Consider the following 57,671-nt stretch of genomic DNA (forward strand, 5'->3'; position numbering starts at 1 on the left):
CGCGATGACATCCGCAAGCGGGCCAAAGATGAGCATGCCAATGGGCATCATCGAGGTCGATATCATGCCAAACACGCCAAAGATCCGGCCCATATAATTCGGATCCACCTTTTCCTGAAGCATAACGGTTGTAGGCGTATTCGCCATAGGCATAGCAACGCCAAATACCGCCATAACAAAGAGGTAAATCCAGAATACCGGTATTACTCCCAGGAGTAACGTACAGACGCCCATAATCAGGTTAGCAAACGTCATCGTATAGATTTTGTTGCGGAAGCCGCCCCATGATGCGATGACGGCTCCACCAGCCATCATACCGACCGAAAAGGCAATCTCAATCGCAGTCAGCCGCCAATAATCATCTCCGAAGCTTCTCGTAACCTGCAGCGGCGTCAAGAACGCGGCCGGCGCCATCAACACAAAGAATATGGCGAAGAAACTAAAGAAGGTTTTCAGAAAGCTGTGGTTCTTAATGTAGGCTAAACCCTGCTTGAAGTCGTCCATATAACTTGTCGTTTGCTGATCAGACGCTTTCTGATGCAAAGGTATTCGCAAAAAGAAAAACAACGTTGAAATCGCAACAACCGCAGTAATGACGTCTATGAAGAAAATAACTTCGATTGTTGCCATGGTAAGCAGCGTCGCGCTGAGAATAGGGGCAACAAACATCATTAACGCCTGGAGCGTTCCGTTTATGCCGTTAACCTTCGTCAGCTTATCCTCCGGCACAATCTGCGGCAATATCGCTCCCACGGCCGGCGTTTGAATACCTGCACCCAGCGCCCGGACCGCGCATATGACAAACATCAGCCACGGCTCGTCATAACCCGACAGAAATAGAATAGCGAGAAGCAGTGTAACGAGCGCAATCATAGAGTCTGCTATCATAATCAAATATTTTCGGTTAAATCGATCCGCCCACACACCGGCAAACGGCGATAAAAGAAAGGTAGGAATGAAGCCGCACACGATAAACAGCGTCATCATAAGACCTGATTTTGTACTAAGCGTTACATACCACATAATGGCGTACTGTACTAAGGCAGAACCAAACAACGAGATCGTCTGACTACTCAAGAAGAGGATAATATCTCTCTTCCAATTCTTCTTTTCTTCGGTAATTGTCATCTCTTACCCCTTCCCTGAGATACTAGTACCCGCAATGAAATCCATTCCTCCTCTAGTAAGTCATTTCCATCTTAATGAGAACTAATTCTCTCTGCAATTAACTATTTAGCTATAAATAGTAATAGACGATAGCCGACTGTTGAATCAGCAATCATTGACTCCGTAGTGTAAAGTTTATTTGACATAAAGAATACTTTTGTTTACATTATTCATAAACTTGGTAAAAACACCCCGGGGAGGAATTTTTATTAAAGCAATCTTATGCGCAAAGTACGGAACGCCGGAGATTCTTCAGCTTAAAGAAGTCGATCAACCTGTCCCTCACAGCCATGAAGTACGGATAAAAATACATGCAGCCGTTGCCACTCCCTCCGATTGCGCCTTCCGAAGAGCAGATCCTTTCTTTATCCGTTTTCTCTATGGACTGCGAAGTCCCAAATTCCCGATATTAGGCGTAGAATTTGCCGGTGAAATCGATCTGGTCGGCCAAGACGTAAAGCTATTCAAGACAGGGGATCAGGTATTTGGAATAAGTCCACATCGCTTCGGCGCTTATGCCGAATACGTATGCTTGCCCGAAGATCAACCGGTGTTTTTTAAACCTCGCAATGCTGCTTATGAAGAAGCCGCAGGCCTTTGCGACGGGGCATTAACGGCATTAATTTTCCTGAGAGACAAGGCCAACCTGCAGCCGGGGCAAAAAATCTTGATTAACGGCGCTTCCGGAGCAGTTGGTGCATATGCTGTGCAGCTTGCCAGATACTACGGTGCAGAAGTAACCGGTGTGTGCAGTACCAGTAATTTTGAAGGGGTGAAAGCCTTGGGGGCCGATAAGGTTATCGATTATCACCAAGAGGACTTTGCCCGGGGTGATCAGATGTACGATGTTATTTTTGATGCGGTGGGCAAGCGTTCCTTCTCGCAGTGCAAAGGATCGCTAACACCAAGAGGGATTTACCTCTCCACTGTCCCTAGTCCGGGAACGATGATGTCCATGCTGCGTACCTCAAAGTCCGGCAGCAAAAAAGCGATATTCACCGCGGCGGGCCTAAGGCAGAATAAAGAAAATCTAGCCTTTCTCAAAGATCTGTTTGAAGCGGAAAAAATAAAACCGGTCATTGATCGACGCTATTCCTTGGAACAGGCAGCCGAAGCTCACCGATATGTGGAGACGGGACGCAAAAAAGGAAATGTCATCATTCTAGTGCAAAACGAAACGAAAGACCGCCCGGATCCAAGCCAAATAGCTCAGATAGACATGCGATCTTCGATTTCGATGAAAGAAACTATGAAATAGATGCTGCAGGTTCCTGATACCAATACAACGCATAATCATTCATGGTGGAGGCATAACCCAGTTGACGCATCATGGTGGAAATATTGCCTCTGTGATAGGTTCCGTGATTCACTACCTGAAGCACGATTTCCGATAGGCGTGTCTCGCGGATTCCGGCATACGGATTGTTAAGGATAATTGTGCGCTCCAAATCAGGCGCATTTCGGAACCACTCTCTGAACTGTTCGGATAACTCGGCAAAGAGATTAACGTAATCCTCTGCCGTTTCCAGTACACGCCCGGCTAAAGGCATACATTCCTGCAGCGCCTCTCCCATATCGGTGCCCGATAACACCAAGTACCACGTTTTATCAACCATATAAATATGACTAAGAGCATCGGCGATCGCCCGGAACGAGCTGTTCACTTCCTGATGCAGCACGGCAGGCGGCAGCTCCTTCAATCTCCCGAGGATCGTTTGGCTCGCCCAAGCGTGATAGTTATACATTTCTACTGGATAATTCGTCATGAATATCGACTCCTTTTAATTGGTATGTTCCCAGTATAAAAAAAGTAGTATGACAACAGTGTGTCATACTACTCATAAAGTTTAAGAGCTTCTTGAAGCTGCTCCTTCATAATGCTCCGCAACCCGCGGGGCTCCAGCACTTCCGCGCCACTGCCGAAACCAAGCAGAATCGCCCACAGCCAGCTGGCTTCAAGCGGCTTATACACCGGGATCCGCATCGTCATGCTTCCATCGGCGTGAAAGGTTTTCTCGACTCGTCCGAACTGATCCATCGCCTCCGCCAAAGCCTCCGGTGCCACTCGGAGCACAACATTCTCCACCTGATCCTGCCCTGACCCATATGAAACAGCAGCCTCTATCGGTACCTCCTGATGCAGCTCAAAGATATGCTCCGTTTGGCTTAACTCGACCATTCGGGATAGACGAAACTCCCGGTAATCGCAGCGCGTCCGGCAATAGCCGTACATATACCAGTTGCCGTATTTAAAAAGCAGCCTGATCGGTTCCATTTCGCGGGTTGTTCGCTCATTCTTCCCATTGATGTAATCAAACCGGATAACCTTCCGCTCCGAAATAGCCGTTCGTATTAACGGAAGCACTTCGGGGTCCATACGTCGGGTTTCAAAATCAACCGCCAGGCTGGAAGTCTGCTGCTCCGCCCCAATCGTTTGCAGTCTCTCGATTGTCCCCTGCGCACGTTCATCTTCGAAGACGCTGGAAAGTCCCTTTAGTACGGTGATCAAGGAATGAACATCATACGATCCGAGCAGGCTTTTATCCATTTTAAAGCCGTCCATCATGCCAAAGCCGCCTTTGTTCCCCTGATACGACACGACCGGAAAGCCCGCCGCACAGATGACGTCGATATCCCGATAGATCGTTCTTTGAGACACCTGGAACTCTTCGGCCAGCGCGGAGGCCGGCAGAACGTCGTTATTCAGCAGCTTGTAGATAATGGAGATTAATCGCTCTAATTTCATAAGTATCCCCGCCTGTTAATTCTTATCGTATTTCCCGCTCAATATCATACCATTAATCACCGTTAGCGGCTCCACCCTCTTGCCCGGTACCCGTCAGCGTGCTAGACATAAACAAAGATGCAGGGACTCCTGCACCTTTGTTTGTTTAGCCCTATTCTGCTAAATAACTAGTTACTAAAATCAAGTGCGTAACCGGCTATCGAGGCGGCATCCGCGAACTTGGAAAGAGCGTCCGGATCAAATGTATTGTCGTAGACAGCATCCAGGTTAAACGTGATTTCCAGCTTGCCATATTGCTCCGGTTCTACGGTATCCAGCAACACATCGGCGAATGGAGAGTTAGATGCGGAGGATATTTCGGAAGCGCTTTCAATAGTTGGTGCCTGAGCAGATACCGGCATCGCGGTCAGCAGGATGATCGCCAGGCAAAGACAAACGGCAGACACCATCTTATTAGCAGTTGATTGCATTTTTTGTTGGCTCCTTTCGGATATTTGTTCTCGCGCCGGTTCATTATAGCACGGCCATCTTCAGGCCAGACACCGTAGAAAACACACCTTTCAACCGTAGTTTAGAGTGAAATTCCGCCCGCACCGGCATCGGGAAAATAAAAAATACACCGCCCGGGGCATTCACCCGACAAGCGATGTATTCTTGCATGTATTTGGCGGCTTTAGCGGCTCCAGCCGTTTGCCAGCACCCGTCTTGCAAACAGCTCCTCGTCAAAATCGAGACCAAAGCCAGCCTTATCAGGGACGTGAAACAAACCATTCTCTACCCGATAGGCGGATGTATCCATGCCTTCGATGGCGATATCGTCGTATTCGACGAACTCGAAGTTCTTAATCGCACTCGCAATATGGCCAAGTGCAAAGATGCCGTAAGCGTTGCCATAACAGTGCGGTGCCGAACGCAGTCCCGCCTGGTCGAGCTGCGCGCCAAGCTCCAGCCAATGGGTAAAGCCCGGATAAATTATGTCGTATTGCAGCACGTCGACAAAGCCTTTTTTAGCCCAATTGACGAGATGAGGAGACGCAAGCCCCTCTCCGTCGGCAATCAGTACGTTTTGCCCACGCTCACGGAGCCATGCTTTCAAGTCGGCATACAAGGCATCATCTTCGTGGAAGGCCTCCTCAATCCAGTACAGATTCACATCCGAGGCAGCTGCCAACACCTCTTTGGTCAGATTCAAGTTATAGGCGTTGTTGGCATCAATCATGATCCGCCCCTCCGGTCCGGCAACCTCAGCGACACCATGAATGATTGCGATATCCCGCTTCATCCCCTCCCATAACGGCATGTGCCTGCCGCCGCGGCCGACCTTAATCTTGAAATGCCGATGACCTTTGGAGTAGCCCTGCTCAGCCTCCTCTTTCAGCAGCGCCACCGCATCCCGCTCATTCTGCAAATGCAGGTCATCGAAATAAAGCGAGGTATCATAGCAAGGAACAATAAGCGGTGAACCCGGCTTGCGATCGACAGCGGATACTAATTCATATACAGGTGTATTCTGTCTGCGGCCAAGCCAGTCCAGAATCGGATATTCAAGCGGAATTCGGTACGGTTCAAGCACTCTGCCGCTCTCGTCGAATAGATCCACGAGCCTCATGCCAATAACGGACTCCGCCAATTCTTCGGTCAATGATCCCGTGTGGCCAAAGCCCGCCATGCCATCAATCGTTATTCGCGCGATACGAACCGAGCAGCTTTTACCGTGATCTCCAAGCCTGCCGTTTGAGCCCGCGCTTCTAGCGCGCTCGCCCGTAAGAGTTGCAATCTCGATCTTCTCTACTTTCCAATCGGGCTGAATATGGGATATATCCATCATGCGTTCACTCCCTATGATTTAGTCAGCTGGATGCCATTCATACCAACTAGATCCAATATATTACTCTTAAATCTAATATGTCAAAATAAAATATATTCATTATATTAAATTTAGGCATCTATCTCCTGAAGCAGACGCTCCTTCACGAGAGGCCACTCCCTGTCCAGAATGCTATAGAAAACATTATCATGAACCGTACCGCCGTCAGTTGCATCGACTCGATGCCGGCGAAGCACACCTTCCCTCACTGCCCCGATTTTTTCCAATGCTCTTTGCGATCGCACATTGCTGCCGCTGGCGGAGAATTGGACCCGGAGCACACCCAGTTCTTCGAAGCCGTACTGGAGGAGAAGAAGCTTGCAGGCCGGATTGATTCCCCTTCCCCAGAAATCCGGAGAAAGCCATGTCCAGCCGATTTCAACATTTCGATTGGGCACGTCCAAATCGCCAAGCCGCGTCGTCCCCGCCGCACGACCGCTGGCTTTATCGATAATTACGAAGGGAAGCTGAGTTCCCGCTTCTCTGCTTGCCAATGCGGATTCAAGCGCTAATTCAATCGCTTGCTCCGTGATGTTTTTCCGCCAAGTCAGCTCCCAAACCCTCGGATCGCTGAGCAATTGGGCCAGCTCCTTTACATGTCCGGACTGCAGAGGCAGCAAAATAACCTTGTGGTTCTCCAAAGTGAGATCGGTACGAAATTTCATGGCTAACCCTCCTTTTCCTCATCCTATCAATTGGCCAGGACAGCATGAATGAAGGAAGTTGCCGATTTTTTGCATTTGTTGCAAAAAATCCATTATAGCTAGATGGAAGGCTGGTCTTTTGTACCATCGTAAAAACACAAAAGGCAAGCTACGTTGGAAGTCATCCAGTATAATCACCAGAATCACTCTCCCGGGGCCGAAATCGGTTCATTTAAATGGAGCAAATCCAACGTGAGTGTAACTCCTGCGCTTTACCCCGCTATTATAGTGGAGCAGATCCAACGCAGGCGGCTTCAGCCAGACAAAAGAGACCGTCCCATCATCAACCTGATAGGGCGGCCTCCTTGCGTTAGCGCCTGCTTTGCTCCTCCCCTATACGAAGGGCCTGCGGATCAGCCCCGGCAGTGCTCCCTTTGCATGATAAGGACCACCCGCTTGGCGGAGATTATTTCTTCTTCAGCTTCCTTTCCGTACTTCCTCCACGATGACCTTGACCCCTTGGTCAATTTGCTCAGGCCGCGTCTGAGAGATGCTGATCCGTAGGAACTTCTCCCGTTCCAGATAATGGCTTAAGTAGAACCCTTTGCCGGGCACGACACTAATATTCCTATCGGCAAGCCGCTTGAGGAGACGATCGACATTAACGGTCGGCTTAAGCTTAAAATGCGTATAGATGCCTGATGGGATATCGGGCACTTCCATTAGCCCTGGCTCATTGTAACGGGCCACCGACTCATTCAAAGCCTGCATCCGGGATGCGTACATGCTGCCTATCTTATGCTTATGCCGCTCATACATGCCATTCTTGATGTACACTTCAAGGGCCGCCTGGGAGAGCAGCGACGTGTCAGGATATATTTTGTACGCGTAAAAAGTTTTCAGCAGCCGCTCCGGCAACACGACCGCGCCTACTCTCAGGCCCGGGAAAATGATTTTGGAGAAGCTCTTTACATAAATGACATGCTCTCCCCCATCGCTGGCATAAATCGGATCGTTTTGCCGGTCTGAGCCCAAATCAGCCATATAATCGTCTTCCAGGATAAATACATCGTATTTGGCGGCCAGCTTCGCAATAGACCTTCGCTCTTCCGCGCTATAGGAGGTGCCCAGCGGATTATGATATCTCGACATTGTGTAAAAGAATTTGATCTTGCCGCTCTTGAACCACCGCTCCAATTCCCGCAAATCTATACCCGCCGCCGTACGGGCGATGCCATACACGGGTGTGCGTTCCGTCTCCAGAAACCGCAAATACCGGTCATAGCTCGGCTGCTCCACCAACACCGCATCTCTGCCATTCGGAAACGGCATCTTCGCTACTATTTCCAGAGCCTGCTGTGCTCCCGAGGTAACAATGATCCGCTCGGCTTTGGTGAACACCTGGTCATTGGCCAAATGAGACACTAGCGTGTGGCGAAAGGACTCGAGTCCCAGCGGATCGCCATAGGTAAACAGATCGTACTTGTAAATATCTATTGCTTTATTGAGGCAATGCTGAAAATCCAGATAAGGAAATGCGTCCAAGTCCGGCAATACCGTAGCGAAATAGATCATTTCGCTGTCCCGGTTATCGCGCCAATCCCCCGGCTTCACAACCACATAAAAGCCGCTTTGCGGGACCGAATAGATCGCGTGACGCTTCTCCAGCTCTGCATAGGCTCTCGTAATCGTGCTGATGCTGCAGCCGTACATTTCCGCGGCACTGCGGACAGAAGGCAGCTTTTGACCAGGATGGTATACACCCTGCCGGATCTTCTCCTCCATATCGGATAATATCGAAAAGTACTTTTTCATTCTGTCCTCCTATTCCCTCCGGCCCAACTGTATCGATACAGTTCAGGTAAAATGACGTTGTTCGCGCTTCTCATATAACCTATTCTCAAAACAACGGACGTTCGCGAACACGCTGCCGTTTAGTTGGAGAGGATGATGCAACATGAGTCAAAAGGAAATGAGGCTTCCCTATTTCTTTGCCGTGCTTAACGCGGTCATTATCGGTTTATCTTTTTTGTTTGCCAAGCTTGTACTCGATTATGCCAGCCCGCTCGACACGCTGACCTTCCGCTTTGCTCTATCGTTTCTGCTCATGTCCGTCCCTGTAGCTTTTGGCTGGGTTAAGCTTTCGTACCGCGGCAAGCCGCTCTACAAAGTGATGCTGCTGGCAACCATGTACCCGCTTGGGTTCTTCACCCTTCAAGGGTATGGTCTGCAGCATGCCACTTCGGCGGAGGGAGGCATCCTGTACGCGTTCACTCCGGTCGTAACGCTGATCATTGCTTCTATTTTTTTGAAAGAGGCAACAACCGTATTACAGAAGCTGTCGATCTTTCTATCGGTGTTTGGCGTCGTGTTTATCTTCGTCATGAAAGGCAGCAGCATCGATCTGTCCAACCTGCTCGGAATCTCGTTGTTATTGCTCACATGCGTCGCTTTTGCCGGATATACCACTTTGGCCCGCTCGCTGTCGAAGCAGTTCAGTCCGGCGGAAATCACCTATTTGATGATGGGCATTGGCTTTGTCTTTTTTACAATCACCACGTTCACCAGCCATGCGTCTGCAGGAACACTTCATCATATATTCGCTCCTCTCGCGAGCGGCACCTTTATTGTATCCATTCTCTTCTTGGGTGTAGTATCCTCGCTGGTCACGGCATTAACGTCAAACTACATCCTGTCCAGAATGGAAGCGTCAAGAATGAGCGTATTCGCGAACCTCTCTACCATCGTCTCTATGACAGCCGGTGCGCTCTTTCTTGGGGAGGAAGTAACAATCTATCACCTGATCGGCTCTGTGCTGATTATAGCCGGGGTTATCGGCACAAATAGACTAGGCCGCAATAAAACGAACCAAGTGAATAATTGAGGGAGCTGAACATACATGTCATTAACAACCATTACGGATTTCTATACCATCGTTCGGGAGCGCCATTCTATTAAGCATTACGACGCTTCGCACAAGCTAAGCGAGCAAGAGATCATTGAGCTGCTGGAGATTGCGAGCCGCGCACCGTCCGCCTGGAATCTTCAACATTGGAAGTATCTCTGCATCCATGACCAGTCTGCCAAAGAGAAGCTTCTCCCCATCGCCTATGGGCAAAAGCAAGTTATAGAGGCTTCCGTCGTCGTAGCCGTATTAGGTGATCTTCAAGCCAATCTGAACGCGGAAGACGTCTTTGGACCGGATGTGGAAGCTGGATTATTGAGGGAAGATGTCAAATCCGGCTTGATCAGCCAAATCAACGAGGCATACTCGGAGACACCAGCCTATGCTCGTGATGAAGCCATCCGCAACGCTTCACTGGCGGCCATGCAGCTCATGCTCGCCGCAAAGGCGAAGGGGCTTGCTACATGCCCCATGGGCGGATTTAACACCGATGCTTTTATTGAAGCGTTCAACGTTCCGTCCCGATATATTCCTGTCATGCTGATTACGATTGGCAAAGAGCCGGCCCCTGGTCGTCCAACCTCACGAATACCGGTCGAGAAAACAATTATCTGGAACAGTTACTGAGCAGAAGGAAATAAGACGCGAATCCCGGCAATAAATTACCGGAATTCGCGTTTAACTATTTATAGATTGTCTTTCGCCAAGGAAGGGTCAAGCCAATTATCCGAGGCAAAATCTCGCCCCCTGACCATTTGGAAGATTTGAAATATCTCTAGCAGAAAATTATGTAATAATTGTTTACATAAAATTCACAAAATCTTAATACGAGATCAGCTCTTCGACCCATCCCCCACATATATCGTCAAACACTATCATTTTTTTCAAGTTATATGTTACTATATCTAACATTTACTACTATAATACTTGACGCTATATTAACGTAATGATAGAATCTCTAACATGTTTACTAGAAGGAGTTGAAGCATTTTGTATAAGCTCAAAAACATTTTAAAGCTCAATAAAGGCCAATCCGCTACAGATATACCCGCCTTACCGGCTGTTAAGCGCACCAAGAGCAAAAAGTCGACATTTGCAGCAATCCTCGCTCTTTCCATTGTCATTGCAGGATTAACCCCGTCTAATAGCGCATATGCGTTAACTAAGCTGACATCTAAAAGCGGTACGGAATGGGAATTCCACGACTCCTTCGCGCCTAACCTCGATTCAGGCAGCATTCGCAGAGCGAGCGCTACTCCCGCACAGGGCTTCGGCAATATTTTCGTACAAGTATCCACCACGCCGGCACCTCGGATGAACAGCCAAATGATGCGAGGCTTTGGACTAGTATTCGACGGCAATGACACATTTGCCACTACTCAATCCGTTAATCTGGGCGATGTACTTATTACCCGGGATATTTACTTTGACAGCACAAACAACAGAACAAGATTTTTCGACACCTTTACCAATACGACCGCTTCGCCCGTTACGGTCAATGTATCTTTCGGCGGATCGCTCGGCTATGGCACTGGTGAAAATTACGGTGCTGTCAAAATGACCTCTAGCGGAGACTCTTCCATTGCTACCGACGATTCATGGGCACTGATAGGCAATGCGAGAGCAACGGACCGCCCGATCGGCGTCGTTCTTGGTTCTCCTGCTCCGTTTGAAGGAGCACTGCAAGGTACCGGCAACCAGCAAAAGGATCCTTTCACTACCCCGCTTGCCACTTCGGGCAATGACGCCAACTTCTACGGCTTTATCCATCGCTTGACGATTGAGCCTGGCCACACCAAATCGCTAGCCAGATATGTGCTGGCTGGTGAAACAGGCGAAGCCGGACTAACCCAAACGGCTGATTCGCTGGATCAACTGGCGGAGAATCCCGATTTTGCGGAGCTGACTCCAGCACAGGTATGTACGCTAAGCAACTGGGACTTATCCAATCTGACTGGTTTTGATTCTGCTGCTTGCGCGGATGTTACCCGCCTTGACATTCCGGCCGCTCCGGCAGTACCGCCTATGGTAACAACCTCCCCTTACGATGTGATTAACAAAAGCATTGAACAAATGCAGGATGATATGGAGAAAGGCATCACTACCTCCGAAGCCATCACAAAGGCATATCTGGATCGTATTAAAGCGTATGATTTCGGACAGTTAGGCTTCCATTCCTTCCTCCACGTCTCTGAAACGGCTATCCAGCAAGCCAAGGCAGCGGATCAGGCTCGCAAAGAGGGGAAGACAGGCCAATTGCTTGGTATCCCAATTGCTGTCAAGGATATCTATGACACCAAGGATATGCCGACCACCGGCGGGTCCAAAGCACTTGAGGGCTGGCAGCCCAAAACGGACGCTTACCAGATTCAGAAGCTGAGAGAAGCAGGAGCCGTCATTATCGGCAAAACAAATACTTCGGAATTTGCCAACAGCGGCAGCTTCAGCGAAAGCGGCTGGATGCAGACCTGGAATGCGCTCTATCCGTCCAAAACCTCGTTTGGATCCAGCGGCGGTCCCGCAGTATCCGTTGCGACAAGCTTTGCGGCAGCAGCCATGGGTACGCAAACCGGCGTATCGCTGTACGCACCGTCAACAGGCGCTAGTCTGACGACTTTCCGCGGCACGGACGGCATGGCAAGCACGCGCGGCGTGATGCCGCTGACATGGGGACAGGACTATGCAGGCCCTATTGCCCGCACCATTACCGACCTATCCTATTTGCTTAATGCAACAACCGGCACCGATCCGCTGGATATGCTGACACAGGAAGCAGATGAGAAAAGGCCTAGCGACTGGACGGCAGCTCTCGATCGCAATGCCCTGAAAGGCAAGCGTATCGGGTATATCCCATCTTCATTCGTTTCCTCTTACGCCGATGACGGCACAGGGGAAGCCGTGAAGAAACATTTTGAAGATCTCGTGGAAGCAGGAGCTACCATGGTTGAAATAAGCGCACCTCCCGGGGGAGGAACAAGACCCGCAGGAAATGCCGGTTCCGAAGGCTGGGCGCGCTACATCGAACTGCATAAAGACTTCCCTTATGCCAGCGGCGACGAGCTGCTCGCCTCGCCTAAGTTACTTTTATACAATCAAGGAAGCTTGCAGGTGCGTCCGCGAATGACAGAAAGCCAAGTACAGGACTACATTAATTACAGAACGAACTACAAGAAAATTATCGCAGATTGGATGGACAAGTACGATGTAGACAGCGTCGTGTATCCAGGATTTATTAGTGATATGTACAACAACGACAGCGCCGCCTCTCAGTTGAGCTCGGACAGAGCTACCGGAGTACTGACATCTAATGTTGGACTGCCAACTGTTGTCGTGCCTGTAGGCACAAATCCAAACGGCTATTCCATTTCCATGCAGCTTGTGGGCAAGGCATGGGATGATGCAAACATTCTGGGAATGGGCTACGCACTGGAGCAGCAGACCTTGGCTCGCAGCGTTACAACCTTTGCTCCGGCGCTGAGCTATCAGCCGGATGACAACGGACCGGCAAATCCAGGCAATGGGCCATCCATGCCAGGTAACGGACCGTCTACACCGGGTAACGGACCGTCCATTCCAGATGACAATGAGCCGTCGCCAGAGGTAATCTCGTTTGCCGATACGAAAGGACACTGGGCGAAGGATAGCATCGACTACCTGATCAAGAAGGGATTGCTGTCCGGGTTCCCGGATAATACCTTCCGTCCAGACCTCGGCACTACCCGCGCCGAAGCCGTGAAGGTGCTGGCAACTCAGCTTGGCCTGAAGCCGCAAACGGGCGGTTTTACCGATGTGCCTGCCGGGCACTGGGCTGCAGGCTACATCGGAGCTGCAGAGAAGTCAGGACTCATGACCGGTTATGCTGACGGCACATTCCGGCCGGATGACCGGCTTAACCGGGAAGAAATGGCCGCACTGGTTGCCAGAGCATTCGAACTAAGCGGCAGTGCTGCCGTTTCATTCTCGGATGTCCAGGCAGACTCCTGGTCATACACGTATATTAACGCTCTGACATCCAACAAGATCGTCACAGGATATGCTGATGGCACATTCCGCCCTTCTCAAGATATTACCAGAGCCGAATTTGCCACCATTATAGCCAGAGTACTGCAACGCTAGACAAGAGAAACGGAACGGGCGCCTGGATGAGCGCCCGTTTTATTTTTATGAAGACCAAAATACTGGCGGCCATTCCCTAGCAACTTTCACTCCTACTCCACGTCTAAGAGGTAACTTTATTCAGACTGCGAGCTGACTTTATGAGAAAGATGTTTTATCGGTTCATTTTGAGGTGCAATAAATGAATGACAACAGGTGACTGCCGACCAGCGGTTATCATGATGTAATATAATTTTTAAAAAAAACGGAGGAAAGTCATGGAGAATGAAAAATGCGACTTGATACACCAGAACGGTGTCAAAGAGAAGAAATTTGAAGTGATAGACGGCTACACCATCAAGTACCACGCAAACGGGAAAACATTATGGTCAAAGGGAAAAATGCTTGACGATCAGCCGGAAGGCTATTGGGAATGGTATCGTGTCGATGGAACCATAAAGCGTTCGGGGTATTTTGAGAAGGGCGAGCCCGTTGGTGAATGGGTCACCTATGACAGCAAGGGGAATAAATACAAAACGACGAATCGATCGCCGAATTAAATAGCGGTTAAAAGGGTCAGGAATCCGAAATTGTCCTGACCCTTTTCCTAATTCTTAAATTTGCACCAGCATAAGTATAATAGAGGACAAGCCCATGCATGTGCCCATTAAGCACAGCACCATTAGAGCCTGCTTATGATTTAACCCCGCCCGCAGCAATCGGTAATGAGCCTGACTCGCGTCGGCTTGGTAAATCGCTTTTCCTTGCAGAAATCGTTTGAGCATTACATACAGGTTGTCGAATATCGGAACGCCTAATGCAAGAATCGGAATAAGAATAGAGAGAACCGTTGCTTGCTTGAAGGCACCATCCAATGAAATGACAGCCAGCATAAATCCAAGGAAAGTGGCTCCCGCATCACCCATAAATATTTTGGCAGGAGGTTTGTTGAATTTTAAATACGCTAAAGTTATACCTACTAAAATAATAGCCATATTAGCGGAGTTCGACTGCCCCATCGCTAATGCCACAATGAACAAGGTCATTGCAGATATTGCAGACAGCCCGCCCGCCAGTCCATCCAATCCATCTGAGAAGTTAATGACCGTCGTCACGCCAAAGATCCAAAGCGTGGTTAGAATAAATTGCAAAATGACAGGAAGCTCAACATATTCACCGGAAAACGGATTAACGAAGCCGGTAAACACGACGCCTGCGGCGTAAACCAATACAGCAGCCGACAGCTGAACGATCAGTTTGGGCAGAGCAGGAAAGTCTTTTCCTTTTGTCTTATACCAGTCATCAACCGTGCCTATCGCCAGCAGCAATATTCCGCCTAGAAAAATCGCCCCTGTTTGCATGGAGAAATCCCGAACCACGACCAAGTAAGCGACAAAGAAACCGATAAATATAGCATAACCAGCCGTAAGCGGAATAGGCTTCCGGTGCAGCTTACGCTCAACATCTTTTCTAGGCTTGTCCACAAAATCGATTCTAAACGCAAGGCTACTGAATGGAGGAATTAATACGAGTACCGTAACAAAAGACAACAAAAAAGCAAGAATATACAGAATTGCTATCACCACCATATGTAGAAATACCTTATACATAAATTATACAAGGAGCTCGAAGAGTGTCGACTGATGATTCACTGACTGTCGACTGACGCTGGGTTTCGGTGAATCGCAAGTCAAATCAAAAAAGAGGCTGCAACAGCCTGCCTCCCGGCTGCTGTCACAACCCCCATCCCCGCGTTCAAGCGCAGTTTCCCTCGAATTTAATGCCAACCTCAGATCAATTAACGGGCACCTTCAGCTCGGACAGCTTCAACAATTCACGCACCACTGCGCCTGGTTGGTAGCTGTGAATGTAATGGGAGCTGCTTGGAACAATGATTTGTTTGCCGGATCGGGACCATGAGGGTAGTGCTGCTTGGCTATTCTCCCAGGCTTTATCCTTGCCAAGCTTGCCGAAATAGTCCGCCGTCAAGACAGTCAAAGGGATGTCCAGCGGCTTCTTATCAGCGAGAATAATCTTGGCATTGGCGCGGCTTTGACGAATTTCGTCCGTCATATTCCGGTTCCCCGCCTTGAGCAGCATAGCTTTGTTGCTCAGCGCCTTCAGGTCGCCGGGGAGCAAGCGTAGTCCGTTGCTTTGATCGTTCGCCCATTCGGAGAAGCCATTTACTTGAAATAACGCCCGTAACGCGCCTATGTTTCGAAGCGCCCGATAACCGTACGAAATGACCGTATAACCATCTTGCCTTGCATAATATTCCGGACTTCCGCCTTCGATCAGCAGAATCCCCTTTACTTCGCCTGGATACTGCTGCGCATATCGAATGGTTTCAAGAGAGCCTAGCGAATGGCCAACAAATATATAAGGCGGCTTCAGATTCGCGGCGCGAAGCAGCTCGTGAATCTCGTTTGTAATCGTATCGATATCCCTTTTCCTGTCCGTTGTATCGCTGAAGCCGTAACCAAACCGATCATATACGGCGACTTTGACATGCGGCTCCAGCCCTTTATACAGCGGAGAAAAATCGGCGTACGGATTCGGCGTTCCCCATCCGGAAGCGAACACGACGGTTGTGTCCCCTTGTCCCCCAACGTACAGATGCATCTTATTCCCGGCGACGTCATACAGCTTGCCGACCGGCTTATAAGACCTCGCGTCTTGCGCTGAACCATACCATTGATAGAGCGATCCAACCCCTATTAGAGTTAACAGCAAAACAAGAAAGTAAAGCGCAATTTTCCAAACCCGTCTCCACACACGCAAGCGGCTCCCCCCCATGAACTTCATCAGCACGGATTACACTGGATCCCTTTATTTTATTGGAAACGAATGGATATTTAACCGGCCTCCGGTGAAGGAATCGTCTCGACCTTGGTCCAGTTATTAAAGATCAATTGAAAAAGGGCTGCAGCAGGTCATTTACTTCTGACCTGTTGCAGCCCTCAATCCCGCGTCTAACGCAGCTTTTTATTCATTGTTACAGTTTCACCAGGTTATCCGCGGTACGGAAAGCCAAGGCCATAATCGTCAGCACCGGGTTAACGCCTCCGTTGGTCACGTGAACGGATCCATCACTCACCCATAGATTGTCGTATCCGTGCACTCGTCCAAATGGATCGGTGACGGATGTCGCAGGATCGTTCCCCATGCGCAGTGTACCCGCCTGATGTTGTCCTGCGCTTAACCCTCCGCCGGGCCTCGTTTGCCAAACTTCGCGTGCTCCGGCAGCCCACAGCCACTTTTCCGCTTGCTCTCCAAGCAAAGCCGCAGCTCGCAGGGACTCGGGATGCACGCTGCCGGAAAGGTAAGCAACCGGCATGCCAAAACGGTCCTTAACCGACTTCGACAGCTGCACCCTGGACTCGGCGTTTGGAATCTCTTGAATCGGGCCTTGTATTTGGCTCGTGCGCAAGAAGGTATCTCTCATCGTTTCTTTGCCTTTAATCCCCCATCTTGCCGCGTTCGGCGAAAGCGCCCGATACCAATGGATAAGAGGCAGCCGGGTAAACTCGTTAGCGAGCAGCCCTCCGCCGATAATTCCCTTATTGCTATGTTCAGCGCTGAAAGTCGCTATGCTGACCCCTGGACCAAGGCCGTCCTGAACCACCTCGTCAAAAAGCCCATAAGCGCCGGAATAAACATGACCCTGCAGGTTTCTTCCGACCTGGCCGTGCCGGTTGCCAATTCCGTCCGGCTCCGAATCGCTTGCGGAATGAAGAAGGAGCCGCGCGCTTTCGATTGCTCCCGCAGCAACGATCGTCTGCCCTGCCCGTATTTGCCGCCGATGGACCGAACCCTTCGATTGCTGCACGAGGCGGACTCCGGTCGCATGCTTTCCTCCTTCGGTGTCGATGTGCTCGACGATCGTATCGCAGATCAGATCGCAATTACCCGTAGCCAACGCTCTTACCAGCATCGTGTTATGCCCGCCGTTTTTGCTATTCGTCGGACAAGCAAATCCGACGCATTGGCCGCACCTGCCGCAAGCCTGCCGGCCATCCCTTTCAACGGAGTTGATAAGAAGCGGTACCGCACCAGAATGCCAGCCCAGCTTTTGGGCAGCGCCGGCTAACCGTTCAGCTTCCAGCGTCATAGGCATAGCGGGCATGGGATAAGCATTTTGCCGCTTGCCTCTCCCAGGATGGGCGCTTCCGTCCCCGGATACGCCAACCTCCCATTCCGCGCGCTCGTAATAAGGTTCAAGATCTTCATAACGAATCGGCCAGTCGCTAAGCGAGCTTCCTTCTGGCACTCCGTAACGGCTTGCCATGCGGAAATCTTCCGGATGAAAACGCCACGCCTGCGCCCCGTAAACGCGGGTTCCTCCCCCAACCGTCATCGCATTATTGTGATAATCGCCATCAATAGGCAGCGTAATCCGCTCGCCGCCATTGGCGAGTGCAATCGTGCGGGGGTTGCCTTCCAGATCCGGTCCCGTGTTATGTCCATATTTGCTAATGCGGTGATTCCGAAGGTGATCCCTGCCAACCTGATCGTAACGCAGCCAGCTGCCGCGCTCGACGACAAGCACCTGCATTCCCGCTTCTGCCAGGACAGCCGCTGCTACCGATCCCCCTGCTCCTGCTCCGATCACGACAGCATCATACCGGTCCCTCAGCTGCTCAAGCGATTTTTGCGGAAAATCGGCTTCAGGGGCCGGCGCAGCCGTTCCCGCCGCGGGGCCGGGACGAAAGCCTATCATATCCCATGACTGTCCTTCTCTATTACCTCCCGCTTCCGGACTACCATAATAACCTTCTGCAGTTAGATTCAATAACGTATCGAAAAATAGCTTTGACGAAACAGGCCAGTCCCGGAAGGCATCGAGCTCCGCTTCCTTTAGCAGTTGATCCTGCTCATCGGCCGACAAATCGGAAAACGGCTTCTCATGTAGCGATAATGCTTCCTCTTGCAACGAGTGGAGTCCCGTTTCAATAACCTTCGTCCAATCTGCTGCACCTGTCGCGGCATATTGCTCCAAATAGGTTAAAACGCCCGCTTCACTCGCTGACTGCCAATCATCCTTAGGAATCATTCTGTCCGTAACCGCTTTCAACAGAGAACCTGCATCATATTGACTCATTCCCTTGACCCCTCCCTGATTCTAGCTACCTCTTCATCATAATCTGTTCTCCTCGTTTTTCAATGCCTATATCTAACTAATTTCGGCTTAGCAGGTAGCGAGGAGCCAACCTTTTATGACGCCAATCTCGAGAAAGTCGTTAGATCGTCTTTGGGTAAAACAAACGACGAACCGCTTACCCAAGCGGATATGCAATCCCTTACCGTTTTAACTGCAAATCACAAGAACATTAAGGACCTGCGAGGACTGGAGTATGCTGTCAATCTAACAGAAATTTATTTGAACTTTAATGACATTACAGATTTAACACCACTAAAGTCAGCAATCCTTCACGTACGACGCTCCCCTATTGCAAAAAAACAACACTTCAACGGTGCGTTTTGTGTCGGAGCAGTTGAACGCCTCTATTGAGTACCTGGCCAGCAAAAAACGGCAATTATTTTTAAGAATGCCTCAAACTGAATAAACCTCTTATGAACAGCAGAAAGCCGTCGAATCCGCGAGGATTCGGCGGCTTTTCAGGTTAAATTAGAATGAATTAGGAATCTCCGCAACGGTCTGGTCACAATTGCGTAGTAGACGAGTAACCATATTCTAAGTATGAAAGAAATGAGGTTCACAGGCATGGAATTGATCCTACAAGGAATGACGAAAAGCTTTGGGGATAAGAAAGTGCTCCAGGGCGCAGGGTTCCATTTTCAGAAAGGTAAAATATACGGACTGCTGGGCCGCAACGGCGCAGGGAAAACGACATTGTTTAATTGCTTAAGCGGCGAAACCAAAATCGATGGCGGACATGCGTGGTTGAATGACGATGGCGGCAAGAGGAAATTGGTCGAGGAGGATATCGGTTACGTGTATTCGCTGCCGATATTGCCCGAATTTCTAACCGGTTATGAATTCATCAAGTTCTACCTCGATATTAACCGTGACAAGCGTCCGGGCTCCAATATTGACGCTTACTTCGATAAGATGAGCATGTCGCAGGAGGATCGTCACCGGCTTATTAAAAACTATTCGCATGGCATGAAAAACAAAATTCAAATGCTGCTTTTTCTCATCTCGAAACCGCCGGTCATTCTGCTTGACGAACCGCTGACCTCCTTTGACGTGATCGTGGCACACGAGATGAAAAATATGCTGCGCGAAATGAAAAGCGATCATATCCTCATTTTCTCTACCCACATTTTGCAGTTGGCCGCCGATTTATGCGATGAGATTGTCGTGCTGAACAACGGTCAATTGTCCGCCGTACCGGCCGATTTGCTGCATAGCGCGGAGTTCGAACAAAGCATTATTTCATTGTTAAAGGATGAAAATCATGCTGAGAACATTTAACACGCTGTTTTCCATTCGGACTTCCTCAGCCGTCAATCGACTAATTTATTACGCTCAGAAGCTGCCTTTGGTCGGCAGAACAATCAAAGACACGCAATATGCCAATCTAGAAGGAAAAAGAGCAATTGCTGTCATCGCGTTCCTTCTTCACGTCATTTGGGGCTTCGTATCCAAGCTGGCTTTTCTAGGGCTGATGGTTTACTTGCCGGCCGTCGCAATGAGCGGGACCCTGTCACAGGAGGATCAGCTTTCGCTGTTTCTGCATATCTTCTTGCTGCTTAGCTTTGTGGCGGCGGGTGTCGCCAGCGTCACGGTGCTCGAGACGAAACGAGAGAAGTACATTGCCGTAAAGCTCATGCGGATGAAGCCTGCAGCCTATATGCAAGCGTTGCTGGGCTATCGTTATTGCTCTTATTTTATCTACTATCTTCCGGCTATGCTGCTCTTCACCTCCTTTCTGAATGTCCCGATTCTTCAGGGGGTGGCGCTGGCCGTGTCGGTCACGCTTTGGCGGGTATTTTGCGAATATGTTCATCTCATACTGTTTCAGAAAACCGGAATCGTACTCATCAAAAATAACGCGGTTGTTTGGCTTGCGATTGGAATTGGTTACGGATCTGCTTATTTGCCTCTTTTGCTAAATTGGACGCCAACGAGCGGTGAGTTGCTGCTCTTGTGGCCCGTTACGTTGGTCATTGCAGTGCTTGGCGCGATAGCTGCGATGCAGTTAAAACGATATCCCGATTATCGAACGGCAGTGGATGCTGCGACAAAAAGGGATGATCCGCTGCTCGATATTGGCCGTATGTTCGTGGAAGCAAATAAAAAGCAAGTGGAGTCAAAGGACATCGACTATACATCTATGGTCGGGCAGACAGCCCCATATAAGAGCCGGGAGGGTTATGCGTATCTGAATGCGTTGTTTTTCGCAAGGCATCGCAGTCTCCTCTTACGACCTCTGTGGAACAGAATGGCGATTATTGGCGCTTTAGGGGTAATCGGCATAGCATTCGCTGTCATCGATCCGGACAAGGCCTCCTCCCTGTCCGCAAAATGGAGCACGGGACTTCCTTGGTTGATTTGGGTCATGAACTTCATGTCCATTGGAGAAAAAGCGTGCAAAGCTATTTTCTATAACTGCGATCTCAGCCTTATGCGTTACAGCTTCTACCGAAATGCCGCCGAACGTCATTTCCGAGAGCGGCTGTACCGCATCTGTGGGTATAACCTAGCACTTGCCGCCTTGCTTGGAGCCGCATTGACCGGCTTTGCCCTGACTGCCGGGGGAGTACCGTCAGAAGAATTGCTTCTGACATTGATCTGCTTGTTAGCGCTGGCCGTGTTTTTCTCCATCCATCATCTATTCCTGTATTACATGCTGCAGCCTTATTCGACCGAGCTAAATATGAAAAATCCTTTTTTCTTTGTCGTAAACTTTGCCGTTTCCATGGCCTTCGTATTGGCCCTCATCTTGGAAGCCGATGCCGCGGCACTCGCGATCGCCACAGTTGCCATAACGATCGTTTACTTCGTGACGGCGCTTATTCTTGTCAAGAAGTGGGGACCTCGCACTTTTAGAGTGAAGTGAGTAATTTGCAACAGCAGCGGCTACTTTTAGTCTATTAGCATCGCTTTAATTAGAGGTTTTGAAGCCGGAGAGCGCGTTGGCGTAAAGCAATGGCTTAGCAACCTGCTTAAGATATAGGTCTCTTTGCTTTGCATACAATGCCAGATGATGATCGGGTAAAATGTTCACTTCCAAAACATAAATATGACCGTTCTTATCCACCATCACATCGACGCCAATATCGGCATAATTTCCGCCCTTGGCATCAAATATTTTGCAGGCCTTGGTGCAAATATCGATCATTCGTTGCTGCGTCAGCAGCGACTGATTTCGGCTATAGCCATACGTGCCTTGCAGCGCATTCAAACCTTTGCTTGCAAAGCCGGCAGAGGTAAAGTTCGTAACAATGCCGTTTTTCTTGCCGAACCTTGCGATGACACCCGTACAGGACCACTGAAGCTGTTCGTTTTTCTGCATAATGACCCTAAAGTCGATGCCTCTGCTGTCTTTTCGTTTCATTTCTATCCCTTGCTGCACGATATACTGTTGTTCTCGAAGGAGAGTCGCTAGAAAACGAGCTACCTCCTTGGTCCCAACATGTACAATTCTATATGCGCGAGCCTTTTTATTATTTTCGGGGTAAATGAACTGATAGCCGTCACCCGAACGAACCGCTTTAATAATCCCCCTGGCCATGGATTCCATAGTGGGTTTCAGATAAACGGCGCTATAGCGGGATAACAGGTCATCCAGATCTTTGCGGCTCTGCAGCTTTCTTGTATGGGGCAAATGCTTGCGGATCGCCGGATGAGGGGAAAGCCACTTCCATAGTTTCCACTTATTAAAGTGGTCGCCCAAGAAATAACCATTAAACAGACGCTTGCCAAGCACCCGTTTGAGAGCTTTGTAGGCAGGCGGGTTTAGCGCTGCTCTTCTATATAAAGCGGATGGAAACGGGAAAGTACCAAGGGTCCAATTCGATTTCGTGCCATTTGGAGAATAATAGTACCCTCGAATCTTCCTCGCTTGCAAAGAAATATCGTCCGCCCGGCAAACATAGATTAAGCCCTGTATAGAAGAATAGGGACGTAAATAATCATTGTAATTCTTTACTTTCTCTACGGTAATATCAGCCCCTGGTTTGAATGCGACTATGCCCAGTACCGGACCGATGTGGACGTTATTTCCCTTGACCAATATTTTATATTTCAAAGGAGGAAGGCTATACCCTTCCAGCGATTGCGATGAAATACCGATCGTATCGCTTGACAGGTTTTGAGATACTCTCACCTTTAGCTGCCTGCTCCAACCTCCGAAATGCACCTTGACGGTTGATGGCCGAACGCCGAACTTCCGCAAAAAAGCTTGGTTTACGAGTAAACTGTCTTTCTCTGCATGATCCAGTTTTTTAACATACATAGCCATTATGACTGCCTTCCTTTCGATGGATGGCTTATGCCGAAGCCGGCTAGTTTTTTTGCGTACAGCATATTCGCTTTAATCGTTTGGTGGAACATTTGCTTCTCCCCTGCGTCCAAAGCGATGGTAGGATTGGGATCATTATGATTAACCTCGATAATCCATAATTTGTTCTGTGTATCCAGAGCAAAGTCAAAGCCCAAATTAGCCGCATGATAGCCCGATGACACTAGCTGCTTAGCAATAGTTCGAGCAATCTTTTCCATTCTACCGCAGATGGCATTAGCTTCAGCTTCTCCCCTATGCAGGATCCTTCGAAGCGTTCGTTTGCCTTCCATTGCCGTTCCGCCTGCGGATATGTTGCTTACGATCGATCTCCGAGGTCCAAGCTTTGAGATAATCCCCATCCGCTTCCATTTCCCATGCCCGTCTCTCACCAGGATTAACCGGAAATCGATTAGACGCTCCTTGGAGGAGACCAGCTTTATTCTTTCTTGAATCAAATAGCCGGAATGATGGGTTTGTTTCTGAAGAAATTGGCCCAGCTCCTGCAAGCTGTAAAAAACCTTCTTCAACGAGCCTTTATGCGTAACCGTTATTTTATTATTTTGTTTGGACAATTTGAGAATATGACTCCCAAAGGATCCTTGGACCGGTTTCATATATAACTCTTCACTGTGTTCAAACATACGGGAAATATCCTGCGGCCTCTGATACAGAATGGTTCTGGGCAGCTGGGTTCTGACGCTTACGTTCCGGGAGAGAAGCTTGTGCATGCTCCATTTATCCAGCCGAAAGTCATTAAATATGGTTTTCCCAAGATTGTGTTGAAAATGGCTCATTAATGGATTACCGGTCAGCGATTTATTGAATATGGACGAGGGATATCGGTATTGACCGGATATCCACATCTTCTTTACAGGCGAATACATAAACCCGCGAATCGTCCTCGTCCGAAGATTAACATCTTTAGGGGAAAAAGCTAGCAGTGCGCCGTTTATGTGACCGTATATCTTCGTGTAATGGAGCAAATTCTGAAAGGGCAGCTTGCCTTTTAACTTATCAACAAGAATGCCGATATAAGGACCTATGATCAGCGTATTTCCATCCTTGCGGACTTGAAATTGTCCTTCTGCCGGTATCTTTAATTTGTTCATGCATGCACCAGAGACGAGCATTTGGCCTTGCGGCACCTTCTCCGAGATCGTCAATTTGATTGGAATGGTCGTAATGCCGAATTGGAGAAGAAGACTTTGATTCCGAGTTAAATTATTTTTCACCAGAAATGAAGGGGCGACCAGGACCGTATCGGACGGCAGAGAGGATCGACTGCGAATCTTGATCATGGTTAGGATACTTTCCTTCCATAAAAAATCATGCTATGCATTAGTCTATTATTCGTGTTCTGCAGTGTTACTTGGTTGATCATAATTGGGCCTTGTGTCCTTTTCCTCATTCATTCATACACTGAAATGAAATCAAGGAGGGGAGGCTTTATTTATGGCAACTCTCGGAATCATGTGGGATCGGATGAACAGGGGAGTTTTTAAATGGCAGGCCAAGGCCATTCGGGCAGCCGGATTTGACAAGTTATTATTGTTTAAGCCCGACCATGTCAATCAGAGATATCGAACCATTGCCGGATGGGTATATGAGAACAATCAATGGCGCTATGAGCCAAGTTCCCCGTATCCTGCTATCATCTATGATCGCGGCATCTACAGCGGCCGAATGCTCCGGGAAGCCAGACAAGTGAAAGAAACCACAGGCATTCCTTTTGCAGGGGATTGGCTGGAGAGTGATAAATGGAACATTCATAAGAAACTCGCGGTAAATAGCAGGCTCCGTCCCTATCTCATCCCTACTCTGCTGTTAAACCGTAATCAAGCCGTGCATACGATGCTGCAAAAGTATAAAAAAGTCATTATTAAACCGCTTGGCACCCATAAAGGAAAAGGCATATTGAAGCTGTCCTATATGAACGGCAAATATGTGATAGAGGAAAATAAGAGGAAGCGGATCCACTTATCTAATGAGGGATTGCATGGGAAGCTTGTACAGCTGCGCAGCAATAGAAATTATCTTGTTCAAAAATGGGTAGATATAACCGATGCTGCGAACAGAGTCTACGATATTCGCGTGCTCATTCAGAAAAATGCACTTGGACAATGGTATCTGACCGGGATGGGCGTACGTTTAGGGAAAGCGGGTAACATTACTTCAAATTTAGCTACTGAAGGCAGTGCGAAGGAAATTATCTCTTTCTTATCACGGCAATTCGGCCATACGCGGGCATTAAGGCTTGAGCAAAAGCTTCGGGAGCTAGCCTTTGAAATTGCCGTACAATTAGAACGATCCTATCAAAAACGGCTGGTCGAGCTTGGACTTGATTTCGGGATTGATCGTCAGTCCCATATATGGATCATCGAGGCAAACACCATACCTGGCAAAGAGGTATTTAAGCGGGCAGCTTCTCCAAAAGTGTTCAAACAAAGCCTGCAGCTTCCGATCTATTACGCAGGCTTCCTGCATAATAGGCTGTCGGGAGGAAAAGTTCGGCGAGGGTAATGAATTGCATGGCCGGAATAATAATGATCAAGCAAGAAGAGCCTCGGAGTTCACTTCCCGGGCTCTTTTCTTATGAAAGTACATTCAGTGCTGCATATGGTGTTCGTGTTGATTTCAGTGCATAAAAAGCTCCAGCTGTAGAAATGACTTTCTTCTGGCTCTTCATGTAAGCAGCTTTCTATCCAATTTACCTAAGTGGGTATACGGCAAATGATTGACGAAAACAATTTCTTTCGGCATCTGAAACCTTGCGAGCCTAGCTTGCAGCCATTGATGCAGCTCCTCTTTTGACGTCTCCGTTTGCGGAACCAATACTACAATGGCTTTTAAGCGCTGCCCGAAATACTCATCTTGTATTACAATCACCGCCGCATCCTCTACTTGAGGGTGGGTAAGCAACACGTGCTCCACCTCGTATGGATAGACATTTTCTCCCGCCGAAACAATCATGCTGTCTGCTCTTCCACTTAGAAAGTAATAGCCCTGCTCATTTCGATAGCCCAAATCGCCGGTCTCTATCCATGCTTCGGTACGGTTTCTCATTGACCATCTGTTCTTGACGCACAACTGGCCTACCCTGCCGATTTCAACTTCCCTCTTCTGATCATCCACGATTTTTATACGGCCGCCGTTTATTTTTTTGCCAATCGTACTGGGGAACTGAGTTAAATCCCGTGCCGTGGCAATCATATTTAATCCCGTTTCCGAGGTGCCGTATAGATTGTAGAGTACCTCGCCCAATTGTTCCAAAGACTCTTTTGCCAGTTTAGGACTTAGCTCCGCACCGCCTGAAGCAATACAAGACAAAGACTTCAAATCTTCCGCATTGGTTTTGAGCATTTTATGCAGCATCAAAGGGACAACCGTTACTACTTCGACCTGATGCTCGCGAATGATTCGGCATGCTTTCTCCGGATCGAACCCTCGATGTAGGATTACTTTCTTCCCTAAAGCGCAGAACAAGAGCAAAACCGCGATCCCGTAACCGTGATAAATAGGAGTAGCAATATACGCATTGCGATAGTTCAGTATTTGCAATCGAGTAAGGAAGGCGAAGAACGGATCCAAATAGTTAAATAAGGACGGCTTATGAGACGCTTTTTTGCCTTTTCCAGTCGTTCCGCCGGTTAGAAGCACCAGTTTCCCTGAGGAAGACCAGTGTCTTTTTTGCTTTTTATGCTGTGCGTTACTGATTATGGACAACGTTTCTTGATCACTCAAAATTTTCGTTTTGGGATAGGTTGACCGTTCTAGCAAAGCGCTTCGTTCCACATCATAGATTAGAAGATCAAAATCATTTGTTTCCAGGATGTTGTTCAACTGTTCCCCGCTCATTTCCGCATTAAGCAGGTAAAGATCCGCTCCCGCCCAAGAAATAGCAAAAATCGCTCTTACCAACGAAGCGTGGTTTTTGCACCATACCCCTGCCTTTTTACCACCCGCAAGCTGGTACTTGTCCCTCAAAACCGCCGATAACGCTTTGGATTGTACAAGCAGCTCATGATAGGTCAGAGTTTCCCGCTCATCCACTATCGCCGTTTTTCCCCCGTGGATTCTAGCAGAAAAACGGAGCAGCGCCATCAGATTGATTCCATATTGGTAGATAGCAGCGCTTAATCGAAACAAAACTACGGGAGAAAGCAGCCGAATTTTATACAACACATAGATCAATTTCAGAAGCTTCATAGGCGCTGTCCCTTTTGCCGCAGCTTTCTCGCGGTTGAATACTCCCAATACCTTCTGAAAAGTATGGAGGCCAATTGCCCGAAAATCAGCCACCAAGGTTTGTATATTTTCATTTTGGTATACATGGAATGGCCAATGATCTTAGCAACGTGCTCCGGCGACATCGCCGGCATTTTGCGATAAGCGGCAGTCGGCTCAATCATGGGCGTTCGAACTAGCGGAAGATAAATCGATGTCGTGAATACTCCCTTCGCATTCAATTCGGGAGCAGCAGCCCGGAACCAGAAGTCGAAGGCAGCCTTGGATGCCTGATAAGCAGACCAATTAGGAGTGGGCAGCAACAGAACGTTGACAGTCGAGATGTTGATGATATGACCTTGTTTTCGGGTTAGCAAAGGAATGATAGACAAGAGCAGTTGAACTGGTGCCAAATAATTGATTGCCATTGTACGAGTAAAATCATGATAGCGGTCCAAAGACTGATCAATTGATCGCTTAATGGAATGACCTGCATTGCTCACGACGACATCCAGCCCATCCGGAAGCTGTTGGAGAAAGGCAAGCAACTCTGTCATCTCCTTCTCATTTCGAAGATCGACGGGGAACACGCTTACTTGGGCGGCTTTTGTTTCGATTAGAATTTTCATGGTTGCAAGCCTGTCCACACGTCTCGCAACTAATATTAAATGCACCTTAATATCGGCCAGCAGATAGGCAAGCTGCTCTCCAATTCCGGAGCTTGCCCCCGTAATGAGAATAGTCTTGCCCTCCAGTTCACGTCCCAGCTTCCGTCTATTTAAATAGGTCTGCGGGAATATAAGGCGTTCGAAAAGGCTGTAGGTATGCATAAGAGCTCCTTTCTCGCCTATTTGACGACGTTAAAAAACTTGTTTCCAAGTTCTTCGCGAGCAGAGGAGTAAATTCCTTTTGACCGTTCAAATCAGGTTGGTTGCTGGAGTAATTGACTAACGATTTGTTGACAACTTCGGTCATAAAAAAATACACCGCTAGGGCACTCAGCCTCGTGACGATGTATTCAGAATAAATATACTACTATGCCTTGCTCGCGTTTCCTTCTTCCCCTACCTCAATCGGATTCTCCTCATAACTAATCCAATCACTCCAGCTGCCTGCATACAGCCGCACATTCGAGAAGCCCGCTTCCTGCAAGGCCAGTACGTTCGGACAAGCCGTCACGCCGGACCCGCAGTACACGATCGTCTCGCGGTCCTTCGGCAGATCTTCGAATCTTGCAGCTTGCTCGTCCGCGCTTTTCCACCTGCCGCCCTCACCCTTGGCTTCGGACCAGAGACGGTTAATTGCCCCAGGAATATGGCCGGCTTTCTTATCTAATGGCTCGACTTCGCCGCGATAACGCGCACCGTCACGCGAATCGATAAGCGTCATGTTCTCGCTGCCAAGCTTCTCTTTTACTTCGTCCATCTCCACCAGCATGTTGTGCTGGACAGTAGCAAGGAAACGTGAAGGAACGAGCACCTTCTGCTCCGCGTTTACCGGGAAGCCGGCATTTTGCCAAGCCGTAAAGCCCTCATCCAGAACAAATACTTGTTCATGGCCCAAATATTTCAGCAGCCACCACAGACGGGAAGCAAATGCTCCGCCTTGGTCGTCATAAGCGATAACGCGGGTTTCATTGCTGATGCCAACCTTGCTGAGCGCAATGGTCAGATCCGTAATGTCCGGCAATGGATGGCGTCCGCCATGCTCATCCACCGGAGCGGACAGATCCTTTTCCAGATCCAAATATACGGCGCCTGCAATATGGGAGGCTTCATAAGCCTCGCGGCCGAAGTCCGGCTTGCCAAGCTGGAACCGGCAGTCAACGATGACGATGTCCGTCTCATATAAGCGGGCCAGAAGCCATTTTAACGATACGATATTATTCATGTAAAATTACCGCCTCTCTCTTGTCTATGTATATCTGCATTATACATGATTCCTGCCCCTATCTTCTAATCAAGGAAGCTTCGGTTTACAAATATCGCATATTTCCATAATGATGCAGAAATACTTCATAGATATCATCTTCAATGAAAGGATTATTCCAACATTTTATCAAAGGAGATGAATTTATGTTTAAGCGCGTCATCGGTACGGCGGCCGTCATTATCGCATTAGGCACGGCGCTCGTTACCGAAGCCGGAATCGCGCCTTCACCAGCCCATGCGGCAAGCAACATGGTTCCGGATTATGAGGTTAAGCTGCTGATGAATCCAAGCACGACACTTGGCTCGGACTTCAAGCTGACTAGCGCCGTACTTAGCGCTTTCTCGATGCCAACAACGGTAACGAAGATGAATGTAGCCTACCTGGACACCAACGCCAAAGACATCTACAACAACGGCTGGAGCACCCGGATCCGCAAGACGGAGGGCGAGGATGACTTCGAATTATCTTACAAGAAGCGCTACACCGTCACCAATAATGATATTAATGCTGCATTGACGCAAGCGAACAATGAGGGCTTTAACTCCAGCGATACGAATTACGAGGCACAGGTGGAATGGGGCTACCAAAAGAAAACGCTCAGCATTACCCGGACCAAAAGCGGCAGCAAATCCGGCTACAGCGGCATGGACCTTCCGTCGATCAGCGATGCCCGCAGCCTCATGGTCAACAATGCACCGGACAAATTTAATGACTGGCTGTCTAGTGACTGGGGCACTAACAAGCTTCAAGCCTCCCGTTATTTCGGGCCGGTACTTGCCAAACGTTCCGTCGGCACATGGAGCGGCATGGAGCTGTACATAGAGGTTTGGCCAATTAAGAACGCTGCAGGCACCGGCACGGAATATGTCGTCGAGGCTTCCTTCAAAACAAACAGTGCAACAACCGCATCCGCCAAACACGATGAGCTGGTCACTTACCTGCAGAGCAAAGGCTGGTTCCTCGCCCAGGATTCGCTGAAAACACAATTAATCATGGATCGTTACTAGTCCGGATCCTGCAGTCCGTCTCAAACAGCCTTCCTACGCTTAGCTATTAGGCGAAGGAAGGTTTTTTTAAATTTAGGCGTCGAATATATGTAAAGTAAACTTGACACTGAGTATGGTTTAGATTACATTATGTATATAGAACTTAACTATTTTTACCATCTTAGGAGGTATGAGCTTGACCTACCAGGAAAAGAAAAGCATCACCGCGCTTATCAGTACCGTACTCATTTTCGCAGCCTATTGTTTGTACATGTATACGCAGTACCCGGAAGAAGGTCTGGGGCTTGAAGAAGGCTTTCGTTACTGGGGCTCCTTCGTCCTGATCCTGATGGTGGTGTCCATCGTCGCCCATATCGTGATCAGCATTATCTTCAACATCATCTTCCGGATGACTACCGGGGAGAAGGAACCGGCATTTGCCGATGAACTGGATAAACTCATTGAATTAAAGGCGCACCGGAATTCGTTTTTCCTGTTTATCCTCGGCTTTCTTCTGGCAATGGGCTCGCTCGTCACGGACCAGCCTTTAACCGTCATGTTCGTGATCCTGATCGCCTCCGGCTTCTTGTCCGATGTGACCGGATCTATTACGAAACTGTATCACTACAGGAGAGGAGTTTAAGGAATGGGCAAAAATCTTGTCGGCAATCACATCCGCAAATTACGGTTCAATCATAATGAAATGACACAACAGCAATTGGCTGACAAGGTTGGTGTAACGAGACAAACGATTGTCGCGTTGGAAAAGGGCAACTACTCCCCGTCTCTCGAACTGGCCTTCCGCATTGCTCACGCCTTCGGCCTGCCGCTCGAAGAGGTATTCTTTTACGGGGATGATACGAGCCATTAACTAAGAGGAGGAAATATATGATTTCCGTTATCCGAACTCCAAAAATAACAGGCATCCTGTTTATACTTGCAGCCGTATCATCCGTATTTGGTCTTTTGTTGTATGATCCTATCCTTAACAGCTCGAATTACCTGACGAATGGCTCCGGGCATGACAACCAGATCATTCTTGGAGCGCTCATGGAGCTGATCCTTGTTGCTTCAGCCGTCGGAACTGCGGTCACCATGTATCCCTTCCTGAAAAAATACAACGAAAGCATCGCCCTCGGTCATGTCTGCTTCCGCCTGTTAGAGGCCGTTGTCATCACGGTTGGTGTCATTGGCATGCTGTCGCTCGTAACCCTGAGCAGGCAATATGTCTCCGCTGGCACTCCAGATCCTGCTGCTTATGAAGCTGCCGGCACTTTGTTCCTCGGGGTACATGAATGGACGTTTATGCTTGGTCCTAACTTTTTGCTTGGCATCAATACGATGCTTTACAGCTACATCTTTTACAAGTCCGGGCTTGTCCCGCGGTTCATTCCGATCCTCGGCATGACGGGTGCCGTGCTCGTATTTAGTGCCTCCCTGTTCGAAATGTTCGGTGTATTCCCTCAGCTGTCGGTATGGGGTGCACTCCTGTCGCTGCCGGTAGCTGCGAATGAAATGATTCTCGCTGTTTGGCTCATCGTAAAAGGATTTAATAAAGCTGCACTCTGAAATACATGCAAAGAGGCCGGGATTCCAATGTAGGATCCCGGCCTCTTACATTCAGAGAGTTCCAGTCGTACTTATATGAATAACCGTAGCTGTCAGACCCCGGCTGTTGATAGCGCCTTCGGCTGATTGAGCTTGTGAGGTGACAGAACCCGTTACGGTAAACGAGTAAATATATGTTCCCGGTCCCGGATTGTCTACCCAAGTGAGACTCGTTGTTGCGGCTGCTTGAGAGAGATCCGTTTGGTTCGCCTGCTGCACAATAGCTTCGTTATTCGTAGTGACAACATCCTCTGGGTTTCTAGACAGGATGCTGTTAACCGTATAGCTCTGAATAACCGTAAAATCAACATTTGCAAAAGCCTCCAGCTTTACGACCTGGTTGGCTTGAAGAACAATAGGCGTCAGGGTTAATTCCACCGTAACCTGATTATTCACGAGAGGGATCTGTTCATTGCTGCCGGAGAACCGGATATCTACGATACCTGGAGGTCCGGATGGACCCTGCATCCCTTGTTGTCCCTCAACACCTGCTGCCCCCTCGGCTCCAACCGAACCCTGAACGCCCTGTACGCCCTGCACACCTTGAGCACCTTGCGCTCCTTGTGCTCCTTGTGGACCTTGCACTTCTCGTTCTATCGCTTCTCTTTGCAAGCCAACTACATCCGGAGATGCCACAACCTCAGCTCTAGTGAGATTTGCTGTCTGTATGGCTTCAACGAAGGCCGGGGATGCAACAAGCCCGGGCAATACGGTTCGGACAGCGTTATCGAATACAGGATGGGCAATCACCTGCGGCAATACCGTGCGGACGACCCTGTCAAATGCAGGAGTGGCTAATACCTCCGGCAAGGCAGAAACAATGGATCGGTTAAAATCCGGACTCGCGATTAAAGCGGGTATGACGTCTGAGGAAATTTTGCTTGAAGTCACCGCATTTGTTGCGAGCTTGGATGTCGTTATTGCTCTGGGAGCAATCCTTCTCGCCGTAATGGGCCGCTCCAGTCTGCTGACCCGCTCTTCAATCGTTACTCTTCTACTTCTGGGCAACGCGTCCATCCCTCCAGCCATATGACTTGATCTATGATCTATGATCTATATATGGTTAACAGTGTATTGGGTGGGAGCCAGTCAGGACACGATGTTTGTTCCTGAGCAAAACGTCTATTTTTCTAAACCCAAGCATCAATATCATACCCGCGCTCTTCCCAGTAGCCGATATGATCCTTGTCGATGAGCTCGATCCGGTTCAGCCATTTCACGGATTTGTACGCGTACATCTTTGGCACGATCAGCCGTACCGGCCCGCCGAGATCATTCGGAATGAGATTGCCGTCATGCAGCATCGCGACCATAATATCGTCCATCTGGGCCTGTTCAAGCGTCAGAGAATCGGTATATACCCCATCGCCTGAGTAGAACTTTACGGTCTTGGCAGTTGCTTTAACCCCGGCTTCCTTCAGGAACTGCTTCAGCGGAATGCCTTCCCATGTATTGCTGTATACGGACCAGCCCGTCACACAGTGGAAATCGCTCACCTGAACCTTGCGAGCCAGCTTCACGAATTGTTCCCAGTTCCAGGTCATCGGCTTGTCGACAAGGCCGTCGATCTTGAAGGACCAAGTCGCATTGGAGAAGGACGGAATTGGCGTCACCGAATAAATCCGGAAATCCCCCTTCGCTCCCCCGCCCTTCGGAGGGGCAGATGCCGGCATCGGCTGCGGCAATGGGACAAGCTGGTTCGCATCTCTCGTCACGATCTCGTCATAAGTCGGACTTCCGATGCTGACGCCAAGCGTGTTAACGGTCCATTTCAGAAAAGAGGGCCCAATCGCAACCGCAATCCCTCCGCCAACTGCCCATTTCACGAAGGAACGCCGGGACAAATACGACTGAGGGCTCGCCGCCGGATGAATCGGGGCCGCCTCGCTTTTTTCCTCTCGCTCAGTGCGTATCGTCCGGCGATTCGGTTCTTTCAGCCATTTGGTTCGAGTGACGGAGTGATAAATAATATAGGGCAGACCAATCCAGGTCAGGAGATCATGAACCGTCAGAGCATGGTTCGACCACCATGGACCCACCGACCGGAACTGCCAGAGCAGCACGCCCGAGATGAGCCAGCCAACGAGAAGCCCCAGTACAACAAAGACATTAAACTTCTGCCAAGGCTTGCCCCGCAGCTGTTTCCAGTGCTTGGCGGCAAGCAGGAGGTAGAAAATAACCGGCACAAGGGACAAGAGACCAACAATAATATGCAGCTCCTTCAGCCATACCCTGCCCTCACCGAGCACGCCCCGCCAGTAATTCATGACCAGCATAACGCCGGACAATGCCAAAATAACGACAATCCAGCCGTTCCACATATGTAGTATTGCCAGCTTTCTGCCGAACCCCTTGCGCAGACGTTTCAATAACTCGCCCACTTGCCTTCCTCCTCTGCTTATTGAACGATTGTTGCTTCGTTAACCGTGAACCAAAAGCGGCTCCCTTGTCCTTCCGCCTGCTCTACTTCAATACGGCCTCCATATTGCTCGACCAGCAGCTTAGCAATCGACAATCCGATTCCTGCTCCGCCGCCCTCACGGCTTCGGGAACGGTCCGTCCGATAAAACCGCTCGAAGATTCGATCCCGTTCCGCCTCGGCGATGCCAACTCCTTCATCTGTAACGGATACCCGAATCATGCCGTCCGACAGCTCTTCCGCTGCAATCAAGACGATTCCGTTATGAGGAGAATAACGAATGGCATTTTCGATTAAATTCTGAAGGATCCGCTGAAGATGCCTTGCCAGCATATTCACCCGCAAAGACCGCTCCGGCAGCCGGACGCGAAGCTGAAGCCCCTTGACATCCAAACCCATCGAAAACCTCGGATGAAGCTCCAGAAGGACATCCTCCAGCACAGCCGGCTCATTCTCTGCCTTACCTTCCGCTCTTCTGTCCAGCGTTGAAAGCTCGAATAAATCCTGTATAAGCTCACTAAGTCTTACTGTCTCCGAGCGGATCGTTGCCAAATAACGGCGATAAGTCGCTTCATCCTCGATAACGCCATCCTCCAGAGCCTCCGCGTAAGACTGCATCGAAGCAAGCGGCGTCCGCAAATCATGCGCCATGTTCGCGACGAGCTCCCGTTGGGCCGACTCCGCTGCCTTTACCTGACGAAAGCTTTGCTCAAGGCTCGCTCCCATTCGGTTGAATTGGTCTGCCAGCAGCCGGAATTCTGCCAATCCCGCGCTATCCACTCTGGCTTCAAGCTCGCCTGCGGCAATCCGTCCAGCACCTTCGCCAACCCGGCGAACCGAGGCTTCAAGCGGACGAATAAGCAGGAAGAACAACCCGGCAGATACGATGCCGGCTCCTACGGTAGCCAGTCCAAGCCAAATCAGCTGCGTCCGCGTGACAAGCATATATTGAAAGAAAACGAGCAGCATAACGATAATAAACGCGATGCTTATCGTATTGGCCAGCAGCAGATAGGAGCGAAGCTTCATGTTGTATTCCCCTTATTATCGAGCTTGTACCCGATCCCCCATACCGTCTTGATCCAGGTCGGATCGGAAGGATTTGGTTCGATTTTTTCCCGCAATCGCCGGACATGAACCGTTACCGTTGTTGTATCCCCGTCATAAGCCATATCCCATACCTGATTAAGCAGCTGACTCCGGGAGAACACCTTGCCCGGATAGGTCGCCAGCAGCTGGAGCAGATCAAACTCTTTAACGGTCAGTTCAATATCGAATCCCAAGGCAGCAACTCTTCTTTCCTGAGGAAATATCGACAAGCCCTCGAAATGAATGGCCTTCCCTTCAAGCGCTTCTTCCAAGGGTTTATTTCCCAAATCCCTCTCCCCGCACGAACTATCATTCCTCCGGCCCATTCTTCGCAAAATGTTGTTAATCCGCAGCACAAGCTCTCTCGGGCTGAACGGCTTCGTCATATAATCATCGGCACCCATCGTCAGCCCAAGCAGGCGGTCAGGCTCCTCGCCGCGGGCCGTCAACATAATAATAGGTGTATCGTCTGTCTGCCGGATTGTGTCACAGACCTCAAGCCCGTCTACCTTCGGCATCATGAGATCAAGCACAAGCAAATCCGGCTGATGCTCCTTCCATAGACGGATTGCCTCTTCTCCGTTCTCTGCCACCCACACTTGATGACCTTCCCGCTCCAAGTACCGCCTGCACACATCCGTAATATTCCGTTCGTCATCCGCAACAACAATACAGGCTCCCATACGGCCCTCCGTCCAACAACCTCTTGATGCTTCTATTATACGGCTTGTTCCATCCGGATACGACTTTATAAAGAACAGTCCCCTGCCGCCAGGCAGAGGGTTGAACGGATGGATATTATTTACCGTCATCCATTATTTTATTGTCGTTCATAGCCTTGTCGTCGTTCATCATCTTGTCATCGTTCATTGGCGCATCACTCTGCATGTCTTCATTCATTTCCGCGGCCGGCTTGTCATTCATGTTCTTGTCATTATTCACATTACAAGCGCTGAGCACCAGCATGCCGCCAATAACAAGCGTACTCCATAATCTTTTGTTCATCGTTATCACTCCCTTGAACCGTTATTTCGTCCGACTTGCTTACGCTCATAGCTTACCGGACAAAACTAACCATCCAAGAACGATGTTCTTGCAAAAGCATTATCAAATTCTTACAAAAGAATGACATCTATCCGGGCACAAAAAAGGCTTTGCACCTGTATGCCACAGATGCAAAGCCATTTCTTATGTGCTCAACTGACCGAGGAGTTGATCTTACCCATCTCGTCTTCCACTAAAATTGTCAATTCATCCTCGTATCCGCCCGTAATTCTGTACTTCCGGATATAATCCCGTACAAACTTGCGCGGATCCTTCGGTTGAAAAATTCTCGTGAGTTCCTTCAGGCTTTCCTTGACCTCATTCTGGCTATGTTTCGCCATGAAATCTCCTCCCCTATACGTTGGATGGTCGTCCTAAACAACAAATCCGAGAACGGATGCGGCACTCACACCGCAATTACCCCCATTCGGTGCAGGCACTCCATGGTCAATGAGTCACAATGTTTGCATTTTTCTTACTATTATAACATTTCGGTCAAGATTGTAAAATAAACAAATATTAATCAGGCTCTTGCCTTACTTGTCCCCAGGAGGCTCAACGGCCGCCCCCGCATCCTCTACAGGAGCGGATTTTGGAGGTATCGGAGGCGGGATATCTAGGGATGAATGATGGGTCTCGCTTCTATTAAACATTCGTAAATAGGCAAATACGCCAATCAACGCAACCGCTATGCCGAATATCAATACAACTGCCGTAATCCATCCGTCGACCATTCTTCCCGCCTCCTCTCTTCTTCTATTTATCGGCTGATTGATGCTTTCGTTACAGTTCATCCGCCTATAAATTTTTCTTCCATATATAGGATATATTATATCGGACCAACCGCCTGACAGCAACTCGGCCGAATAGACTAAATATCAGCTATCGCGACACAATTCGGTAAGTTCCGCTTCCCCATGCGATAAATTTCTCCTGCTCATCCTTGACCGTTGCCTGCAGGGTAATCGTCCTGCCAATCCGGTGCATAATCTCGGCCTCACACACCAGAATTCCGCTTCTCGCACTCTCCAGAAAATGCGTGTTGAGGCCGGCGGTTACCGTCTTCTCACGGCATGCAATCATCACCACCAGCCCCATTGCATTGTCCAGCATAGACATCAATACCCCGCCATGTACGATGCCAATCAAGTTCAAATGACGCTGCTCCGCGTGCAGCCGGATCGCCGCTTTTTCCGCATGGGCATATACGACTTCACAGCCAAGCTCGCTCCAAAACGTTCCTCTGGCCAGCTCTTCAAGCTTAGCCAAATGCCTCTCGATATCCGCCTGCTCCGCGGCAAAATCCTCCGCCACGCGCCATCACCGCCTTTATCGTTTATTGCTCCTTCTCCAGCTCTTCAAGCAGCTTGCGCTTTAATACTTTGCCGATCATCGTCTTCGGCAGAGAATCCCTGAACTCATACAGATGCGGCACTTTAAACGAAGCAAGCCGCTGTCTGCACCAGACATCGAGCTGGGCCGCCGATACAGTGGAGCCCTTTTTAAGTACAATGAAAGCCTTCACCGTCTCGCCGCGGTACGGATCTTTGACCCCAAGAACGGTAGCTTCCATCACGGCCGGATGCTCATACAGCACCTCTTCGACCTCGCGCGGATAAATATTGAAGCCGCCTGCAATAATGACATCCTTGATTCTGTCTACAATCGTAAAATACCCGTCTTCATCCATATAGCCAAGGTCGCCGGTATGCAGCCAGCCGCCCCGCAGCACAATCTCGGACTCCTTCGGGTTGTTCCAGTATCCCTTCATCACCTGCGGCCCGCGAATAACAAGCTCTCCAACCTCCCGGACAGGGAGCGGCCTGCCATCCGGACTAAAGATTGCCACTTCCGTATCGGGAAAAGGCATGCCGATCGTGCCGATTTTGCGTTTGCCCCAGATCAGATTGGCATGGGTTACCGGTGAAGCTTCCGTCAGGCCGTAGCCCTCAATCAGCTTCCCGCCTGTCATCTTCTCGAATTGCTCCTGCACCTCAAGCGGCAATGCCGCCGATCCGCTTATACAGGCCTCGATCGAGGAAAGATCGGTGGTGGCCGATTTCTTATGATTAATAAGAGCGACATACATCGTTGGTGCGCCTGGGAACAGCGTCGGCTGCTGCCGGCTGATGGTATCCAGCACGGTCTCGGTCTCAAATCGCGGCAGAAGCACAAGCGAGCCTGCGCGCATCACCGAGAAATTCATTAACACCGTTAAACCAAATACATGAAATAGCGGCAGCACCGCCAGAAATCTTTCGTAGCCATCCTTCACCTTGTAGCACCAGGCTGAGGTCTGCATCGTATTGGCGACAAGATTCCGGTGTGTCAGCATCACCCCTTTCGGTGTTCCGGTTGTCCCTCCCGTATATTGAAGCTGAGCAAGATCGCTGCCGTGGATATCCGTAATAACGGGAAGATTAGAACTGGAGGCAAGAAGCTTCCGGTAAGCGACTACCCCGTGACGGCCGTACGGAATATCTGCTTTGAAGCCTTCTTTGCGTTGTTTGAGCGGATAGAGGAGATTTTTCGGAAAAGGAAGACCGTCCTTCAGCGACGTAATGATGACGTTCTTAAGCTTCGGCAGAGGTCCTGCCTCGGGAAACTCGCCGCGAACGTTCGCAACGCGCTCGTAGAACAAATCGACGGTAATAATCGTTGTCGCGCCGCTGTCCTTCAGCTGATGCTCCAGCTCCCGCTCTACATAGAGCGGATTGGTCTGGACTACAACCGCGCCAATCATCAGGGCGGCGTAATAGGAGATAACCGCCTGCGGACAGTTAGGCAGCATAATAGCGACGCGGTCGCCACGGTTAATTCCAAGAGAAATGAGGCCGTTGGCCAGCCTGCAGGTATGGTCATAGAGCTCACGGTAAGTGAGCGACTTGCCTAGAAAATGAACGGCTTCGTTGGCTGGAAATTTCTCTACGGCATTAATCAGAAACTGCGGAATGCCATGGTTCGGGTAATCCAGAGAAGCCGGAATCTCCGGCGGATAATGGCGCAGCCATGGCTTTGGAATCTCGGCCGGAGGAGCCACAGGCTCCTCCGGCGGGGATGCTGCGGAAGCTACCGCTTCCTCGGGGGCCAGCTCCTCGTGAGGGACGCCACCCGGAGCTAGTTCCGCCGCCGGCGGCTCCTCAGAGAAGGCCTCTTCTGCGGCTGGCTCGGACGCCGGTGCGGGCTGGGCTGCTGCGGGTTCTCCGCTGGAAGCTTCAGCTTCGGACGATGTTGGCTCCACCGCTGGCGGCTCCTCAGGGGAGGCCGCACCGGCAGACAGCTGTTCCGACTCGACAGCAACAGCTTCCTCGCCCGGTGCAGTCTCCGTAGGCAGTTCCGCTGCTATGAGCTGCGGGGCTGCGGCTTCCTCCTGCTGTGGCGGTAATAGCGTTTCGATTGGTGCGGAATCGGTCGGCTCTTGCCGATCCTCGGGTACAAGCGGGCGTTCTTGATTTGCCCTATCCATATGGCGTTCCCCCTCCTACACAATGTATTGCTCCCCGCTAATGACACGTGCGGCAATCTCCCGTTTGGCGGCAATCGTATCGATCAGCGGCCCGCGCATCAGCTTCTTCAAGACCGACAGCTGCATTTGCAGGGCATCTCCTTTAGCCAGTGCAGCCAGCGCAACCTTCGCAATCGATTCAATCTTCTCGAGCGCTTCCTGAACGAATATTTCCGTCATTTGAATCGCGTTCCGAGCATCTCCGCCGCTTTGCACAAGCTTTTGCGTGCGGAGCAGCGCGCTTTCGGCCGCGAACAGCTGAATCATGATGTCAGACAGCGAGCAGAGCACCTCCTGCTCCTGGTCAAGGCGCGTTCCAAGCTTTTGTACGGCGAGGCCGCCGACGGCCAGAAAAGCTTTTTTCCCTTGCGATACCCGGTACGCCTCACGGCTAAGCGGCTCATCAAACGGCGGCACCGGCATCGGCTGAAGCAGCTCGGCCTGCAGGGCCTGTGCTTTGTCGAGGAGAGGAAGCTCGCCCTTCATCGCTTTTTTCAGCAATGTTCCTGGAATGAGCATCCGGTTAATCTCGTTCGTCCCTTCAAAAATCCGGTTAATCCGCGAATCCCGGTATATCCGCTCCACCTTGTATTCCTTGATATAGCCGTAGCCGCCATGAATCTGGACACCTTCGTCAGCGACAAAATCCAATGCTTCCGACGCGAACACTTTAATAATGGAGCACTCCAGCGCGTATTCGCTGATCGCCTTCGCAGCCCTCACGCCGGCATCCGGCGCATCGGCGCCTGCCCCTTCCGCGCTGAGCATTGCGTCAATCCAGCCAGCCGTCCGATAAACCATTGATTCGAGCACGTAAGTTCTTATGTTCATATCCGCCAGCTTGGCGCCGATCAGCGGGTAGGAGGAGATGGCGCGGCCAAATTGCTTGCGCGTATTGGCGTATTTGGAGGCCAGCTCAATCGTTTCTTTTGCCCCGCCAAGGCAGCCCGCCCCCAGCTTGAACCGCCCGATGTTCAGAATATTGAACGCGATCTTATGTCCCTGACCAATCTCGCCAAGCACATGATCGACCGGCACCGCCACATCTTCGAAAAATAACGGACGGGTCGACGAGCCTTTGATGCCCATCTTGTGCTCCTCCGGTCCAAGGCTGAAGCCCGGCATGCCCTTCTCGACGATAAACGCGGTAAAGGCCTCCCCATCCACCTTCGCATACACGATAAACACATCCGCAAAGCCAGCGTTGGTAATGTACAGTTTGGAGCCGTTCAGAATGTAATGGCTGCCGTCAGGCGACAGCTTTGCGGTTGTTTTGGCCCCTAATGCATCTGATCCGGAGGCCGGCTCCGTCAAGCAATAGGCGGCAATCAGCTCGCCGGTAGCAAGCTTCGGCAAGTATTTGCGCTTCTGGGCAGCAGTCCCGAAAAAGACAATCGGCAGCGTGCCGATCCCCGTATGAGCGCCTACGGACAGCGCGAAAGAGGAGGCGCGGGCAAGCGTCTCCGACAGCAGGGTGGTGCTTACTTTATCGAGTCCAAGACCGCCGTATGCTTCCGGTATATCTGCGCCCAGCAGCCCCAGCTCGCCTGCCTGGCGCATCAGCTTCACCGTCAGCTCATAATCCAGTCCCTCAAGTTGCTCATCAAGCGGAAAAATCTCTCCCTCCACAAACTGCTGCGCCGCATCCGCCATCATCCGCTGCTCTTCATTGAAGTCCTCCGGCGTCACCGTTGCGGACGGCAAAGCGTCCTCAATGACGAATCTGCCGCCAAAACGAATGTTTTCCCCCATGCCTAAAGTCTCCTTTCAGTTGGCTTTCCTGCTTCCTCCACTTGCGCGCTGCGTTAAGCGTATACCTCGAACACGCCAGCCGCTCCCATGCCGCCGCCTACGCACATCGTCACGACACCAATCCCGCCGCCGCGTCTCCTCAGCTCATGAATAAGCGATACCGACAGCTTTGTTCCCGTACAGCCAAGCGGATGACCAAGCGCAATCGCCCCGCCGTTTACATTAACGCGTTCCGGATCGATGCCAAGCTGCTCGATAATCGGCACGCACTGGGCGGCAAAAGCTTCATTCAGCTCGAAAATATCAACGTCATTAACCGTTAGTTTAGCGGCTTGAAGTGCCTTTGGAATGGCCTCAATCGGGCCAATGCCCATCACCTCCGGCGCTACACCTGCAACCCGATAGGTACGGAAAACGGCAAGCGGCGTCAGCCCCAGCGCTCTCGCTTTGGCACGGCTCATCACTACAACGGCTGCAGCGCCGTCGCTCATCTGCGAGGAATTGCCGGCTGTAACGGTTCCTTCCCGGGCAAAAGACGGCTTCAGCGGCGCCAGTGTCTCCGGCGTTGTCTCGGCCCGAACGCCCTCATCGGTATCAAAGGTAAAAGTCCGCTCGGTCGGCCGGCCGTACTCGTTCACATCGGAACGGGAGGCCGTGACCGGTACAATCTCATCCTTGAAGCGGCCTTCCTGAATGGCTGCCGCCGCCTTGCGATGGCTGGCTGCGGCGAACGCATCCTGCGCCGCGCGAGAAACATTGTAACGGCGGGCCACCTCCTCGGCGGTATGGCCCATTCCCATGTAAACTTCCGGCATCGCATCTACAATGCCCGGATGAGGAGCCAGCTTAAAGCCGGTCATCGGCACATGGCTCATGCTTTCCACGCCGCCGGCCACCAGAACGTCGGCATCGCCTAGACGTATGCGTTCAGCGGCATAAGCGATCGACTGCAGTCCCGATGCGCAGAACCGGTTAATGGTCACGGCCGGCGTTGTAACCGGAAAGCCGGAATAGAGCGAAATGATTCTCGCCATATTTAGTCCCTGCTCCCCCTCCGGCATGGCACAGCCGATAATAACATCCTCGATATCTTCCGCTTTAAGGCCCGGCACCCGCTCCAGCGCCGCCGTCAGCACGGCCCGTCCGAGGTCCTCGGCCCTCGTCTCCGCCAAACTCCCCTTCTTCGCCTTGCCCACCGCGGTCCGTACCGCGGATACGATAACGGCATCGCGGTCACTATCCGTAAACTTGCCCGCTGCTCCCATAAGCGTCCTCCTTCTTATTGGCGCCGCGCACCATGCCAGCGCGGCACCTTGTGTTGCAATGATTAAATGCGGCTCGTCATGTTCAAGCCGGATTATAAGACCCTGTAACTTTGTTTGCTGATGAGCGTGGCAGATAAGGCCCTCGGAAGGTCTTATTTGCTGCTTAACCCTTATGTGAGACCAATTTTGATGGAAAGTTAAGGTCCATAGGGACCTTAAGTTCGTGAAAGTAACTCTTTCCGATCCTTTTCTCCCGGAATCTCTGTATTAAGGTCCTTCAGGGGCCTTAATGTGCCTCAAACTACGAGTTACAGTGATCTTAAGGCTCCTAAAGGGCCTTATTTCTTCAGCGGCAGACTTCTACATTGGATTCACTCCAGTGAAAAAGGAACAAATCGTCCACAGTAACTGGCTACATTGGATTTCGTACAGTCTATTTCGCTTAAATGAGCTGATCTAGAGGGAAGCAGCTGATTTTGGTGGATGGAATCCAATGTAGACTTAGTTACTGGTCGATAATGCAGCATTAGGTTGGATGAAATACAGTCTGAGCCTGGAGTCCAGTCAGAGCAGAGCTAGACGTATTACGCCGCTGTCCAAACTCGTTTCTTTGGCACCTTGAGTGCTGCTTGCTGCCCTAAGCACTACAAGTACCCACAAGCATCTGCTCCGCCTAATTCCGCAGCGGCTTGCCGGTGGAAAGCATGTGGCTCATGCGATCCTGCGTCTTGCGCTCGCCGCAAAGGCTGAGGAACGCTTCGCATTCCAGATCGAGCAAATACTGCTCGCTCACCTCTGCACCCGGCGCGGCATCGCCGCCGGCCATGACATGCGCGAGCTTACCTGCGATCAGCGCATCATGCTTGCTGATCTGTCCGCCGAGCAGCAGGCTGTGCACGCCCATGCGGAGCACGGCCTTGCCTTCGCGGCCGGCGACGCGGACGCGGGCCTCGGGCTGCGGCGCATAGCCCGCCCGGTCGAGCTCGAGCACCGCCCGTTTCGCCTCGGCAATACGCGCATCCTGCCGCATAATGACGCGGTCCTGCGGGCGCTTCAGCCCGATGCGGCCAACGTCGAAGCCGCTTGTCGAGGTTTTCGCCATCGCAACGGTCTCAAACAGCGCGTTCAAATGCGGCTGAATATCGCCGCCTCCTGCCCTTGCTGCCGCCATAACGGCAGCTTCCTTCGAACCGCCTCCCGCCGGAATGAGGCCAACCCCGGTCTCCACGAGACCGAAGTACGTCTCCGGCGAGAAAATAATCTGATCCGCCGGAAGGCATGCCTCGACACCTCCGCCAAGCGTCATCCGGTGAGGCGCGGCGACGACGGGACGGTCTAATTTTTTGATCGAAAGCATGCTGCTCTGGAACATGCGGATGATGTCCTCGACCTCTTCCCACTCACCGTTTTGCGCTTCCATCAAGAGCAGCAGCAGGTTTGCGCCAACGCAGAAATTCCGTCCGTCATTGGCGATTACAAGTCCGCGCCAGTTCTTGCTCACTTCCTCGGCCGTTCGCCGGATTGCCGACAGAATCTCTCCGCCGATGGCGTTATTCTGGGAATGAAACTCGAGGCATACGACATCGTCGCCAAGATCAATGAGGCTGGCGTCCGAAGTACGCAGCACCGTTCGGCCGGCTTCCTTCAGACCAGCAAGCGAGATCTCATCCGGCGACAGCTCCTCGGCTGCATATCCGCCGCCTCCGCCGGAATAAACCAAGCGCCTGCCCTCCTGCACCGCATAAAAGCTGCCATGCCCTTCCGTGATCCATTGCGTTACCCATTCCGGCACCGCATCCCCTTCGGCCTTCATCCTAGCAACGGATTTCTCTAATCCCAGCGCATCCCACAGCTCGAATGGACCAAGCTCCCAGCTGAACCCCCATTTCATCGCCTTGTCGATGTCCGAGATGGAATCGGCTATGACCCCAACAAGGGCTGCCGAATAGAGCAGCGTTCGCTTGATCGTCTGCCAGGCAAACTGGGCATATTTATGCTTCGGATCCGTGCCAAGGAGCGCGCGGACTTTGCCGCCCGTGCCTTTGGCCGCCTTGGCCGCATCAATGATGGGACCTTTCACGGAGCTCCGAGGCCGGTAAGCAAGCGATTCCAAATCTAAGGATTCGATCTCGCTGCCGCCCTTTGACCCCTTGATTTTGCGGTAAAAGCCCCCGCCGCTTTTCTCCCCCAGCCTGCCCGAAGCGACCAGCTGCTCCAAGAGCGGTGGTCTTGCGAAGGTCTCGCGCTCCGCAGCATCCGTGCTTTTGTCGCGCACATTATCTACAACGTGAAGCAGCGTATCGAGCCCGACCAGATCCAGCATGCGGAACGTTGCCGTCTTCGGCCGCCCCATTGCCGGCCCGGTCAGCGCATCGGCTTCCTCCACCGTAAGGCCGTATCGCAATACTTCCTCCAGCGTCACGAGCATGCCGTATGTGCCGATCCGGTTGGCGATGAAGTTTGGCGTATCTTTGGCCACAACAACGCCTTTGCCAAGCCGCTCCTCGCATAATGCCGTCAGCAGCGCCGTAACCTCTGGATCGGTATCACCCGTCGGCACAACCTCCACCAGCTTCATATAGCGGGGCGGGTTGAAAAAATGCGTCACCGCAAAATGCTGCCGGAACGTTTCGCTCCTGCCCTCCACCATTTCAGCAACCGATAAGCCCGATGTATTCGAAGTTACCAGCGTCCCGGGCTTCCACACCGACTCTATCTTCTCGAACAAGCTCCGCTTAATATCCAGCCGCTCCACAACGGCTTCCACAATCCAATCCGCCTCGGATAATCCCGCCAGATGATCCTCCAGATTACCTGCCGTAATCCTTCCGGCAAAAGACGGCTCATACAGCGGCGCAGGCTGAGCCTTGGCCATACGGGCAACCGCGGCTTGGGCAAGACGGCTGCGCACTTGCGGAGAAGCCAGCGTGAGCCCGCGTTTTTCCTCCTCCGGCAGCAGAGATTGCGGCACCACATCGAGCAGCAGCACGCGCATGCCGGCATTTGCCAGATGCGCAGCAATTCCGGCCCCCATGACACCGGAGCCGATGACGGCCGCACGCCTCACCGTACCCGTTCGATTGTTCGACATTCGAAAGTACCTCCTAAAAAAGTATATTTAGGCCATTCGTGATGTTTTTTCCTTAGCAAATCTGTTAACTTAAGCGGTCTCCCCGCCGAACACGCTTGCCGCAAGAAGCTCCGCCACATCGCGGGCCGCTGTCTGCTCATCGGCTTCCAGCAGCTTGAGCCCGTCTTCCATCATCGTCAGGCAGTACGGGCAGGCAGAGCCGATCACCGTCGGACGCACCTCCAGCGCTTGCGAGACTCTGGCACGATTAACGCGTACGCCGCTATTTTCCTCCATCCACATCAATCCGCCGCCAGCCCCGCAGCACATCCCGTTCTCGCGGTTTCTCGCCATTTCCTCAAGCTCAAGGCCCGGAATCGCCTTCAGCACCTCGCGCGGAGCATCATAAACCCCGTTATACCGGCCGAGGTAGCAGGAATCATGGTAGGTGACCCGTTCTTTGACGATATGCTCAGGGTTCAGCCGCCCGTCTCTCAACAGTCCGGCCAGCAGCTCCGTGTGATGTTCGATCTTGACGTCCGACGGAAGCCCAAAGTCGGGGTATTCCTTGCGGAAGGTGTTATACGTATGCGGGCAGGCCGTCACAATCCGGGTTACTCCGTAACGGGCTATGGTCTCGACATTTTCGCGGCATAATTCCTGGAAAAGAAGCTCGTTGCCAATCCGCCTCGCCGTATCCCCCGAGTTCCGCTCCTCCAATCCAAGCGTGGCAAAGGATACCCCTGCCCGGTCGAGCAGGCGCACGAGATCATACAGCACCTTCCGGCTTCGGGTATCGTAGGAGCCCATGGACCCGGCCCACAGCAGAAACTCCGGCTTCGCCGATCCCGAACGCTTAACCTCCTGCATGGTCCGGACACGGACGCCCGTACGGCTCTCGCAATCGTTAATCCATGCCGCACGCTCTGCTCTTGGCAGCCCCCATGGATTGCTTTGACGCTCGATATTTTGCAGCGCGCGCTGGCCGTCGAACGGCAGCCTGCCCTCCATCAGCACGAGGTAACGGCGCATATCGATGATTTTGTCGACATGCTCATTGCCAACCGGGCACATCTCCTCGCAGTTGCGGCAGGTGGTGCAGGCCCACAGCTCCTCCTCGGTCATGACGTCTCCGATCAGCTCCAGCTCTTCCGCCTTCGCGCCCTCCCGGACACCCCATGCCTGCTTCTGCGCGGTCATCGTCGGGATAATGGAAGTGACACTGCCTTCCGGACTGTCCTCCCATACCGGAATAAGCGCCCCCATCACATGTGCTCCAGCGAGCTTCCCGCCCATAGCCGTCGGGATCCAAGGCGACTTGGACGTAATGGCGGCCCCTTTCTCGGTCAGGTGATCCCGAAGCTTCGTCATCAGATGCATCGGCGACAGCAGCTTGCCGGTACTGGAAGCCGGGCAGACATTTGTACAACGGCCGCATTCGACGCAGGCGTACAGGTCGAGGAGCTGTTTTTGCGTAAAATGCTCGATTTTGCCCACGCCAAAGGACTCGGCTTCTTCATCCTCCAGATTAAGCGGTGTCAGCCGGCCTACCGGCGCATTACGCCCGAGCCACAAATTAACCGGAGCCGTCAGCAAGTGAAAATGCTTCGACTGCGGCACATATACAAGGAAAGACAGCAGCACCAGCAGATGCAGCCACCAGAACAGCTCGTAACCCGCTTCCGATGCGATGCTGCCCGTCGGCATGCCAAGCTTCCCGATCCAGTCCGCAAGCACGGAGGAGACAGGTGCGTAACGGTCGCTGACAGCATGCGGATCTCCCGTCAGCCGCTCGAAGGCAAGCGTCAGCAGGACGGTCAGCATCAGGCCTCCGATAAACCATAGAACGAGCGAAGGCTTCCAGCCCCGTTTCAGCCTCGGCAGCTGCTCGACATACCGGCGGAAAGCCCCGTATAGAACAGCCAGCAGGACAAGGGATACCGTCAGCTCCTGCGACCAGGCGAACTGCCCGTAGAAGGGAAAAGGAATCGGGTGACCGCTGAGCTTCTTCCAGATGATGTCCGCCGCTCCAAACTGTAGGATGATAAAGCCGTAGAAGTAAATGAAATGCATAACGCCGCTCCGGATATCCCGCAGCAGCTTGCTGTGCCCAAGCACCTGCCCTGTAACCGAAGGACGTCCGGTCCTCTTCCTCCGCTCATCCGTTGGCATTGCCTCATGTACAGCCATCCGGCCAAGTTTTATATAGCCGACCCTGCGCAAAACCACTGTTGCAAAAGCTACAGCGGCAAGCCCTATAACCGCCGCGAACAAAATCCACCTGAGTGCAGCTGTCACCTGATATGCAGACCACCATTCCAGCAATGGCCACGCCCCCTTTTGCAGCCCTCGATTCGGACAAGCTTATAAGCGTTTTTGACAAGGTGAAACGGCTATCGCCGTCCGTGGCGGGAGCGCGTTTCAATAAATGCTTGGCATTCAAGCGTAAACGGCTGCACCGTCCTTGGGAGGAGCAGCAACCGTTTTGCGGATGAAATATAAGCACTGTTTCAAAAATACCGCGGTGCTCCAGTATATGAGCCCTCCAGCATGAACATGCCGCCCCTTTCGCCGCATCGGACGGTCTATTTGGCCGTTCTGCCTCATATCGTAGCACTGATGGAAAGCGGTTTAGCCGAGCCTTGCGGCGGGGTCATACCCCATCCTGCCAAGCTATCTGTCCTAGCCATTTTGCCCGCGAGGGATTGCTTGGCTGGACTGCAAAGGGGAGGCGTGATGGACCGGTGAGGAACGTACTTCGAGCTTGGAACAATAGTCTGAGGAGGTTGCTGTTGTGCTGAACATTGTCGTTCTACTCAAGCAGACGTTTGATACGGAAGAAAAAATCATTGTAAAAGATGGCGCCGTCGCCGAAGCGGACGCCAAACTCGTCATCAATCCTTATGACGAATATGCCCTGGAGGAAGCGCTGCGCCAGCGCGAGCTGCACGGCGGTGAAGTGCGCGTGGTCTCCTGCGGCGGCGACCGCTCGGAGGAAGCGCTGCGGACAGCGCTGGCGATGGGGGCGGATGAGGCTATCCGGCTGGACAGCGCTAGCGTGGAGAGTGAGGACAGCTTCGCGCTGGCAACGGCGCTGGCGAAGATCATTGAGCCGCTGAAGCCGGATCTGCTGCTCGCCGGCTTGTTCGCCGTCGACAGCGGCTCCGGAAGCGTAGCGCTTCAGATCGCGGAGCGGCTGGGACTGCCGCATGCATCAGCTGCGGTGAAGCTTGGCATTGTAGGGCCGGATGAGGCCAAGGCATCCGGCGAGCTGCCGCCGGGCGCTGCAGCGGCGGCACGGTTTGCGGTCGTGGAGCGCGATGTGGAGGGCGACGCGGAGACGGTTGTTATTCCGCTACCGGCGCTTATCACGGCGCAGCAGGGCTTGAACGAGCCGCGATATCCATCGCTGCCGGGCATTATGAAGGCGAAGCGGAAGCCGCTCGCCCGGGTTTCGGCCGCCGCAGGCGGCGAGGATGAAGGCGCGAGGACTTCGCGCCTTGCGCTCTTCCCGCCGGCGCCGCGCGCAGCCGGCCGGCGCTTGGCGGGGACGCCGGCCGAGCAGGCGTCCGAGCTCGTGCGCCTGCTGCAGGCGGAGGGGCAGCTGCCGCAATAGCTGCTGTCGTTCCGCTCCCCTGCTTCGTGCTCGTTTGATACACGGCGTTAATCGTTAAGGTCGGTAATTAACACCGACCTTGACGGAGCCAACTACTTATTTATTAATAGGTCCCTTAGGGACCTTATCTTGGTCCGCGCCGCCCGGTTTTGGCTGATTTAGGTCCCTCAGGGACCTTATCCTGGCCGGAGCCAGCCAACTGGGCGACGTTTGGGCTCCTGCGTTTATCGTTAAGGTCCCTTAGGGACCTTATCCTGGCCGGAGCTGGCTTTTCAAACTGAATTTACTGAACAGTTTGCTTTATTATGACCCTCACAGGGTCTATTGGGCACAGCTGCATCTAACCGCTGCAAATAAGACCCCCACAGGGTCTTACGCCATGCTGATACCACCTATCCTTAGACGATATAGCCCTCGCAGGGCCTTATCGCCTCCCAAGGCATTCCAAACAGAAGGTTACTTCAGCAACGTTTGCGTTCAAATAGAAGCTGCAGTTCGACCTTCAACAAAGGAGGAATTTGAAAATGGGAAGAACGATACTCGTGTTCGCCGAGTGCCGGGACGGCAAGCTGCGCCGCGTGGCGCTTGAGGCGCTTGGCGCTGCGCGGCGGCTGGCCGGTGCGGACGGCTCGGTCCATGCCGTCCTCGCGGCCCCCGGCGGCGCGGCCGATGAAGCAGCCGCGCTGGCTGCGCGAGGGGCAGACGTCGTCCATGTCGCGGACGACCCGGCCCTTCGCGCCTTTGCGCCCGAGGCGTACATCGCCGCCTTGCGCGCAGCCATAGAAGCGGCAAGGCCGGACGCGCTGCTGCTCGGCCATACCGCTATGGGGCGCGAGCTCGCGCCCCGCGCGGCCGCAGCCATCGGCGCCGGCCACGTCGCGGACGTAACCGCCATCGACGAGACCGATGGCGTGTTCACGCGGCCGCTCTACGCCGGCAAGGCGTTCGAGCGGCGCAGCTTCGCCCCCGGGCGGCCGTGGGTCGTCACGATCCGCCCGAACAACTTCGAGCCGGCCGAGACCCTCCCGGCCGGCCAGCCGCAGGGCACCGTGCAGGCGTTGCCGTTCACGGTGCCGCCGCTCCTGACCGCCGTGCGCTCGCTTGTTCGGCGCGCCGGCGGCCAGATTGATCTCGCCGAAGCCGATGTTGTCGTCTCCGGCGGCAGAGGCGTGCGCAGCACAGCGGGCTTCGAGCCGCTGCAAGCGCTGGCCGGCGTACTCGGCGGCGCGGTTGGCGCCTCCCGCGGCGCTTGCGATGCCGGCTACTGCGGTTATGCCCTGCAGATTGGGCAAACCGGCAAAGTCGTTACGCCGCAGCTCTATATCGCCTGCGGCATAAGCGGCGCGATCCAGCATCTGGCCGGCATGAGCCAGTCGCGCGTCATTATCGCGATAAACAAAGACCCCGACGCGCCAATCTTCAGCGTCGCTGATTATGGCATCGTCGGGGATCTGTTCGAGGTTGTTCCGTTATTAACGGATGAGTTCCGCAGAACGCAATCCGGCTGACTAAATAGATTAATCTTTAACCAAATTAATCCCAACAGCAACTTCTCTCAGCTAACGAATCCTCCCTCGTATAAGAATATGAAGATTTGTCAGCCAACAAAACAAACAAAGGGACTGTCCCCAAAGCCATCGGCTTATGGGGATCAGTCCCTTTCTCTATTTCCATGCAAAATCCGGACGGATCTCCCGGATGCAGTCCGGCGACTCATAAGCTTCGTCGTTTACCGCATTCGTTACCGGATACGCTCTCATGCGATAGCTGTCCATCGGCTCCAGGTGCTTGCGCAGCGAACGGAAATCCGAAATACGCGGGTTGAGCCAATCCTCCATGCCCTCTTCATCCATAATAACCGGCACATTAGGCTGCCATTGCGACATCGTTCCGGTTGCCGGAGCCGTAATCATCGTAAACGCGCGCACCTCTTGCCCGCTGTAATTCCGCCATACGTCGAAGAAGCCCGCGATCCCAAACACTCTGCTGTTCGGTACGACGATATGCATCGCACGCGAATCCTTCTCTTTTTCACCCTTCTGCCAACCGAAGAACCCGCTGCAAGGCACCACACACCGCTGCTTGCGCAGCATCCGCTCGAAGAAAGGCTTGCTCGACAGCATCGAGCTGTCCGCATTTACCGAATCCTTCGCCCAGAACGGGAAAAGCCCCCATCTCGCATCGTGCATGGTCCGGAGCCCCCACCGGTCGTTCATGACGATCGATACCGTCTGCGTCGGCGCCACATTAAACCGGTTCGTATAGCAGTTAATCAGCTGCTCCACCTTAAAAGCCTCAATCATATCTCCAACATCTGCGGTAATGGAATAACGTTCAATCATGTAAGATAACCCCCTGCGCTTTTTTACCACAATAGACTCGACTTCAGTCGAAACTGAGGTTCGATTTGGCGATAAAACCTACCTATATACACGGTCGCCCATCTTCGAGAGGACTCGATAGTGGTTTTATCACCAAGTATTCGCTTAAGCGCAGGATGATTATGCGTTCATTTCCATTAATTCGTGAATCGTTTGCGGAATTTGAGCGGCGGCATGCCGGTCTGCGCGGCAAAAAGCCTTGAAAAATGCGGTGTCTGCCGGAATCCGGTCTCCTCCGCCACCCTTGCGATCGGCCAGTCCGTCTTGATCAGCAGCAGCTTCGCCTGGTCCAGCCGGTAATACAGCAAATACTGCTGCGGCGTGCAGCCGAACACCTCGGTCATGCAGCGGGTAATGTAATTCGTATGCAGCTGAAGCGCTTCGCTCAGCATCGTATTCGTAATGATGCTCCGGTAGTTCATTTTCAAATAAGCGGCAGCGCGTTCTGCAACCGAGACCCCTGCCTTCGCCGCATCCGAGCGCCAGCCCTCATCGAGCATCTGCAGCAAATGGAGAAAACGCTGCTGCCGCTCCCAGAAGGCGCCATGCGAAGAGCTTTGCGCCGCTTCATGCAGCTGGGAGAACAGAAGCTTCGCTTCGTCCGGGAACGATAAATGCATTTTTTTCGGCAGGCGAATGGCATAGGTGTAATAATCCCCGCGAAGCGAACCGTTCTGGCTCCCCTCCGTCTCCTCCCAGGCTCCAACCGTCTGAAAATGCACCCAGTCAAATACGGTCTCCTCCTGGCAGGGCTTATACGAGTAGTGCCAGCGGTCCGGCCTCAGAATGAGCACGTCCCCTGCATTTAATGTCCAACGGTTCCCTTCCTCAGCAATATAAAGCGAGCCCTGCTGGACAAAAAGCAGATCAAATACGCCAAGATTTGTCCGGTTCGGATGCTCTTCCCCCGCATGATAGGTTCTCCGATTCGATTCTATGAAAAATGGCAGCGGCGGCGACCGAAAGGTCAGCAGCATTTCCTCCGACACAATAAACCTCTCCTTGTTGTCTCAATATGTGTGTATGTATGCAAAAAATTGATAAAAGCTATTGCCATGTTACCGAAATCAGTGCCATTTGTCTACATTATTCGACAGTATCAATCTATGAAAAAACCTCTATCGAAAACAAGCTAGTGCTCTATAAAAATAAGCCCTATTCCTCATATAGAAGAATAGGGCTGTCTGATCTTACATCATAATAGCTTCCGCCTCTGCTGCCGGGCTTACACACTCTTCAAGAAACGGGCAGCGGCTGCATTCCGCTGATCCTTGAACCTTGCGAAGCTGCTGCCCTGGCTCTGAGGCGGCCTCCTGCATTAAGCTTGCGGCAAGCCTCATATAGTCCTGGGACTGTTCAAGTGTCTCCTTTGTCGGGTACACGATGCGCAGATTGCCGGTTAAGACAGGCAGCACCTCAATCCTTACCGGCAGCCGGCCAAATGCGCTGAAGCAAAAAACGGCCGTCAAATGCTGGAACAAGGTGATGATGTCCTCCTCCTCATCCACGATATATTTTCGCACGATGTAATCGGAAGGCTCACCGCTCTCGCTGCCAAGCACAAGCTGAAAAATTTGCGTCAGCTCCACCTGAAGCTCCGGCACAAATACTTGATGTTGCTCGAATACTATCATTGGAACAGAAGATAATTCCGTCATTAACAAGGGATTAAGACCGTTAATCAGTTGCTGCTTAATGGACCAGTAATGCTCGGGCGATTCAAACTTGGTCACCTTGTTGGTCCACCATTGCTCCAGCATGTCCGGGATAGAGAGCTTGCTCCGCTCCTTCTCGGGCGTCATATAAAAAGCATTCACCACATGGCTGACAGCCAGCTGGGCAAGCTGCATCCAATTGACCTCTGCCTTGGCTGATGGCCCGGCCCCCTGCCGTTTGACGTACCGGTAAGGACATCTCAGAAACTCCTCCAGCTTATAATCTTCAATTACCGTCCCTTTCGCCGCAGTGCTCAAGCCGGCCGCCTCCTCATGGATTACAGGATCTAATTCACCGCCGGTACTTTGCCCGCAACCAGCCGTCCGACCTCTTTACATTGTTTGATCTCATCTGCCGAAGGAGTGAATTCAACCTTCACGCCAGCTGCCACCAGTTGAGCGCCTAACGCCTTCAGCTTTTCCTCGATCGTATCAACAGCTCCGCAGAAGATCGGGTAAGAGGTATCTCCGGAACCAAAGACAACCGCTTTTCGCCCATTCAAATCCAGCTTGCCCAGCGCTTCATAGAAATCTATAAATTCATCGGGCAGTTCGCCGTCTCCCCATGTGTACGCTCCGATGGCGATGCCGTCATATTGGTCAAGCTCGGATGCTTCCGCATCATACGCATCTCTGAGAACCACTTCCGCGCCTGTTTCTCTTGCGCCGGCGGCAATGGCTTCCGCCATTTCCTCCGTATTCCCCGTCAAGCTAGCATAAGCCACAATGACTTTCATGTGTACCTCCTAAAATGAATTGCGAAGCATGGGCTAAAATGAATTGGCACCGTAAATGGTAGTATTCGTAACCTTTTGTGATAATTCATGCTGTGCCGTTTCCGCTTATATATCCAAATATTGAATGCCTTGAAATAAGGTCGCCATATACAATCTGCCATCACGTAATTCCACATCCGTAACCGGAAAACCAAGCTTTACCGACAGCAGCATGATCCTACCGTGAATCATGCTGAGCCTGAATAAGCCGTGATCGGTGCACGCATACGTATCAATGCCAATCGAGACAACGGAGAAAATAAATTTGCCTCCGAAGCGGACCCGCTCGAAACGGCCTCTTTTATCCCCGACCAGCAGCTCGCCCTTATCGCTTGCTCCGATCAGATGCCCGCGGTAGACCGACAGGCTTGTTACCGCCCGGTTTAATTCGAATTCCGCCCATTCATCCATAAACCGGTCATAGAGCGCGATGCCGCTCTCATGGCCAACCACGAGATATTGCGGCAGATTCATGAAATCAAACACTTTTTTATCCGGGCAGGCGAACTTTTGCCACTCTCCGCGGATTTCCGCCCATAACCCGTATTCCGTTGCCGCATAGCCGATTCCGCCAAGCAGCCGGTATTGGAAGCATGGGACAGCCAGCCCCGTGTCTACCCATTCATCATCCTCATACATAAACAGACCTTCGCTCGTACAGGCATGCAAAATGCCGCTATGCAGCTGAAGCTTGTTAACACTTGCCTGAGCCGGTAATCCCACGGCCAGCTTATGCCACTCCCCAACTTCGTCAATCTCGTATACACCATAGCCGACGGAAGCAGCAATAATCGACTCCTGGCTTACTTTGACGGAGGAGAAAGGAAACAGCATCCAATTCCACGGCTTTCCTTCGTGATTGATCTTATTAGCCGTATTTCCCGGGTGACCGTTCTGATTAAAGCGACCTTCCTTCATACCATTCACCAGCTCCAATGCTATGTAATGCCCGCAGGCTTACTTGTTTTGTTCTTTCCGTTCATGTTCTGCTTCGTGAACAAGAATGGACTCGACCGTCCATAGGTTAGTTTCCCGCTCTTCCTGCTCCGTCTGACGGACAGGCCTGCTTTGCATCATGGATCGCTTCTTCTTCACAACCATTTCATACAACAAACCCAACGCTCGAACCTCCCTTTATGCTAAGCCCGGGCCTTCCGCCCGGTTAGTCATCTGACTTAAGCTGTTCATCTGCTCGAACTTGGCTGTTATCAGCTAACAGGATTCGCCTTGCTCCTGTCGATTGGTCGTCAAAGCTTGCCCTCTATTTATTGATAATGATTATCAGTTTCGTTAATAACATGATAACTATTCTCAATGGCACTGTCAACTGTACCCAAGTCCCTATTCGTCGGTATCCTTTCTTAGTCTTTAATGGCATGGACGGCTGCAACGGATTCGACACGAGTAGCAGCCATGCCTATAGCATGACTGCCCTCTCGCAATTGCTTTGCGTAATGTTACAATGTATGCCCGCTCCCGCCAAAATATCTGTCATCCTGACAATTTTTACGAAAACTTGTCAGCTTCGGAATGGAGCAAGCAGCTCTCCTTGCACTGGATTCAATACAACCTAATCACTCTCATTCGTGCGCTTATGTAGGCTATGTTGGATTCTATCCATTAGATTTCTTTAAAATTAGCCTGCTGCTCCCGTTTGGATGATTCCGCTGGACGATATCCAGCGTAGAGCTGGTTACTTGACCTCGGTGCACCATTATGCTGGATAAAGTACAGTCTGCTGCAGGAAGCAAGGTAGAGAATAGCCAGCCTCACATACAAAAAAAACCGTTCCTGAACCGAAAGGTTCAAGAACGGTCTAATTCCTCATCTTACTGCCAGCGGTACGTGCCGACGGTTCCGGCCGGGAGCGAGGCAATGAACTGCTTGCCTTCGCACAGCACGCGGAACGGCTGTTCTTCATTCGTCTGGTTGATGACAACCATTACGATTGTGCCGTCCGGATTGCGGAACGCGACATTGGTCACCGTATCCGGCGAGCCGCAGGTGCTGCCGATCCGATACGCGCCACGCTTGACGAAACGGGAGTACTGCGCAAGCAGGTTAAACTCCGGCGTCCGCCAGAAGCGGTTAGGCTCCGCAGCATCCTGTACAAACATCGTCGGACCCGGCTGTCCGAGCCATTGATGGGTGCTGATCTTGCTGTCCAGCATCGTCACCCATGCATTGTAGCTGCAAGCATAGTTGCGGAAGTACTGCGCCATCCGGTCCGCACCGGCGGTACCCCACAGCGAACGCTCGGTCAGATAGATTGGCTTATCCGGATATGCCGCATGAATCTCGCTCATAACATTCGGCGAGCCGTCGTAGTCATGAAGAGCGATGCCGTCAACGGCCTCATAGCCTTCCGGGTCATTCAGGATTGGCGTTACATAACCCATCGCATCCGCAAAGTTATGGTCGAAGATCCACAGCTCCGTCGTAAGACCATGCTCCTCGAACTCCCGCTTCAGGGCAATCGCCAGCTCGCGCTGACGTTCAGGCGACATATAGCAGCTTGGATAGTCGGTCTCGAGAAGCGGCTCGTTCTGCAGCGTCATCGCGCAGACCGGAATACCATGCTCCTCATAGGCTTGAATAGCCAGACGGTAATATTTCGCCAGAGCTTCGGTATACGCGGCGCCTTCCTTCAGGCTTCCCCGCTTCAAATCGCCGTTTGTCTTCATCCAGGCCGGCGGGCTCCAGGGCGATGCAAAAATCTTCGCGTCGGGAACGGCCTTCAGCAGCGCTTGAACCGTCTCTACAATCGACAAGTCGATATCCTTCTGAATGGAGAAATGCTTCAGCTCGAAGTCGGTTTCCCCTTCAGGAAGATCATTGTACGTATAGAACGGCTGAGCGGTGAAATCCGAGGTCCCGATCGTAATCCGGAACAGATTAAACCCAAGACCGTTTTCCTTGTCAGCCAGCTGCTGAATAAAGCTTGCGCGAGCAGCAGGATCCATCTTCAAAAGGTTGTTAATCGTGGTCTCTTCAACAGAAGTACCAATACCCAGCATCTGCTGATACTTGTGGGCAGGCGTTACAAGAATGGTCGTCAGATCCGAGACGGAAGGAGCGGTTAACGCCAGCTTCGGCTGCAGGCTTAACGCATAGGCAGGTTCTGCCGGCCCTTCGAACCAGCGGGTATTTCCAGGGGTCATTTCCGAGCTAAGCCATGCTTCAACTTCTTGAGTCGTTACTGCAGTGTTTAGTAATGTAGACATTCCGTTTCCTCCTTTATCCCTTTTCCCTTATTGCTTGCTGCTGCCCGATCCAGGCCATACAAAGGTTGCCGCAGCGCCGGCAGGCATCGTGTAGGCAAAGGCTTGACTGCCGATCCTAACTTTCAGTTCCTTATCCTCGCCAGCCGCATTAAGCGCGACAAGCACGAT

52 protein-coding genes (2 of these 52 running past the window's edge) are annotated in these 57,671 nt (G+C 51.7%); 16 read left to right on the forward strand and 36 right to left on the reverse strand.

The features are described 5' to 3' along the window. Positions 1 to 1,128, reverse strand: partial view of an MFS transporter gene (locus BM200_RS19620; protein ID WP_091188342.1) — the 5' portion only. The gene continues 114 nt to the left of window position 1, outside the view; 1,128 of the gene's 1,242 nt are visible here — the first part of the coding sequence; its start codon is at positions 1,126 to 1,128; its stop codon lies beyond the left edge, outside the window. A gap of 247 nt (positions 1,129 to 1,375) precedes the next feature. Here BM200_RS19620 and BM200_RS19625 point away from each other — a divergent pair, with 247 nt between their 5' ends. Beyond that, the gene (locus BM200_RS19625) at positions 1,376 to 2,425 is read left to right on the forward strand and encodes an NAD(P)-dependent alcohol dehydrogenase (protein ID WP_091188666.1); all 1,050 of its coding nucleotides are present in this window, start codon (positions 1,376 to 1,378) and stop codon (positions 2,423 to 2,425) included. On the opposite strand, the gene BM200_RS19630 is transcribed toward BM200_RS19625, so the two are convergent. The 6 genes from BM200_RS19630 to BM200_RS19655 all read right to left on the reverse strand — a co-directional run bounded on the left by BM200_RS19630 (position 2,415) and on the right by BM200_RS19655 (position 8,239). Further along, a complete protein-coding gene (locus BM200_RS19630) occupies positions 2,415 to 2,933 on the reverse strand; it encodes a DinB family protein (protein WP_091188343.1) in 519 nt (172 codons plus the stop codon). The genes BM200_RS19625 and BM200_RS19630 overlap by 11 nt on opposite strands. A 68-nt stretch (positions 2,934 to 3,001) precedes the next feature. After that, the gene (locus BM200_RS19635; protein ID WP_091188344.1) at positions 3,002 to 3,913 is read right to left on the reverse strand and encodes a helix-turn-helix transcriptional regulator; all 912 of its coding nucleotides are present in this window, start codon (positions 3,911 to 3,913) and stop codon (positions 3,002 to 3,004) included. Between the two features lie 167 nt (positions 3,914 to 4,080). After that, positions 4,081 to 4,383, reverse strand: coding sequence for a hypothetical protein (locus BM200_RS19640; protein ID WP_091188345.1), 303 nt, complete (start codon positions 4,381 to 4,383; stop codon positions 4,081 to 4,083). Positions 4,384 to 4,586: 203 nt separating this feature from the next. Further along, positions 4,587 to 5,741: an enolase C-terminal domain-like protein gene (locus BM200_RS19645; protein ID WP_245773097.1), complete on the reverse strand. Its 1,155-nt coding sequence runs from the start codon at positions 5,739 to 5,741 to the stop codon at positions 4,587 to 4,589. Positions 5,742 to 5,851: 110 nt separating this feature from the next. Next, positions 5,852 to 6,445 carry a GNAT family N-acetyltransferase gene (locus BM200_RS19650; protein WP_091188347.1) on the reverse strand — a complete coding sequence of 198 codons (594 nt, stop codon included), beginning with the start codon at positions 6,443 to 6,445 and terminating at the stop codon, positions 5,852 to 5,854. Positions 6,446 to 6,901: 456 nt separating this feature from the next. Beyond that, positions 6,902 to 8,239 carry an aminotransferase-like domain-containing protein gene (locus BM200_RS19655; protein WP_091188348.1) on the reverse strand — a complete coding sequence of 446 codons (1,338 nt, stop codon included), beginning with the start codon at positions 8,237 to 8,239 and terminating at the stop codon, positions 6,902 to 6,904. A gap of 142 nt (positions 8,240 to 8,381) precedes the next feature. Here BM200_RS19655 and BM200_RS19660 point away from each other — a divergent pair, with 142 nt between their 5' ends. The 4 genes from BM200_RS19660 (at position 8,382) to BM200_RS19675 (ending at position 13,984) form a co-directional block, all read left to right on the forward strand. Continuing rightward, positions 8,382 to 9,308, forward strand: coding sequence for a DMT family transporter (locus BM200_RS19660; protein WP_091188349.1), 927 nt, complete (start codon positions 8,382 to 8,384; stop codon positions 9,306 to 9,308). 15 nt (positions 9,309 to 9,323) lie between these two features. Continuing rightward, entirely contained in the window at positions 9,324 to 9,956 is a 633-nt protein-coding gene (locus tag BM200_RS19665) for a nitroreductase family protein (RefSeq protein WP_091188350.1), read from the forward strand. A gap of 363 nt (positions 9,957 to 10,319) precedes the next feature. Beyond that, positions 10,320 to 13,445, forward strand: a complete 3,126-nt coding sequence (locus BM200_RS19670; RefSeq protein ID WP_245773098.1) for an amidase family protein — start codon at positions 10,320 to 10,322, stop codon at positions 13,443 to 13,445. A gap of 257 nt (positions 13,446 to 13,702) precedes the next feature. Next, complete coding sequence (locus BM200_RS19675) at positions 13,703 to 13,984, forward strand: toxin-antitoxin system YwqK family antitoxin (RefSeq protein ID WP_091188351.1); 282 nt, start codon at positions 13,703 to 13,705, stop codon at positions 13,982 to 13,984. A 54-nt stretch (positions 13,985 to 14,038) separates the two neighbouring features. Here BM200_RS19675 and BM200_RS19680 read toward each other — a convergent pair whose 3' ends face one another. From BM200_RS19680 to BM200_RS19690, 3 genes are all read right to left on the reverse strand, one after another. Further along, complete coding sequence (locus BM200_RS19680; RefSeq protein ID WP_175532931.1) at positions 14,039 to 15,013, reverse strand: MraY family glycosyltransferase; 975 nt, start codon at positions 15,011 to 15,013, stop codon at positions 14,039 to 14,041. Positions 15,014 to 15,218: 205 nt separating this feature from the next. Continuing rightward, positions 15,219 to 16,199, reverse strand: a complete 981-nt coding sequence (locus BM200_RS19685) for an alpha/beta hydrolase (RefSeq protein ID WP_091188669.1) — start codon at positions 16,197 to 16,199, stop codon at positions 15,219 to 15,221. Positions 16,200 to 16,419: 220 nt separating this feature from the next. Continuing rightward, positions 16,420 to 18,525 (reverse strand): GMC family oxidoreductase, encoded by a 2,106-nt coding sequence (locus BM200_RS19690; RefSeq protein ID WP_091188352.1) that lies wholly within the window; start codon positions 18,523 to 18,525, stop codon positions 16,420 to 16,422. A 189-nt stretch (positions 18,526 to 18,714) separates the two neighbouring features. On the opposite strand from BM200_RS19690, the gene BM200_RS30750 reads away from it, so the two are divergent. The 3 genes from BM200_RS30750 (at position 18,715) to BM200_RS19700 (ending at position 21,451) form a co-directional block, all read left to right on the forward strand. Next, entirely contained in the window at positions 18,715 to 18,936 is a 222-nt protein-coding gene (locus BM200_RS30750) for a leucine-rich repeat domain-containing protein (RefSeq protein WP_342716451.1), read from the forward strand. Between the two features lie 213 nt (positions 18,937 to 19,149). Beyond that, entirely contained in the window at positions 19,150 to 19,863 is a 714-nt protein-coding gene (locus tag BM200_RS19695) for an ABC transporter ATP-binding protein (RefSeq protein WP_091188353.1), read from the forward strand. After that, positions 19,847 to 21,451 (forward strand): hypothetical protein, encoded by a 1,605-nt coding sequence (locus BM200_RS19700; RefSeq protein WP_091188354.1) that lies wholly within the window; start codon positions 19,847 to 19,849, stop codon positions 21,449 to 21,451. The genes BM200_RS19695 and BM200_RS19700 overlap by 17 nt, the downstream gene beginning before the upstream one ends. A 45-nt stretch (positions 21,452 to 21,496) precedes the next feature. Here BM200_RS19700 and BM200_RS19705 read toward each other — a convergent pair whose 3' ends face one another. Both BM200_RS19705 and BM200_RS19710 read right to left on the reverse strand, forming a co-directional pair. Next, positions 21,497 to 22,642 (reverse strand): YheC/YheD family endospore coat-associated protein, encoded by a 1,146-nt coding sequence (locus tag BM200_RS19705; protein WP_217649576.1) that lies wholly within the window; start codon positions 22,640 to 22,642, stop codon positions 21,497 to 21,499. Positions 22,643 to 22,854: 212 nt separating this feature from the next. Then, positions 22,855 to 24,195, reverse strand: a complete 1,341-nt coding sequence (locus BM200_RS19710; protein ID WP_091188356.1) for a YheC/YheD family endospore coat-associated protein — start codon at positions 24,193 to 24,195, stop codon at positions 22,855 to 22,857. A gap of 154 nt (positions 24,196 to 24,349) precedes the next feature. Here BM200_RS19710 and BM200_RS19715 point away from each other — a divergent pair, with 154 nt between their 5' ends. Beyond that, positions 24,350 to 25,417 carry a YheC/YheD family endospore coat-associated protein gene (locus BM200_RS19715; RefSeq protein WP_091188357.1) on the forward strand — a complete coding sequence of 356 codons (1,068 nt, stop codon included), beginning with the start codon at positions 24,350 to 24,352 and terminating at the stop codon, positions 25,415 to 25,417. 162 nt (positions 25,418 to 25,579) lie between these two features. On the opposite strand, the gene BM200_RS19720 is transcribed toward BM200_RS19715, so the two are convergent. From BM200_RS19720 to BM200_RS19730, 3 genes are all read right to left on the reverse strand, one after another. Then, a complete protein-coding gene (locus BM200_RS19720; protein ID WP_091188358.1) occupies positions 25,580 to 27,103 on the reverse strand; it encodes an AMP-binding protein in 1,524 nt (507 codons plus the stop codon). Continuing rightward, on the reverse strand, positions 27,100 to 27,951 hold the full coding sequence (locus BM200_RS19725; RefSeq protein ID WP_091188359.1) for an SDR family NAD(P)-dependent oxidoreductase: 852 nt from the start codon (positions 27,949 to 27,951) through the stop codon (positions 27,100 to 27,102). The genes BM200_RS19720 and BM200_RS19725 overlap by 4 nt, the downstream gene beginning before the upstream one ends. A gap of 205 nt (positions 27,952 to 28,156) precedes the next feature. Further along, on the reverse strand, positions 28,157 to 29,011 hold the full coding sequence (locus tag BM200_RS19730; protein WP_091188360.1) for a sulfurtransferase: 855 nt from the start codon (positions 29,009 to 29,011) through the stop codon (positions 28,157 to 28,159). A gap of 185 nt (positions 29,012 to 29,196) precedes the next feature. Here BM200_RS19730 and BM200_RS19735 point away from each other — a divergent pair, with 185 nt between their 5' ends. The 4 genes from BM200_RS19735 to BM200_RS19750 all read left to right on the forward strand — a co-directional run bounded on the left by BM200_RS19735 (position 29,197) and on the right by BM200_RS19750 (position 31,608). Then, positions 29,197 to 30,060 carry a hypothetical protein gene (locus BM200_RS19735; protein ID WP_091188361.1) on the forward strand — a complete coding sequence of 288 codons (864 nt, stop codon included), beginning with the start codon at positions 29,197 to 29,199 and terminating at the stop codon, positions 30,058 to 30,060. A 175-nt stretch (positions 30,061 to 30,235) separates the two neighbouring features. Beyond that, complete coding sequence (locus BM200_RS19740) at positions 30,236 to 30,682, forward strand: hypothetical protein (protein WP_091188362.1); 447 nt, start codon at positions 30,236 to 30,238, stop codon at positions 30,680 to 30,682. Positions 30,683 to 30,685: 3 nt separating this feature from the next. Continuing rightward, entirely contained in the window at positions 30,686 to 30,910 is a 225-nt protein-coding gene (locus BM200_RS19745; RefSeq protein WP_091188363.1) for a helix-turn-helix transcriptional regulator, read from the forward strand. Between the two features lie 17 nt (positions 30,911 to 30,927). Next, on the forward strand, positions 30,928 to 31,608 hold the full coding sequence (locus BM200_RS19750) for a DUF4386 domain-containing protein (protein WP_091188364.1): 681 nt from the start codon (positions 30,928 to 30,930) through the stop codon (positions 31,606 to 31,608). Positions 31,609 to 31,659: 51 nt separating this feature from the next. Here BM200_RS19750 and BM200_RS19755 read toward each other — a convergent pair whose 3' ends face one another. From BM200_RS19755 to BM200_RS19815, 13 genes are all read right to left on the reverse strand, one after another. After that, positions 31,660 to 32,655 carry a collagen-like triple helix repeat-containing protein gene (locus tag BM200_RS19755; protein WP_139230813.1) on the reverse strand — a complete coding sequence of 332 codons (996 nt, stop codon included), beginning with the start codon at positions 32,653 to 32,655 and terminating at the stop codon, positions 31,660 to 31,662. 122 nt (positions 32,656 to 32,777) lie between these two features. Then, a complete protein-coding gene (locus tag BM200_RS19760) occupies positions 32,778 to 34,028 on the reverse strand; it encodes a molybdopterin-dependent oxidoreductase (protein ID WP_091188366.1) in 1,251 nt (416 codons plus the stop codon). A gap of 17 nt (positions 34,029 to 34,045) precedes the next feature. Next, a complete protein-coding gene (locus BM200_RS19765; protein WP_091188367.1) occupies positions 34,046 to 35,095 on the reverse strand; it encodes a sensor histidine kinase in 1,050 nt (349 codons plus the stop codon). Further along, on the reverse strand, positions 35,092 to 35,838 hold the full coding sequence (locus BM200_RS19770) for a response regulator transcription factor (protein ID WP_091188368.1): 747 nt from the start codon (positions 35,836 to 35,838) through the stop codon (positions 35,092 to 35,094). Before BM200_RS19770 ends, BM200_RS19765 begins: the two co-directional genes overlap by 4 nt. A gap of 115 nt (positions 35,839 to 35,953) precedes the next feature. Next, positions 35,954 to 36,160 carry a hypothetical protein gene (locus BM200_RS19775; RefSeq protein ID WP_091188369.1) on the reverse strand — a complete coding sequence of 69 codons (207 nt, stop codon included), beginning with the start codon at positions 36,158 to 36,160 and terminating at the stop codon, positions 35,954 to 35,956. Positions 36,161 to 36,351: 191 nt separating this feature from the next. Then, the gene (locus tag BM200_RS19780; RefSeq protein ID WP_091188370.1) at positions 36,352 to 36,540 is read right to left on the reverse strand and encodes a hypothetical protein; all 189 of its coding nucleotides are present in this window, start codon (positions 36,538 to 36,540) and stop codon (positions 36,352 to 36,354) included. Positions 36,541 to 36,735: 195 nt separating this feature from the next. Then, positions 36,736 to 36,933, reverse strand: coding sequence for a hypothetical protein (locus BM200_RS19785; RefSeq protein WP_091188371.1), 198 nt, complete (start codon positions 36,931 to 36,933; stop codon positions 36,736 to 36,738). 148 nt (positions 36,934 to 37,081) lie between these two features. After that, positions 37,082 to 37,513, reverse strand: a complete 432-nt coding sequence (locus BM200_RS19790) for a PaaI family thioesterase (protein ID WP_091188372.1) — start codon at positions 37,511 to 37,513, stop codon at positions 37,082 to 37,084. Positions 37,514 to 37,535: 22 nt separating this feature from the next. Beyond that, a complete protein-coding gene (locus BM200_RS19795; protein ID WP_342716428.1) occupies positions 37,536 to 39,665 on the reverse strand; it encodes a long-chain-fatty-acid--CoA ligase in 2,130 nt (709 codons plus the stop codon). 15 nt (positions 39,666 to 39,680) lie between these two features. Beyond that, positions 39,681 to 41,456: an acyl-CoA dehydrogenase family protein gene (locus BM200_RS19800; RefSeq protein ID WP_091188373.1), complete on the reverse strand. Its 1,776-nt coding sequence runs from the start codon at positions 41,454 to 41,456 to the stop codon at positions 39,681 to 39,683. Positions 41,457 to 41,509: 53 nt separating this feature from the next. Continuing rightward, positions 41,510 to 42,721: an acetyl-CoA C-acyltransferase gene (locus tag BM200_RS19805; RefSeq protein ID WP_091188374.1), complete on the reverse strand. Its 1,212-nt coding sequence runs from the start codon at positions 42,719 to 42,721 to the stop codon at positions 41,510 to 41,512. A gap of 673 nt (positions 42,722 to 43,394) precedes the next feature. Next, entirely contained in the window at positions 43,395 to 45,812 is a 2,418-nt protein-coding gene (locus tag BM200_RS19810) for a 3-hydroxyacyl-CoA dehydrogenase/enoyl-CoA hydratase family protein (protein WP_091188375.1), read from the reverse strand. 69 nt (positions 45,813 to 45,881) lie between these two features. After that, positions 45,882 to 48,116, reverse strand: a complete 2,235-nt coding sequence (locus BM200_RS19815) for a (Fe-S)-binding protein (RefSeq protein ID WP_091188376.1) — start codon at positions 48,114 to 48,116, stop codon at positions 45,882 to 45,884. 225 nt (positions 48,117 to 48,341) lie between these two features. On the opposite strand from BM200_RS19815, the gene BM200_RS29750 reads away from it, so the two are divergent. From BM200_RS29750 to BM200_RS19825, 3 genes are all read left to right on the forward strand, one after another. Further along, on the forward strand, positions 48,342 to 48,539 hold the full coding sequence (locus tag BM200_RS29750; protein WP_139230814.1) for a hypothetical protein: 198 nt from the start codon (positions 48,342 to 48,344) through the stop codon (positions 48,537 to 48,539). Positions 48,540 to 48,588: 49 nt separating this feature from the next. Then, positions 48,589 to 49,407 carry an electron transfer flavoprotein subunit beta/FixA family protein gene (locus BM200_RS19820; RefSeq protein ID WP_091188671.1) on the forward strand — a complete coding sequence of 273 codons (819 nt, stop codon included), beginning with the start codon at positions 48,589 to 48,591 and terminating at the stop codon, positions 49,405 to 49,407. Positions 49,408 to 49,931: 524 nt separating this feature from the next. Then, a complete protein-coding gene (locus BM200_RS19825; RefSeq protein WP_091188377.1) occupies positions 49,932 to 50,915 on the forward strand; it encodes an electron transfer flavoprotein subunit alpha/FixB family protein in 984 nt (327 codons plus the stop codon). A gap of 156 nt (positions 50,916 to 51,071) precedes the next feature. On the opposite strand, the gene BM200_RS19830 is transcribed toward BM200_RS19825, so the two are convergent. The 8 genes from BM200_RS19830 to BM200_RS19860 all read right to left on the reverse strand — a co-directional run. Then, positions 51,072 to 51,749 (reverse strand): SOS response-associated peptidase, encoded by a 678-nt coding sequence (locus tag BM200_RS19830; protein WP_091188378.1) that lies wholly within the window; start codon positions 51,747 to 51,749, stop codon positions 51,072 to 51,074. Between the two features lie 176 nt (positions 51,750 to 51,925). Continuing rightward, the gene (locus BM200_RS19835) at positions 51,926 to 52,777 is read right to left on the reverse strand and encodes an AraC family transcriptional regulator (protein ID WP_091188379.1); all 852 of its coding nucleotides are present in this window, start codon (positions 52,775 to 52,777) and stop codon (positions 51,926 to 51,928) included. 201 nt (positions 52,778 to 52,978) lie between these two features. After that, positions 52,979 to 53,761, reverse strand: a complete 783-nt coding sequence (locus tag BM200_RS19840; protein WP_091188380.1) for a hypothetical protein — start codon at positions 53,759 to 53,761, stop codon at positions 52,979 to 52,981. 29 nt (positions 53,762 to 53,790) lie between these two features. Beyond that, positions 53,791 to 54,240 carry a flavodoxin gene (locus tag BM200_RS19845; RefSeq protein WP_091188381.1) on the reverse strand — a complete coding sequence of 150 codons (450 nt, stop codon included), beginning with the start codon at positions 54,238 to 54,240 and terminating at the stop codon, positions 53,791 to 53,793. Positions 54,241 to 54,345: 105 nt separating this feature from the next. Continuing rightward, positions 54,346 to 55,197 (reverse strand): hypothetical protein, encoded by an 852-nt coding sequence (locus BM200_RS19850; RefSeq protein WP_091188382.1) that lies wholly within the window; start codon positions 55,195 to 55,197, stop codon positions 54,346 to 54,348. 39 nt (positions 55,198 to 55,236) lie between these two features. Next, positions 55,237 to 55,398 (reverse strand): hypothetical protein, encoded by a 162-nt coding sequence (locus BM200_RS30065; RefSeq protein ID WP_175532933.1) that lies wholly within the window; start codon positions 55,396 to 55,398, stop codon positions 55,237 to 55,239. A 710-nt stretch (positions 55,399 to 56,108) separates the two neighbouring features. Then, positions 56,109 to 57,503, reverse strand: coding sequence for a glycoside hydrolase family 30 protein (locus BM200_RS19855; RefSeq protein ID WP_091188383.1), 1,395 nt, complete (start codon positions 57,501 to 57,503; stop codon positions 56,109 to 56,111). 27 nt (positions 57,504 to 57,530) lie between these two features. Then, on the reverse strand, positions 57,531 to 57,671 hold the final stretch of the coding sequence (locus BM200_RS19860) for a glycoside hydrolase family 30 protein (protein ID WP_091188384.1). It continues 1,320 nt past the right edge of the window; the window shows 141 of its 1,461 coding nt (coding positions 1,321-1,461); its start codon lies beyond the right edge, outside the window; it ends in the stop codon at positions 57,531 to 57,533.

The organism is Paenibacillus catalpae (assembly GCF_900112695.1).
GTDB classification, from domain to species: Bacteria; Bacillota; Bacilli; order Paenibacillales; family Paenibacillaceae; genus Pristimantibacillus; species Pristimantibacillus catalpae.

Excerpts from the sequence above, each read along its gene's own strand:
- BM200_RS19710 (WP_091188356.1), bottom strand. The coding sequence starts at position 24,195 with ATGATCAAGATTCGCAGTCGATCCTCTCTGCCGTCCGATACGGTCCTG.
- BM200_RS19725 (WP_091188359.1), bottom strand. The coding sequence starts at position 27,951 with ATGCATACCTACAGCCTTTTCGAACGCCTTATATTCCCGCAGACCTAT.
- BM200_RS19640 (WP_091188345.1), bottom strand. The coding sequence starts at position 4,383 with ATGCAATCAACTGCTAATAAGATGGTGTCTGCCGTTTGTCTTTGCCTG.
- BM200_RS19645 (WP_245773097.1), bottom strand. The coding sequence starts at position 5,741 with ATGATGGATATATCCCATATTCAGCCCGATTGGAAAGTAGAGAAGATC.
- BM200_RS19770 (WP_091188368.1), bottom strand. The coding sequence starts at position 35,838 with ATGGGAGCCTGTATTGTTGTTGCGGATGACGAACGGAATATTACGGAT.
- BM200_RS19805 (WP_091188374.1), bottom strand. The coding sequence starts at position 42,721 with ATGGGAGCAGCGGGCAAGTTTACGGATAGTGACCGCGATGCCGTTATC.
- BM200_RS19655 (WP_091188348.1), bottom strand. The coding sequence starts at position 8,239 with ATGAAAAAGTACTTTTCGATATTATCCGATATGGAGGAGAAGATCCGG.
- BM200_RS19660 (WP_091188349.1), top strand. The coding sequence starts at position 8,382 with ATGAGTCAAAAGGAAATGAGGCTTCCCTATTTCTTTGCCGTGCTTAAC.
- BM200_RS19780 (WP_091188370.1), bottom strand. The coding sequence starts at position 36,540 with ATGGCGAAACATAGCCAGAATGAGGTCAAGGAAAGCCTGAAGGAACTC.
- BM200_RS19830 (WP_091188378.1), bottom strand. The coding sequence starts at position 51,749 with ATGATTGAACGTTATTCCATTACCGCAGATGTTGGAGATATGATTGAG.
- BM200_RS19750 (WP_091188364.1), top strand. The coding sequence starts at position 30,928 with ATGATTTCCGTTATCCGAACTCCAAAAATAACAGGCATCCTGTTTATA.
- BM200_RS19785 (WP_091188371.1), bottom strand. The coding sequence starts at position 36,933 with ATGGTCGACGGATGGATTACGGCAGTTGTATTGATATTCGGCATAGCG.
- BM200_RS19635 (WP_091188344.1), bottom strand. The coding sequence starts at position 3,913 with ATGAAATTAGAGCGATTAATCTCCATTATCTACAAGCTGCTGAATAAC.
- BM200_RS19680 (WP_175532931.1), bottom strand. The coding sequence starts at position 15,013 with ATGGTGGTGATAGCAATTCTGTATATTCTTGCTTTTTTGTTGTCTTTT.
- BM200_RS19795 (WP_342716428.1), bottom strand. The coding sequence starts at position 39,665 with ATGGATAGGGCAAATCAAGAACGCCCGCTTGTACCCGAGGATCGGCAA.
- BM200_RS19695 (WP_091188353.1), top strand. The coding sequence starts at position 19,150 with ATGGAATTGATCCTACAAGGAATGACGAAAAGCTTTGGGGATAAGAAA.
- BM200_RS19845 (WP_091188381.1), bottom strand. The coding sequence starts at position 54,240 with ATGAAAGTCATTGTGGCTTATGCTAGCTTGACGGGGAATACGGAGGAA.
- BM200_RS19630 (WP_091188343.1), bottom strand. The coding sequence starts at position 2,933 with ATGACGAATTATCCAGTAGAAATGTATAACTATCACGCTTGGGCGAGC.
- BM200_RS19745 (WP_091188363.1), top strand. The coding sequence starts at position 30,686 with ATGGGCAAAAATCTTGTCGGCAATCACATCCGCAAATTACGGTTCAAT.
- BM200_RS19800 (WP_091188373.1), bottom strand. The coding sequence starts at position 41,456 with ATGGGGGAAAACATTCGTTTTGGCGGCAGATTCGTCATTGAGGACGCT.
- BM200_RS30750 (WP_342716451.1), top strand. The coding sequence starts at position 18,715 with ATGCAATCCCTTACCGTTTTAACTGCAAATCACAAGAACATTAAGGAC.
- BM200_RS29750 (WP_139230814.1), top strand. The coding sequence starts at position 48,342 with ATGAACATGCCGCCCCTTTCGCCGCATCGGACGGTCTATTTGGCCGTT.
- BM200_RS19720 (WP_091188358.1), bottom strand. The coding sequence starts at position 27,103 with ATGAAGCTTCTGAAATTGATCTATGTGTTGTATAAAATTCGGCTGCTT.
- BM200_RS19850 (WP_091188382.1), bottom strand. The coding sequence starts at position 55,197 with ATGAAGGAAGGTCGCTTTAATCAGAACGGTCACCCGGGAAATACGGCT.
- BM200_RS19810 (WP_091188375.1), bottom strand. The coding sequence starts at position 45,812 with ATGTCGAACAATCGAACGGGTACGGTGAGGCGTGCGGCCGTCATCGGC.
- BM200_RS19730 (WP_091188360.1), bottom strand. The coding sequence starts at position 29,011 with ATGAATAATATCGTATCGTTAAAATGGCTTCTGGCCCGCTTATATGAG.
- BM200_RS19765 (WP_091188367.1), bottom strand. The coding sequence starts at position 35,095 with ATGAAGCTTCGCTCCTATCTGCTGCTGGCCAATACGATAAGCATCGCG.
- BM200_RS19650 (WP_091188347.1), bottom strand. The coding sequence starts at position 6,445 with ATGAAATTTCGTACCGATCTCACTTTGGAGAACCACAAGGTTATTTTG.
- BM200_RS19700 (WP_091188354.1), top strand. The coding sequence starts at position 19,847 with ATGCTGAGAACATTTAACACGCTGTTTTCCATTCGGACTTCCTCAGCC.
- BM200_RS19735 (WP_091188361.1), top strand. The coding sequence starts at position 29,197 with ATGTTTAAGCGCGTCATCGGTACGGCGGCCGTCATTATCGCATTAGGC.
- BM200_RS19690 (WP_091188352.1), bottom strand. The coding sequence starts at position 18,525 with ATGAGTCAATATGATGCAGGTTCTCTGTTGAAAGCGGTTACGGACAGA.
- BM200_RS19715 (WP_091188357.1), top strand. The coding sequence starts at position 24,350 with ATGGCAACTCTCGGAATCATGTGGGATCGGATGAACAGGGGAGTTTTT.
- BM200_RS19675 (WP_091188351.1), top strand. The coding sequence starts at position 13,703 with ATGGAGAATGAAAAATGCGACTTGATACACCAGAACGGTGTCAAAGAG.
- BM200_RS19775 (WP_091188369.1), bottom strand. The coding sequence starts at position 36,160 with ATGAACAAAAGATTATGGAGTACGCTTGTTATTGGCGGCATGCTGGTG.
- BM200_RS19665 (WP_091188350.1), top strand. The coding sequence starts at position 9,324 with ATGTCATTAACAACCATTACGGATTTCTATACCATCGTTCGGGAGCGC.
- BM200_RS19825 (WP_091188377.1), top strand. The coding sequence starts at position 49,932 with ATGGGAAGAACGATACTCGTGTTCGCCGAGTGCCGGGACGGCAAGCTG.
- BM200_RS19855 (WP_091188383.1), bottom strand. The coding sequence starts at position 57,503 with ATGTCTACATTACTAAACACTGCAGTAACGACTCAAGAAGTTGAAGCA.